The organism is Chryseobacterium sp. X308 (assembly GCF_020733145.1).
Lineage (GTDB): Bacteria > Bacteroidota > Bacteroidia > Flavobacteriales > Weeksellaceae > Chryseobacterium > Chryseobacterium cupriresistens.
Genome location: NZ_JAJFZH010000012.1, coordinates 1 through 57,671, shown reverse-complemented (window position 1 = coordinate 57,671; position 57,671 = coordinate 1). Strand labels below are relative to the sequence as shown.

Annotated in this window: 53 protein-coding genes and 1 pseudogene (1 of these 54 running past the window's edge); 24 read left to right on the top strand and 30 right to left on the bottom strand. The window is 36.6% G+C overall.

What is annotated here, in order from left to right; translation table 11 throughout:
* The 7 genes from ppk1 to LIV57_RS13875 all read left to right on the top strand — a co-directional run.
* Positions 1-141, top strand: partial view of a polyphosphate kinase 1 gene (gene ppk1 / locus LIV57_RS13905; RefSeq protein ID WP_227943037.1) — the 3' end only. It extends 1,932 nt beyond the left edge of the window; 141 of the gene's 2,073 nt are visible here — the last part of the coding sequence; the start codon falls outside the window, past its left edge; the stop codon is at positions 139-141.
* A complete protein-coding gene (locus LIV57_RS13900; RefSeq protein WP_227943036.1) occupies positions 138-1,022 on the top strand; it encodes an exopolyphosphatase in 885 nt (294 codons plus the stop codon). The genes ppk1 and LIV57_RS13900 overlap by 4 nt, the downstream gene beginning before the upstream one ends.
* Positions 1,023-1,346: 324 nt before the next feature.
* Complete coding sequence (locus tag LIV57_RS13895; protein WP_227943035.1) at positions 1,347-1,922, top strand: NAD-dependent epimerase/dehydratase family protein; 576 nt, start codon at positions 1,347-1,349, stop codon at positions 1,920-1,922.
* A 75-nt stretch (positions 1,923-1,997) separates the two neighbouring features.
* Entirely contained in the window at positions 1,998-2,147 is a 150-nt protein-coding gene (locus LIV57_RS13890; RefSeq protein ID WP_156106575.1) for a hypothetical protein, read from the top strand.
* A 140-nt stretch (positions 2,148-2,287) separates the two neighbouring features.
* On the top strand, positions 2,288-5,326 hold the full coding sequence (locus LIV57_RS13885; RefSeq protein ID WP_227943034.1) for a choice-of-anchor I family protein: 3,039 nt from the start codon (positions 2,288-2,290) through the stop codon (positions 5,324-5,326).
* A gap of 177 nt (positions 5,327-5,503) precedes the next feature.
* Entirely contained in the window at positions 5,504-5,896 is a 393-nt protein-coding gene (locus tag LIV57_RS13880) for a DUF3060 domain-containing protein (protein ID WP_227943033.1), read from the top strand.
* A gap of 232 nt (positions 5,897-6,128) precedes the next feature.
* Positions 6,129-7,223 (top strand): hypothetical protein, encoded by a 1,095-nt coding sequence (locus LIV57_RS13875; RefSeq protein ID WP_227943032.1) that lies wholly within the window; start codon positions 6,129-6,131, stop codon positions 7,221-7,223.
* Positions 7,224-7,378: 155 nt separating this feature from the next.
* On the opposite strand, the gene LIV57_RS13870 is transcribed toward LIV57_RS13875, so the two are convergent.
* Both LIV57_RS13870 and LIV57_RS13865 read right to left on the bottom strand, forming a co-directional pair.
* Complete coding sequence (locus tag LIV57_RS13870) at positions 7,379-7,627, bottom strand: NifU family protein (RefSeq protein WP_002977212.1); 249 nt, start codon at positions 7,625-7,627, stop codon at positions 7,379-7,381.
* 47 nt (positions 7,628-7,674) lie between these two features.
* A complete protein-coding gene (locus LIV57_RS13865) occupies positions 7,675-8,781 on the bottom strand; it encodes an Mrp/NBP35 family ATP-binding protein (RefSeq protein ID WP_227943031.1) in 1,107 nt (368 codons plus the stop codon).
* Between the two features lie 150 nt (positions 8,782-8,931).
* Here LIV57_RS13865 and LIV57_RS13860 point away from each other — a divergent pair, with 150 nt between their 5' ends.
* From LIV57_RS13860 to LIV57_RS13850, 3 genes are all read left to right on the top strand, one after another.
* Positions 8,932-9,387 carry a hypothetical protein gene (locus LIV57_RS13860; RefSeq protein ID WP_227943030.1) on the top strand — a complete coding sequence of 152 codons (456 nt, stop codon included), beginning with the start codon at positions 8,932-8,934 and terminating at the stop codon, positions 9,385-9,387.
* Between the two features lie 117 nt (positions 9,388-9,504).
* On the top strand, positions 9,505-12,306 hold the full coding sequence (locus LIV57_RS13855) for a GH92 family glycosyl hydrolase (RefSeq protein ID WP_227943029.1): 2,802 nt from the start codon (positions 9,505-9,507) through the stop codon (positions 12,304-12,306).
* A gap of 14 nt (positions 12,307-12,320) precedes the next feature.
* Positions 12,321-13,091, top strand: a complete 771-nt coding sequence (locus LIV57_RS13850) for a hypothetical protein (RefSeq protein WP_227943028.1) — start codon at positions 12,321-12,323, stop codon at positions 13,089-13,091.
* Positions 13,092-13,137: 46 nt separating this feature from the next.
* Here LIV57_RS13850 and LIV57_RS13845 read toward each other — a convergent pair whose 3' ends face one another.
* Together LIV57_RS13845 and LIV57_RS13840 are read right to left on the bottom strand one after the other, a co-directional pair.
* Entirely contained in the window at positions 13,138-13,860 is a 723-nt protein-coding gene (locus tag LIV57_RS13845; protein ID WP_227943027.1) for a phytanoyl-CoA dioxygenase family protein, read from the bottom strand.
* 6 nt (positions 13,861-13,866) lie between these two features.
* Positions 13,867-15,117, bottom strand: a complete 1,251-nt coding sequence (locus tag LIV57_RS13840; protein WP_047434424.1) for a dicarboxylate/amino acid:cation symporter — start codon at positions 15,115-15,117, stop codon at positions 13,867-13,869.
* Between the two features lie 220 nt (positions 15,118-15,337).
* Here LIV57_RS13840 and LIV57_RS13835 point away from each other — a divergent pair, with 220 nt between their 5' ends.
* The 4 genes from LIV57_RS13835 to LIV57_RS13820 all read left to right on the top strand — a co-directional run bounded on the left by LIV57_RS13835 (position 15,338) and on the right by LIV57_RS13820 (position 21,224).
* Entirely contained in the window at positions 15,338-15,826 is a 489-nt protein-coding gene (locus LIV57_RS13835; RefSeq protein ID WP_062674094.1) for a BON domain-containing protein, read from the top strand.
* Positions 15,827-15,832: 6 nt separating this feature from the next.
* On the top strand, positions 15,833-16,252 hold the full coding sequence (locus LIV57_RS13830; protein WP_076596553.1) for an SH3 domain-containing protein: 420 nt from the start codon (positions 15,833-15,835) through the stop codon (positions 16,250-16,252).
* A gap of 96 nt (positions 16,253-16,348) precedes the next feature.
* A complete protein-coding gene (locus tag LIV57_RS13825) occupies positions 16,349-19,114 on the top strand; it encodes a TonB-dependent receptor (protein ID WP_227943026.1) in 2,766 nt (921 codons plus the stop codon).
* A gap of 250 nt (positions 19,115-19,364) precedes the next feature.
* Positions 19,365-21,224, top strand: a complete 1,860-nt coding sequence (locus LIV57_RS13820; protein ID WP_227943025.1) for a CocE/NonD family hydrolase — start codon at positions 19,365-19,367, stop codon at positions 21,222-21,224.
* 239 nt (positions 21,225-21,463) lie between these two features.
* Here the strand turns inward: LIV57_RS13820 and LIV57_RS13815 are convergent, their stop codons facing one another.
* From LIV57_RS13815 to speB, 3 genes are all read right to left on the bottom strand, one after another.
* Positions 21,464-22,072, bottom strand: coding sequence for an alpha-ketoglutarate-dependent dioxygenase AlkB family protein (locus tag LIV57_RS13815; RefSeq protein ID WP_227943153.1), 609 nt, complete (start codon positions 22,070-22,072; stop codon positions 21,464-21,466).
* A gap of 139 nt (positions 22,073-22,211) precedes the next feature.
* The gene (locus LIV57_RS13810) at positions 22,212-23,054 is read right to left on the bottom strand and encodes a bifunctional helix-turn-helix domain-containing protein/methylated-DNA--[protein]-cysteine S-methyltransferase (RefSeq protein ID WP_227943151.1); all 843 of its coding nucleotides are present in this window, start codon (positions 23,052-23,054) and stop codon (positions 22,212-22,214) included.
* Between the two features lie 70 nt (positions 23,055-23,124).
* Positions 23,125-23,982, bottom strand: coding sequence for an agmatinase (gene speB / locus LIV57_RS13805; RefSeq protein ID WP_062674087.1), 858 nt, complete (start codon positions 23,980-23,982; stop codon positions 23,125-23,127).
* A gap of 254 nt (positions 23,983-24,236) precedes the next feature.
* Between speB and LIV57_RS13800 the strand changes: the two genes are divergently transcribed.
* Positions 24,237-24,896 carry an HAD family hydrolase gene (locus LIV57_RS13800; RefSeq protein WP_227943024.1) on the top strand — a complete coding sequence of 220 codons (660 nt, stop codon included), beginning with the start codon at positions 24,237-24,239 and terminating at the stop codon, positions 24,894-24,896.
* A gap of 116 nt (positions 24,897-25,012) precedes the next feature.
* On the opposite strand, the gene LIV57_RS13795 is transcribed toward LIV57_RS13800, so the two are convergent.
* From LIV57_RS13795 to LIV57_RS13770, 6 genes are all read right to left on the bottom strand, one after another.
* Positions 25,013-26,407, bottom strand: coding sequence for a decarboxylase (locus LIV57_RS13795; protein WP_002977177.1), 1,395 nt, complete (start codon positions 26,405-26,407; stop codon positions 25,013-25,015).
* A gap of 122 nt (positions 26,408-26,529) precedes the next feature.
* A complete protein-coding gene (locus tag LIV57_RS13790) occupies positions 26,530-27,405 on the bottom strand; it encodes a tyrosine-protein phosphatase (RefSeq protein ID WP_227943023.1) in 876 nt (291 codons plus the stop codon).
* 93 nt (positions 27,406-27,498) lie between these two features.
* Complete coding sequence (locus LIV57_RS13785; protein ID WP_227943022.1) at positions 27,499-28,146, bottom strand: thiamine diphosphokinase; 648 nt, start codon at positions 28,144-28,146, stop codon at positions 27,499-27,501.
* Positions 28,136-28,705, bottom strand: a complete 570-nt coding sequence (locus tag LIV57_RS13780) for a cob(I)yrinic acid a,c-diamide adenosyltransferase (protein ID WP_041461407.1) — start codon at positions 28,703-28,705, stop codon at positions 28,136-28,138. The genes LIV57_RS13785 and LIV57_RS13780 overlap by 11 nt, the downstream gene beginning before the upstream one ends.
* Before the next feature lie 190 nt (positions 28,706-28,895).
* Positions 28,896-31,316: a TonB-dependent receptor plug domain-containing protein gene (locus LIV57_RS13775; protein ID WP_227943021.1), complete on the bottom strand. Its 2,421-nt coding sequence runs from the start codon at positions 31,314-31,316 to the stop codon at positions 28,896-28,898.
* Positions 31,317-31,661: 345 nt separating this feature from the next.
* Positions 31,662-32,246 (bottom strand): hypothetical protein, encoded by a 585-nt coding sequence (locus LIV57_RS13770; protein WP_227943020.1) that lies wholly within the window; start codon positions 32,244-32,246, stop codon positions 31,662-31,664.
* 174 nt (positions 32,247-32,420) lie between these two features.
* On the opposite strand from LIV57_RS13770, the gene LIV57_RS13765 reads away from it, so the two are divergent.
* Complete coding sequence (locus LIV57_RS13765; RefSeq protein WP_227943019.1) at positions 32,421-32,912, top strand: DinB family protein; 492 nt, start codon at positions 32,421-32,423, stop codon at positions 32,910-32,912.
* A gap of 159 nt (positions 32,913-33,071) precedes the next feature.
* Here LIV57_RS13765 and LIV57_RS13760 read toward each other — a convergent pair whose 3' ends face one another.
* The 4 genes and pseudogenes from LIV57_RS13760 to lptB all read right to left on the bottom strand — a co-directional run.
* Entirely contained in the window at positions 33,072-34,025 is a 954-nt protein-coding gene (locus tag LIV57_RS13760; RefSeq protein WP_110009994.1) for a helix-turn-helix transcriptional regulator, read from the bottom strand.
* A gap of 61 nt (positions 34,026-34,086) precedes the next feature.
* Positions 34,087-35,814, bottom strand: a complete 1,728-nt coding sequence (locus tag LIV57_RS13755) for an ABC transporter ATP-binding protein (protein ID WP_227943149.1) — start codon at positions 35,812-35,814, stop codon at positions 34,087-34,089.
* Positions 35,815-35,976: 162 nt separating this feature from the next.
* Entirely contained in the window at positions 35,977-36,228 is a 252-nt protein-coding gene (locus LIV57_RS13750; protein WP_227943018.1) for a hypothetical protein, read from the bottom strand.
* Between the two features lie 336 nt (positions 36,229-36,564).
* Positions 36,565-37,290 (bottom strand): annotated as a pseudogene (lptB, locus tag LIV57_RS13745) (LPS export ABC transporter ATP-binding protein); the annotation flags it as partial.
* Positions 37,291-37,444: 154 nt separating this feature from the next.
* Here lptB and LIV57_RS13740 point away from each other — a divergent pair.
* Complete coding sequence (locus tag LIV57_RS13740; protein WP_227943017.1) at positions 37,445-37,738, top strand: TM2 domain-containing protein; 294 nt, start codon at positions 37,445-37,447, stop codon at positions 37,736-37,738.
* 76 nt (positions 37,739-37,814) lie between these two features.
* Here LIV57_RS13740 and hemB read toward each other — a convergent pair whose 3' ends face one another.
* On the bottom strand, positions 37,815-38,804 hold the full coding sequence (gene hemB / locus LIV57_RS13735; protein ID WP_062674069.1) for a porphobilinogen synthase: 990 nt from the start codon (positions 38,802-38,804) through the stop codon (positions 37,815-37,817).
* Between the two features lie 118 nt (positions 38,805-38,922).
* Between hemB and LIV57_RS13730 the strand changes: the two genes are divergently transcribed.
* The 3 genes from LIV57_RS13730 (at position 38,923) to LIV57_RS13720 (ending at position 41,609) form a co-directional block, all read left to right on the top strand.
* Positions 38,923-39,273 (top strand): T9SS type A sorting domain-containing protein, encoded by a 351-nt coding sequence (locus LIV57_RS13730; protein WP_110009998.1) that lies wholly within the window; start codon positions 38,923-38,925, stop codon positions 39,271-39,273.
* Positions 39,274-39,382: 109 nt separating this feature from the next.
* A complete protein-coding gene (locus tag LIV57_RS13725; RefSeq protein WP_227943016.1) occupies positions 39,383-40,294 on the top strand; it encodes an ABC transporter ATP-binding protein in 912 nt (303 codons plus the stop codon).
* A 4-nt stretch (positions 40,295-40,298) separates the two neighbouring features.
* On the top strand, positions 40,299-41,609 hold the full coding sequence (locus LIV57_RS13720) for an ABC transporter permease (protein ID WP_202840989.1): 1,311 nt from the start codon (positions 40,299-40,301) through the stop codon (positions 41,607-41,609).
* 105 nt (positions 41,610-41,714) lie between these two features.
* Here LIV57_RS13720 and LIV57_RS13715 read toward each other — a convergent pair whose 3' ends face one another.
* From LIV57_RS13715 to LIV57_RS13675, 9 genes are all read right to left on the bottom strand, one after another.
* Positions 41,715-42,386, bottom strand: a complete 672-nt coding sequence (locus LIV57_RS13715) for a porin family protein (protein ID WP_202840991.1) — start codon at positions 42,384-42,386, stop codon at positions 41,715-41,717.
* Between the two features lie 15 nt (positions 42,387-42,401).
* Complete coding sequence (sucD, locus tag LIV57_RS13710; RefSeq protein WP_002977143.1) at positions 42,402-43,274, bottom strand: succinate--CoA ligase subunit alpha; 873 nt, start codon at positions 43,272-43,274, stop codon at positions 42,402-42,404.
* 90 nt (positions 43,275-43,364) lie between these two features.
* A complete protein-coding gene (locus tag LIV57_RS13705; protein WP_062674061.1) occupies positions 43,365-44,267 on the bottom strand; it encodes an LpxD N-terminal domain-containing protein in 903 nt (300 codons plus the stop codon).
* Between the two features lie 67 nt (positions 44,268-44,334).
* Positions 44,335-44,901 carry an elongation factor P gene (efp, locus tag LIV57_RS13700; RefSeq protein WP_002977139.1) on the bottom strand — a complete coding sequence of 189 codons (567 nt, stop codon included), beginning with the start codon at positions 44,899-44,901 and terminating at the stop codon, positions 44,335-44,337.
* Between the two features lie 17 nt (positions 44,902-44,918).
* Positions 44,919-45,590 (bottom strand): hypothetical protein, encoded by a 672-nt coding sequence (locus tag LIV57_RS13695; protein ID WP_227943015.1) that lies wholly within the window; start codon positions 45,588-45,590, stop codon positions 44,919-44,921.
* The gene (lpxA, locus tag LIV57_RS13690; protein WP_076596575.1) at positions 45,590-46,384 is read right to left on the bottom strand and encodes an acyl-ACP--UDP-N-acetylglucosamine O-acyltransferase; all 795 of its coding nucleotides are present in this window, start codon (positions 46,382-46,384) and stop codon (positions 45,590-45,592) included. The genes LIV57_RS13695 and lpxA overlap by 1 nt, the downstream gene beginning before the upstream one ends.
* Positions 46,385-47,782, bottom strand: coding sequence for a bifunctional UDP-3-O-[3-hydroxymyristoyl] N-acetylglucosamine deacetylase/3-hydroxyacyl-ACP dehydratase (locus tag LIV57_RS13685; protein WP_110010003.1), 1,398 nt, complete (start codon positions 47,780-47,782; stop codon positions 46,385-46,387).
* The gene (lpxD, locus tag LIV57_RS13680) at positions 47,775-48,806 is read right to left on the bottom strand and encodes a UDP-3-O-(3-hydroxymyristoyl)glucosamine N-acyltransferase (RefSeq protein WP_110010004.1); all 1,032 of its coding nucleotides are present in this window, start codon (positions 48,804-48,806) and stop codon (positions 47,775-47,777) included. Before lpxD ends, LIV57_RS13685 begins: the two co-directional genes overlap by 8 nt.
* Positions 48,807-48,877: 71 nt before the next feature.
* Complete coding sequence (locus LIV57_RS13675) at positions 48,878-50,104, bottom strand: HD domain-containing protein (protein WP_227943014.1); 1,227 nt, start codon at positions 50,102-50,104, stop codon at positions 48,878-48,880.
* Positions 50,105-50,341: 237 nt separating this feature from the next.
* Between LIV57_RS13675 and LIV57_RS13670 the strand changes: the two genes are divergently transcribed.
* The 4 genes from LIV57_RS13670 to LIV57_RS13655 all read left to right on the top strand — a co-directional run bounded on the left by LIV57_RS13670 (position 50,342) and on the right by LIV57_RS13655 (position 55,008).
* Positions 50,342-51,982 (top strand): S41 family peptidase, encoded by a 1,641-nt coding sequence (locus LIV57_RS13670; protein WP_227943013.1) that lies wholly within the window; start codon positions 50,342-50,344, stop codon positions 51,980-51,982.
* 132 nt (positions 51,983-52,114) lie between these two features.
* Positions 52,115-53,659, top strand: a complete 1,545-nt coding sequence (locus LIV57_RS13665; RefSeq protein WP_110010007.1) for a bifunctional response regulator/alkaline phosphatase family protein — start codon at positions 52,115-52,117, stop codon at positions 53,657-53,659.
* 118 nt (positions 53,660-53,777) lie between these two features.
* Positions 53,778-54,155 carry an MliC family protein gene (locus LIV57_RS13660; protein WP_227943012.1) on the top strand — a complete coding sequence of 126 codons (378 nt, stop codon included), beginning with the start codon at positions 53,778-53,780 and terminating at the stop codon, positions 54,153-54,155.
* Positions 54,156-54,243: 88 nt separating this feature from the next.
* A complete protein-coding gene (locus LIV57_RS13655) occupies positions 54,244-55,008 on the top strand; it encodes an exodeoxyribonuclease III (protein ID WP_227943011.1) in 765 nt (254 codons plus the stop codon).
* A 63-nt stretch (positions 55,009-55,071) separates the two neighbouring features.
* Here LIV57_RS13655 and LIV57_RS13650 read toward each other — a convergent pair whose 3' ends face one another.
* The 3 genes from LIV57_RS13650 to LIV57_RS13640 all read right to left on the bottom strand — a co-directional run bounded on the left by LIV57_RS13650 (position 55,072) and on the right by LIV57_RS13640 (position 57,313).
* Complete coding sequence (locus LIV57_RS13650) at positions 55,072-55,443, bottom strand: septal ring lytic transglycosylase RlpA family protein (protein WP_227943010.1); 372 nt, start codon at positions 55,441-55,443, stop codon at positions 55,072-55,074.
* A gap of 568 nt (positions 55,444-56,011) precedes the next feature.
* Positions 56,012-56,722 (bottom strand): hypothetical protein, encoded by a 711-nt coding sequence (locus tag LIV57_RS13645; RefSeq protein WP_227943009.1) that lies wholly within the window; start codon positions 56,720-56,722, stop codon positions 56,012-56,014.
* A 21-nt stretch (positions 56,723-56,743) separates the two neighbouring features.
* Positions 56,744-57,313 carry a hypothetical protein gene (locus tag LIV57_RS13640; protein ID WP_227943008.1) on the bottom strand — a complete coding sequence of 190 codons (570 nt, stop codon included), beginning with the start codon at positions 57,311-57,313 and terminating at the stop codon, positions 56,744-56,746.
* Positions 57,314-57,671: the final 358 nt, after the last annotated feature.

Below are 57,671 nucleotides of genomic sequence, written 5' to 3'. Positions count from 1 at the left end.
GATATCCAGCTTAGAGATAACGTAAAAGCAAGGATTTTAGATAAAAAACTGAGCAATGAATACGTAAGAAATGATAAAAAAGAATGCCGATCACAAATAGAAACCTATAAATATTTAAAAGCTAAAACAAGCAAGAAATGAAGATAGCAGCGATAGACATAGGGAGTAATGCAGCCCGCCTTCTTATCAATGAGGTAAAGATCAATAACAGAAAGCCTGAATTTATTAAGCTGAACCTTCTCAGAATTCCTCTGAGACTGGGAATGGATGTTTTTACCATCGGAAAGATAGGTCCGGAAAGAGAAAAAATGGTCATTGATTCTATGAAAATCTTCAGTGATCTGATGAAAATATACAAAGTAGACCACTACAGAGCCTGTGCTACCAGTGCTATGCGTGATGCTGCCAACGGTAATGAAATTATCGATCTGGTAAAAAATACCTCCGGAATTGATATTGAAATCATTTCCGGTGATGAAGAAGCAACGCTGATCTACGAAAATCATGTGGCAGAAGGCCTTGACAAAGAATTCGCCTATTTATATATCGACGTGGGCGGAGGTTCTACAGAACTGACCTTCTACGAAAATGGCAAGATGGTTTACGAAAAATCTTTCAACATCGGAACAATCCGTCTTCTCAACAATCTTGTTACGATGGATAACTGGAAAGAAATGAAGGAGGAAATCAAGAAAAATATTGTCAGCAAAAAGCCGATTGTTGCCATCGGTTCGGGTGGAAATATCAACAAAGTATTCTCTATGAGCAAGACCAAAGATGGAAAACCAATGTCTCTGTCTCATCTGAAAAAGGTTTACAAAGAATTCAATGAACTTTCTGTGGAAGAAAGAATGACCAACTACAACCTTAGAGAGGATCGTGCCGATGTATTGGTACATGCCCTGGGAATTTTTAACAATGTCATGTCATGGTCTGATATCAATAAGATCTTTGTTCCTAAAATTTCCGTAGCAGACGGATTGATCCATAATATTTACAGTCAGCTGCGACATAAAAAGTAAAGCTTATAAAGATATTGAAGGCCAGCGCATTTTTTGCGCTGGCTTTTTATTTTAAAAATATTTCCATGTCATTGCGAACAGGTTGAAGGTCTGCAAACATGGTTCATACGTGATGAAGCAATCTCTATTATTAAGTTTTGGGCAAAGCCAGTAGAAGGTGGCTCATTTTTTAAGGCGGGCTAAAGCCCACCCCTATTGAATTATTGAATCCGGACATTTAAGACATTATCTTTTATCTTTTATCTTTTATCTTTTATCTTTTATCCAAAATTTTAAAGTAAAACCCTATCCCTATCCGTCATATCCAATATCAATAGCAAAGCAATGAACCCAATCAAAATAATTCTTACAGGAGCTACGGGAATGGTAGGCGAAGGTGTTTTAATGGAATGTCTTGAAAACCCGGATGTTTCCGAAATCCTGAGCATAAGCAGAAAACCCTCCGGGAAAACGCATCCTAAGCTGAAAGAATATCTCGTCCCTGACTTTCTTTCGCTCGATCTGAATGATGAAAAGCTAAAAGGATATGATGCCTGCTTTTTCTGTGCAGGAATCAGCAGTATTGGCATGAATGAAGAAGAATACACACAAATCACTTATGATACAACCCTTCATTTTGCAAAAGCAGTTTTGAATCAAAACCCTGAAATGGTCTTTAACTATGTTTCCGGGGCAGGTACAGACAGCACAGAGAGTGGAAAAATGATGTGGGCCCGTGTAAAAGGAAAAACAGAAAATGATCTGAAAAGAATGAATTTCAGAGGCGCTTATAATTTCCGTCCGGGATTTATGAAACCTGTTGAGGGTCAAATCAATGTAAAATGGTTTTTTAAACCTTTTTATTTGGATTTTTCCTGTATTTTTTCAGTCAAAATCATTAACTTTACACGAAGTGAGTAGAGCAATGATCAAGGTGACACAAAAAGGATACCCTACATCTACTTTAGAAATTAGAGATATTAAAAATTTAGCGCTATGAGAGACATGTTAAAAAGAATTGTTCTGGTTATTTTTGTGCTCTTGCTTGTGACTGCTGTTTCAGGATATTTTTATATGCAGAAACATCCTTTGGAAGGAAATAAATCAGGAACAATTTTAAACTTTTCGGGAAAATCAGGAAAATAATTTCACTATAAAGTTTCTTATTCACATAATTTTTATCTTTTATTGGAAATAAACCTATTTTTTAAACATTTCTTAAAGTTCCATTAAAATAATTGCAAGGTATAAAGTTCATTTTTGTATTTATCTAATTGAAATAAAAAATGATCAACAACTACCTATTAAAAGGGTCTGTGATTGCCGCATTCTTCTTTCAGAGCGGTCTTTTCGGGCAGACACTGATTCATTACTGGAATTTTAACGATAATGCTTCTGCAGCCACAATTACGACCCCTACTTCTACGATGGTAAATGGTTCTCTTGCACCTATAGCAGGAGGAACGAGTGTTATTGATTTTGCCGGAGGTACCGGACAGAATTTTAGTCTGCAAAATTTAAATGCAAGAAACGGTGATGGCTCCGGAGCCCATCTAAGATTCAATAATCCGATTGGAGGGGCTTTACAGTTTAACCTTCCTACAACAGGCTATAATAACATCATTGTTAAGTTCACCACCAGAAGATCCGGTCAGGGAGCAGGAACACAGACCTGGTCTTATTCCACAGACGGAACTACTTTTGTACAGTTTCAGACCGTGAATCCTCAGGATGCGGATCCCCAGCTGATAACACTCGATTTTTCTGCTGTACCGGGTGCTAATAACAACCCTAACTTTAAATTAAAGGTAGAATTTTCCGCAACGGGAGGAGGAACAGGCGGGAACAACCGTTTTGATAACTTTACAGTAGATGCCGTTCCTGCAGGAGGCCCTGATACTACTCCACCAACGGTTACTTATTTACCTGCACACAATACCAATAATGCTTCGACGGCTTTAAATCCGACCTTATCTTTTAACGAAAATATAAGGCTAACAGATAATTCTGCGATCAACGATTCCAATGCACAGAACCTTATTGATTTCCGTCTGGGAAATTCTTCAGGTTCCCCAATTCCTTTCACTACAACATTCACTAACAATACCATCACTGTAATTCCTGCTTCCGGACTTGTGCCGGGGCAGACCTATTATTTAGCGCTTAAGCCCAATGTGGTGGAAGATTTCAGTGATAATGGAATTACCACTGTTACTTCGAGTACTTTTACTACTGCAGGAACAACAGTTTCTTTAGAAAAGAATTTTATTAAGGTTAATGAAAATGCGGGAAATCTTGCATTTAAAATCAATATTACCAATCCTTCTGCTTCTGCGGTAAACCTTGTTGTAAAGCCTGCTTCTTTCAGTACAGCCGATACCAATGATTTTACTTTAGCCAACCAGACTATTAACATTAGTCCATCTACAACGAGTTACACCGTCAATATTCCGATTATTGATGACACAGTGGCAGAACAGCAGGCTGAATATTTTGTGGTAAGCCTTGAAAATCCTGTTGGAGCTACTATTTCAGGAGACAATTCCGCAACCGTTTATATTGTAGATAATGATAAGCAGGCTCCGGTTCCTTCCCATCAGATTCAGCTGAATTATCTTCTAAGTTTTGATCCTTCAGGAAATAATAACAGTTCTACGGAAATTGTGATTCATGATCCGTCAACACAACGCTTATTCACGATCAGTTCGATTACTGATGTATTTGATATTATTGATTTCAGTAATCCTTCAATACCTTCAGTCATAAAAACAGTGAATATGGCTCCTTATGGCGGTATCACAAGTATCGCTGTGAAAAACGGAATCATTGCAGCCGCCTCTCCCAATACTGATCCCCAGCAAAATGGATCTGTAGTATTTTTTGACATCAACGGAAATTTCCTGAAGCAGGTAACTGTGGGAGCTTTACCGGATATGGTGACATTCTCCCCTGACGGAACAAAAGTAGTTACCGCCAATGAAGGAGAGCCTAATGATGCTTACACTATTGACCCTGAAGGCACCATCAGCATCATTGATATTTCCGGAGGTATCGGAAATCTTACCCAAAGTAATGTAACGACACTTAATTTTAATAGTTTTGATAATCAGGTAGCAGCATTAACCGCTACGGGGTTAAGAAAAGTAAGAACGAATAATACACTTTCTCAGGATCTGGAACCGGAGTATGTAACCATCAGTGCCGACAGCCAGAAAGCATGGGTCACCCTTCAGGAAAACAATGCCATTGCTGAGATTAATCTCGCTACCAAAACGATCATAGGTATCTGGGGATTGGGCAAAAAAGACATGAGTCTTCCGGGTAACGGTTTTGATGCCTCAGATAGTAATGGAGAGGTTTTAATTGCCAACTGGCCGGTAAAAGCTTACTATGTTCCGGACGCTGTACAGAATTATAAAATAGGAAGCACCAATTATATTATAACCGCTAATGAAGGTGATGAAAAAGATCTTTCAGGATTCAGCGAAAGAACTACAGTAGGTGCTAACAGTTATACTTTAGATCCTGTATTGTTTCCGAATGCAGGTATTTTAAAAGCGGCTTATAATCTTGGCAGATTCAGGATTTCATCTGCTACAGGAAATACGGATGGAGATTCGGAGTTTGAAGAAATGGCGGCTTTAGGAGCGCGTTCTTTCTCTATTTTCAATGCTGATACTAAACAGATTGTCTACGACAGCGGAGATCAGTTTGAAAGATATATTTCAGCTTATCATCCTTTGATTTTCAATGCGGATAACGAATCCAACGGTATTAAAAACAGAAGCCGCGCCAAAGGTCCGGAACCTGAAGGAGTTGCTTTAGGAAACATCAACGGACAGACGTATGCTTTCATCACACTGGAAAGAACCGGAGGTGTTATGGTTTATAATATTACGGACCCTAATAACCCTACGTTTACAGATTACAAACATTCGCGTTCTACCTCAGCATACGGAGGAGACAATGGTCCTGAAGGAATCATTTACATTGCCGCTGAAAATACAACAACCAATAAAGGGTATGTGATTGTTGCCAATGAGATCAGCGGAACTTTATCCATGTATGAAGTAGCCACGCCTGCTACGCTTGGAACAGGCGGGATAAAAGCTGAACAGGCAACCTTCAATGTTTTTCCAAACCCTGTCAACAAAGGAAATATACTTTATTTCAATAGAAAACAGGATTACGAATTGTACGATATGTCCGGAAAATTGATCGGGAAAGAAAAGAGTGCTTTAACAATCAATACTTCTACGCTTTCTGCCGGTGTTTATCTGGTAAAAACGTCAGAAGGACAGATCAAGAGAGTTATTGTAAAGTAAATATATATTACAGCATACCATTCCATTGTAAAGCTTCGGATTTTCCGGGGCTTTTTTTGTTATTGGAATCTATAATATACCGTGTAAAGACTTTTTATTTAAGATGATTTAACTTTTGAAGTGCTTGGAAGAAAGCATTTTATATCTATATTTATCCCGAATAAAAACCCAATTCACATGAAGAATATTAAAACCGCAGGAATTCTTACTTTCCTGTTGCTGGGAACAGCTGCTGCTTTCTCACAATCCAGAAAAACAGAATCTACAAAAGGTGTAGAAAAAACAGAAGGTAATAAAGTGGTACATGTAGAAGGTGTAGGACATAAACTCACTTATACACTCAGCGGAGGTGTTGTTGAGGTAGAAGGCGGTGATAACAAGCTTACGGTAAAAGGGAGTGCAAAAAAAGTTACAATCTCAGGAACAGGTAACAAAGTATACATTGATAAAATAGACAAAATATCCATGGAAGGTGGTGATAACACCGTTTACTACAGAACTTCAGGAACAAAATCTGGCAAACCGGATGTTTCTATTACGGGAGTGGGAAATAAGGTTGTAAAACAATAAAAAACATTTTTCGGAATCTGAAAAATCTCATCCTAGACCTAAAGTATAAATTAATTAATAAACCTGACGGGTTTTAAAAACCCGTCAGGTTTGGTTCACCAAGCTGAACCAAACTTCTTGCTATTAATACAAATAAAAAGACAGTCCTTAAAAATTCCTGCTTATAAAGTATCTCACCCGTGACCTTTTTCCGATAAAAATTCTAACCAAATTTATTATATTATCTGTATCTTTGTATAATAATTACACATTTGACAGTAAAATTATTTTACAGTTAAAAAACACAAAACCCAAAGAAATCATGAAAAAAGTATTACTACTCCCATTAAGCCTATTTTGCAGTTTCTATATTGCACAAGTTGGGATAAATACGAGCTCTCCCACTGCTACTCTTGATGTAAAAGCATTAACGACAGCCGCAGCTCCTGCTATTGCTGAGGGATTAATTACTCCCCGATTATCGAGAGCTGACCTGATTGCTAAAGATGGGGCCTATAACTCCCCACAAACAGGTACATTGGTGTATGTATTAGATACAACAGGCACCCTTACAGTAAAAACAAACAATGTTACTACACCCGGCTACTATTATTTTGATGGAACGATCTGGCAAAAAGTAATTACATCTATTCCCAGCGATACCAGTATATATAATACAGATGGTACGATACAAGCAAATCGTACTGTCGCCATGACTAATAAAACATTATCTTTTACGGCAAGTACCCCCAGTGTCAATCAATTTAATATTGACGGCACTACTTTTTCTGTAGATACACAAAATGACAGAATAGGAATCGGGACTTCCGCACCTACTACTAAATTGGATATTAATGGTAATGTGAGAATTGGGACTGCTGCAAGTTCCAATTCATCAACTAATGTTTCTACCCTTGTGAGAGACAACACAACAGGAGAAGTGAAAATTGCTGTTTCATCAACCGGAAATACATCACCGCTAAATTATATTGTTTATACAATTTCTAACGTTAATGGAGACTGGATTGCTAATTATGACACTAAAATAAGCAGCACAGATTATACTGTGACAGTAGTAGGAAATAGTTTTAACACCTCTTTAAATACTAATACAGGAACAACACCTCCTACTTATGCTCCCGCAAATGTGTTTGCATTTACTTCTGCCGGAACATGGCGTTTATCAGCTGACTATTTAGCCACGGCTACTCCAGGTGGAGTGAATGGAACATGGACAATCTACTGCCTTGTTATCAATAATAGTGTACTTAAAACGCTTACACCAGTGTCTCAAAACTTAGGAGGATTAAATAGTGGAGCAGCAGCTGCACCTCCGGCAGGATTATAATTTTCATTTATTTCGTGAAAATATACCTAGAAATTAATAAACCTGACATATTAAAAACACGTCAGGTTTGGTTCACCAAACTTATTGTTATTAATGCAAATAAAAAGACAGGCCTTAAAAAAAGCCTGTCTTTTTAAAAATATCTCAGATATAATTTACTCTACGTTGATTACCTTTTCGATTTCCGGAGCATGTTGTTTGATTGTATTTTCAACACCCAGTTTTAAGGTTGAAAAATTCAATGAACACCCGGAACAGTTACCTAAAAGTTTCACAAACACCTGATTATCTTTCACATCAATAAGCTCAATATCACCACCGTCTTTATTCAAAAACGGCCTGATGCTTTCCAGAGCTTCCATTACTCTTGTTACTGTATCTTCGTGCGTTATGTTTGTTTCCATATTTTTTCAGTTCAATTCGGTTTCTTCAAATTTTATTGAAATTATTATTATTTTGCTTTTGGCGAGCATCCTGCCATTGTGGAAATCTTCACTGCTTCAGTGGGAGGAAGATTTTTATTTCTTTCCACTAAGCTTTCTACCATTTTTCTGGCAGTTTCTGTGTAGATATCTGCAATTTTAGATCCTTCCTGAAGTGCTGCTGGTCTTCCAACGTCACCTGCTTCTCTGATGCTCTGGATTAGTGGAATTTCACCCAATACCGGAATTCCAAGATCTTCCGCTAAATATTGTGCTCCCTGGTTTCCAAAGATATAATATTTATTGTCAGGAAGTTCTTCCGGTGTAAAATACGCCATATTTTCGATCAAACCAAGCACAGGAATGTTAATACTTTCCATCTGGAACATGGCAATTCCTTTTCTTACGTCTGCCAATGCAACATGCTGAGGTGTACTTACGATTACCGCTCCTGTTACCGGTACTTCCTGGATAATTGACAAGTGTATGTCTCCTGTTCCCGGAGGAAGGTCAATTAGCAGGAAATCCAGCTCTCCCCATGCAGCATCTCTGATCATCTGGTTCAAAGCTTTTGAAGCCATAGGACCTCTCCATACTACAGCCTGATTGGCTCCTGAGAAGTATCCTATTGAAAGCATTTTTACTCCATAATTTTCGATAGGCTTCATTAGATTTTTACCATTCACTTCTACAGAAATTGGTTTTTGTCCCTCTGTATCGAACATGGTAGGAACTGAAGGACCGTAGATATCTGCATCCAGTAATCCTACTTTAAAGCCCATTTTAGCCAGCGTTACTGCCATATTTGCAGAAACGGTAGACTTCCCTACTCCTCCTTTACCGGAAGCAATAGCGATAATATTTTGAATTCCCGGAATTTGTTTTCCTTTGATCTGACTTTGCTGAATTTCACTAGGCTCCGGAGAAACGATTTTAAGTTTTAAATGAATGTCTTCTCCAAACTCACTGGCAAAAGCCTGTTTCATGGCAGCCTCCAGTTTTTTCTTTTCGTGCATTGCAGGCGAATGGGCAGTCATATCAATATAAACATCATTACCCATAATCTGAAGATTATTCACCAAATCGTCTACTTCTATTTCTTTAAGGAAATCCTGAACCTTTTCTTTCGTCAACATATAAATATAAATTGTTTACAAATTTACGCATTTTTTCGGTAATTTAGAATCAATAAAATCTATAATATCAGGTGATAAATCAGATCGTTAAAAATTTCTTATTCTGTTTTTTTATTCTGATACCACATCCAACCCCAGAAAGCAATTGATATGAAAACGACCTCCTATCCTTCCAAATATGCACAGCCAAAAGGAATTTTTATCGTTGGAAAAACAAAATTCAAATGGTATGACCTGGCCAACGATCCTGCAGAAGTTTTTCAACAGGACATTGAAAATGCTCAAAAGTGTATTGAAAGTGCTGAAGAAAACTTTAAAAACATTGATGATCCCGGATTTGTCATTATGCACCGCTGCGGAAAAAACTATCTTTTACTGGTCTGTACCTGGCGAAATGAAAACGAATTATGGGAAAGCGTGTATTATGATGGTTCCGGACAATTTGAAATATGGGACAGAAACAAAACCCACCTTCCGACGTATTGTGTCTGGGAAATGGGTATTGTCTATCATGAATCTCAGTCCTGGAAAAAATATCTGGGCTCCGGAAGAGAAGACAAAGATAAAGAGACCTATCTCAATCATTTTTTTGAAGGAGAAGTGTAATTTTAATTAGCTCTGGCTTCCTATGAATGAGATCGTTTTTAACAGGACAAACGGTAATGATCTTTTATTGCATCACTTTTACTGTTTTTCAATATCTTCGTCTGATAAAATCAGAACATGAAAAAAGGGCTTATTGCATTTTCTATATTTATTACTCAGATCATTTCTGCACAGAGCTATTCCCAATATGTTAATCCGTTTATAGGAACCGGAGGACATGGCCACACTTTTCCCGGGGCAATCGTTCCATTCGGGATGGTACAGCTTTCTCCCGATACAAGAATTGATGGAAGCTGGGACGGATGCAGCGGATATCATTATTCGGATTCTGTTATCTATGGTTTTTCTCATACCCATCTGAACGGAACGGGAGTTTCCGATTATGGAGATATCATGCTGATGCCTACGATGGGAAATCCCAGTCTGAACAGCAAGGATTATTCTTCAAAGTTTTCGCATAAGAATGAGAAAGCAGCAGCAGGATTCTACGCTGTCAAATTAGATAAGAATAATATTGATGTCCGCCTTACTACTACCAGAAGAGTTGGCTACCACGAATATACTTTCAACAATGCAGGCAACGCCAATATTATCCTGGACCTCAACCACAGAGACAAACTTCTGGAAGGGGAAGTAAAGATTATTGATGATAAAACCATTGAGGTTTTCAGAAGAAGTGAAGCATGGGCCACCAACCAGTATATTTACGCCAGAATTGAGTTTTCAAAGCCTATGAAAATTTCAAAAAAAGAAGTTAACGGAAAGCAGGAAAACAATCTTTTTACCGGAACAAAACTGGCCCTGGCATTTTCAGCCACCGTTAAAAAAGGAGAAAAGATCGATATAAAAGTATCTGTTTCTCCTACAGGCTACGAAGGAGCAGAAAAGAATATGCTGGCAGAAGGACAATTGAAAGATTTCGAAGCGGTAAGAAAGCAGGCTCAATCTGACTGGGACAAAGAGCTTTCAAAAATTGAGGTGAAATCTGATGATAAAAACAAATTGGCCGTTTTTTACACTGCTCTTTATCACGTTTTCACACAACCCAACATCAATATGGATGTAGACGGAAGATACAGAGGCAGAGATAATAAGCTTTATACCGCTAATGGCTTTGATTATTATACGGTATTTTCACTTTGGGATACCTTCAGAGGCGCTCATCCGCTGATGACTTTAATCGACAGAAAAAGAACTGCTGATTTTATCAATACTTTTATTAAACAATATGAGCAGGGAGGGAAACTTCCGGTATGGGAACTGGCTTCCAATGAAACAGAATGCATGATTGGCTACCACTCCGTTTCTGTCATTGCAGATGCAATGGCTAAAGGAATTCAGGGGTTTGATTACGAGAAGGCATTTCAGGCGGCAAAAGGTTCAGCCATGCATGATATTTTTGGATTGAATGCTTATAAACAGAATAATTATATCAGTATAGATGATGAGCATGAAAGTGTTTCGAAAACTGTAGAATATGCTTATGATGACTGGTGTATTGCTCAGATGGCAAAAATTTTAGGCAAAAAAGAAGATTATCAGGAGTTCATGAAGCGTTCTCAGAACTGGAAAAACCTTTACAATCCAAAAACAGGCTTTATGCAGCCGAGAAAAAACGGAAACTGGTATGAGCCTTTTGATCCGAGAGAAGTTAACAACAATTATACGGAAGGAAACTCGTGGCATTATTCATATTCTGTACAGCAGGATATTCCGGGGCTTATTGCAGCGCATGGCGGAAAAGAAAAATTTGAACAGTTCATTGATGCTATTTTTACAGCACCTGATAAAACAACGGGAAGAGAACAAGTGGATATCACAGGATTGATAGGACAATACGCCCAGGGAAATGAACCAAGCCATCACATTGCTTATTTATATAATTTCGTTGATAAGCCAGAAAAAACAGATGCAAAAATCAAATACATCCTTGATAATTTTTATAAAAATACACCTGACGGCCTTATCGGAAATGAAGACTGTGGCCAGATGAGTGCATGGTATGTTTTAAGCTCAATGGGAATTTATTCTGTCACTCCGGGATTACCGGAATGGGAAACCACAACGCCTTATTTTGACGAAATTAAAATTCATCTTGAAGACGGTACTACCAGAACAATTACCAAAACTACTGGCAGAGCTGAACTTAAAAAACTGGGATTCGAAAATGTGAAATCGGCTAAAGATTTTAAATATGCTGAACAAACCGCTTCACCAGTAATTGCTGCAGACAGAATTTTTGATTTTTCTACCAAGGTAGAAATCACTCCACTTAATGCCAATGACAAAGTGTACTACATGACGATAGATGAAAGTGACAGCAATAAAAGAAAGACGTTCTCTACTTATAAAGGACCATTCTCCATCACCAAAACCACTCATGTAATGGCTTATGCTGAAAGAAACGGAGAAAAAAGTTCTGTAACCACAGCTCACTTCAACAGAAGACCTAATTACTGGGATATTAATATTTTATCAAAAGTGACTCCACAGTACAGCGCTACCGGAAACCTTGCTCTTATTGACGGTATAAGAGGAGATGTTAACTGGAGAAAAGGGGAATGGCACGGATATCAGGGACAAAATTTTGAGGCAATCATTGATTTTAAGTCCCCTAAGAACATAAAATCATTATCTTCCACTTACCTTCAGGACAGCAAAGCATGGATTATAATGCCTAAAAAAGTAGAATATTACGCCTCCATGAACGGAAAAGATTTTGTCCTTCTGAAGACCGTTGACAATACTATTGATCCTAAAGATGAAAAAGTACAGATTAAAGACTTTTCTACAGAAATTCTTCCTACCGAAGCACGATATATTAAAGTAAAAGCCTACTACTTCGGAAAACTTCCGGAATGGCACCAGGGAGCAGGTGGTGACGCTTATATCTTTATTGATGAAATTTCTGCGAAATAAAAACACAATTATATATGAAAAAATTATTATTACTATCCTTTATACTTTTATGTGTCATAAAAGTTTCAGCCTGTAAATGTGTATATGAAACATTAGCAAACAATTATCAAAATTCTGAATTTGTAGGTATTATCAAAATTTTGAAAGTATATGACGAAAATACTGAGCAAAGGACCTATAAAGCAGATATTGAAATTGAAAAAATGTATAAGGGAAAAATAACATTCAAAACGATGAATGTGAGAGGACTCATTGGAAATTCCTATTCCGGAGCTTGTGAAATTGATGTACTGCCCAATGAAAGATATCTGGTCTTTTTAAACCAATACAATAACACCTATTCCATTTCATCCTGTACTCCAAAATCAAAACTGGAAAATAAACCAACAAAAGCTGAAAAATCGCAGCTGAAAAATCTGGAAAAAGCCTTTACTTATTTAAATAATAATACATTCAGATTTATAGGCTTACAGTTTACCCGTTGCTATGATGAATTCCAAACTGAATATAGATCTGATTTATCAAAAATCAGTGGATTCAAGCCTAAACAGCCTTTTGCTATCTATAAAGTAAAAATAGATGATACATTAAAAATTCAGGAAATTACTCCTGTTACGACTTTTGGAAGTAAGGATTATATGATCGAAAATATACTGAAAACAAAGATGAAAGTCTCCACGCCGACATCTTTCTGGGCTCCCAATCCAAAAGAAGTTCTGCTATTTCTCTCCTATCATAAAGAAAATATAGACAAGCCGTATGGTGAAATCATCTCCTGTGATTAATACTAAAATAAACCCTTCTTCAGAATTTTGAAGAAGGGTTTATTTTTCAATTCATTCTTTCCGACCATTGCAGGACTTCCGGAAGTTCTATATCAGAAAACTCGATATGAATGACTCTTCTTTTCTTTCCGTTCGTTGTTCTGTTAGAGCCGTGAAGCGTCAAAGGTTTCATCAGCATAATTCCACCTTTTTCTACGTTGCAGATTTCTTCGGTTTCTACAGTCCAGTCGATGGTTTCCGGTCTGTAAATGCCTTTTGTGTGGGATTTTGGAACTACTTTCAGTGCTCCGTTATTCTCATCAGTATCATCCAGATGGATTCTGATGGTATAGATATTTTCCAAAACGTTGAGCGGAGGCTGTACTGCAAACTGATTTTGTTTGGTGGTCCATGGTCCGAAATTTTCCAATTCCAGCTTTTTATCTACAGAAATTGTCAGATCCTGGTGATAGGCCACATACCAGTTGGAGGTTTCAGGTTTATCAAAATAGATACTTTTGACCACAAAATATTTTTCTCCAAAGATTTCCTTTATCACTTTCCTGATGTTTTCATTAAACACAAGGTCTTTGATTTCCGGAACTTCCTTTAAAAACTGTCTGATGGCAAAAAGGTCTTCAGACTTTCTAAAATTTTCTTTTGAAGTGTCTATATTTTGCAGCACAACATTGATGTCTTCAAGTTCTTTCTGTGAAAACACATCATTGATAACAGCAAAGCCATATTCTTCAATATGGCTTTTATGATTTTCTAAGTTATGAAAACTCATTAATATTTAAATTTTGTCCAATGGTTCAGTTAACTGTCCTTCCCATTTTGAAACTGCTGTGGTTGCCAGCGTATTTCCAAGTACGTTGGTCATACTTCTACCCATATCACAGAAATGGTCAATTGGTAAAATCAAAGCAATACCTTCCGGTGGAATCCCGAACATGGAACAGGTCGCCACAATAATTACCAGGGAAGCTCTTGGAACTCCTGCAATTCCTTTTGACGTAAGCATTAATACCAAAAGCATAGTGATCTGCTGTCCAAGGGTCATTTCGATTCCGTAGATCTGAGCAATAAAGATTGAAGCGAATGTCATGTACATCATACTTCCATCCAGGTTGAATGAATATCCTAAAGGTAAAATAAAAGAAACTACTCTGCTGTTACACCCGAACTTCTCCAGTTCTTCCACCAATTTCGGGAATACTGCTTCTGAACTTGTGGTAGAGAAAGCAATCAGCAAAGGCTCTTTAATTCTTTTTAAAAGGTCAAAAAGACGGTTTCCTAAGATGAAATATCCTACCAGTAAAAGAACCAGCCAGAGAACTCCTATAGCAAAGAAGAAGTCTCTTAAATAAATAGCATATACTTTAAAGATTTCAAAGCCATTGGTGGCCACTACGGCTGCAATAGCGCCCAATACTCCAAGCGGGGCAAACCACATGATATACCCTACCATTTTAAGAATGGCGTGAGCAATAATATCAAATAGTTTCACAACAGGCTTAGCGTATTCTTCTCCAAGATTAGCCAAAGCAACTCCAAACATTACCGCAAATACAACAATCTGCAATACCTCGTTGGTAGCGAAGGCTTCAAATAAACTTTTAGGAATCATGTGTTTTACAAAGTCTTCCATGGAAAAACTTTTGCTGCTTTTAAGAAGCTCATCAGCAGAAGCCACATCCTGAATCGGTAATTTTGTAACATGTCCCGGCTCCAGCCAGTTAACAAGGATCAACCCGATAAAAAGGGAAATGAGAGAAGCGGAAATAAACCAAAGCATAGCTTTTGTTCCTACCCGTCCAATCATTTTGATATCACTCATTTTGGCAATCCCCACTACTAATGTTGTAAAAACCAATGGAGCAATAATCATCTGTACCAATCTGATAAAAACCGTTCCCAACAGTTTTATGTTTTTAGAAAAGGGTTCTGCACTATCCGGATAGCTCACGTGTACAATACCTCCGATTCCTACTCCCAGAAGAAGGGCAATGATAATTGCTATAAAAAGTTTATTCTGTCCTTTCATATATATAGTTCAATTTGCGCAAATATAATGGTTTTTCAATTGGCAGACGATTTTCTTCTATAGAGTTGAATTTTGCATTAAGTTTTTAATCCCTGAAAATTAAAACCCTGGTTTAGAAAATATTGTAAAAAAATTAAGAAACATTTATTGACTTTTTATTCTTTTGGTACAAATTTTATTATTACATTTGAGTGTATAACAACATTAATAAATATACAATATGAAAAAAACTATTGCAATGGCTGCATTAGCTGTAGCTGTATCTTTCGGTGCTATTTCTTGTAAAAAGAAAGTTTCTGATGCCGATCTTCAGACTCAGGCTACAACTATAGTAACTTCTAATCCCAATGCTTCTGTTGAAGTAAAAGAAGGTGTAGCTCACTTAAGCGGTACTTTCGCAGATCAACAGTCTAAAGACGCAATGATTGCAAAATTAAAAGCCATCAGCGGAGTAAAAGACGTAATGGATATGTCTACGGTAGCAGCTCCTGCACCTGCAGCACCGGTTGAAACGGCATCTGCTGTAGATCCTGCTGTTCAGAAAAAAGTTCAGGATGCGGTAAAAGATTTCCCTTCTGTAAAAGTAGAAGTTGTAAACGGACAGCTTACGCTTACAGGAAATGTTTCTGCTCTACAGGCCAGAAAAATCAAAGAATCTGTAGATGCTTTGAAAATCGGAAAGTATAACAACAACCTAATCGTAAAATAATTAAAAATGAGCGAATTACAAGATAAATATTCAAGTGTAGTTTCAGCGGCACAGTCTGCAGGGATTTCCAATCTTCAGGTTCAGGAGCAGGACGGAATTCTTTATGTTTCCGGAAATGCTTCCAATACTGCAGCTAAAGATGCTGTATGGAATGCTCTGGGAGCTATTGATTCTACTTATTCTGCTTCAGATATCAATATTGATGTACAGGTTGCAGGTCTTGCTTCAGGGGCTTCTTTAACAGTGGCTACTGAAGAATCTAATCTTAACATCAGACAGGAACCTTCCACTGAGGCTGCCGTTGTAGGTAAAGCTGCAAAAGGTTCTTCTGTAACTCTTATTGAGCAAACTTCTGATGACTGGTGGAAAGTAAAAAATGCTGACGGCCAGGAAGGATATGCTTACTCAAGATATTTAAGAGCATAATTTTTATTAAAAAATAATAAATTTTCACAAAAAAAGCCTAGAAACATCCCAACTTTGGGATGTTTTTATATTTTTACGGCTCTGAAAAAAAAACTAATGAAGAAAACTCTGTTGCTATTGACTTTGATGTTCACTGTCATTATTCTGCACGCCCAAAAACTACACATTGACGGAAAAATATCCGATTCTGAAAAGAAAGCGATAGAAAATGCCACCGTTTATCTTTTGAAAGAAAAAGATTCATCCATTATCAATTACACAGCCACCAACAAAGAAGGAAAATTTTCTCTGAAAATTGATGACATGAAAGAACCTTCCATTCTTAAAATAGACGCTGATAAATTATCTTCCTATTCGAAAAAATTTGAAAAAATAAACCAGTCATTATCACTGGGGGATATTCAGCTGGAGAAACAAGGCATTATGAATATGATTGATGAGGTAAAAATCACAGTTTCTCCCGTAAAAATTAAAAAAGATACGATTGAATTTAGTGCAGCCGCTATCAAAGTACGGCCTGACAGTAAAATTGAAGAGCTTCTGAAGCAGATTCCCGGTGTAGAAATCAGCAATGAAGGAAAGATTACGGTGAATGGAAAAGATGTAGATCAAATCATGATCAACGGAAAGCCTTTCTTTGATAAAGACGGTAAAATTGCCCTCCAGAATCTACCTGCAGATATCATCAAGAATATCCAGTTTACCACCACCAAAACAAAGGAGGAGGAACTGAGCGGAAAAGCAGCCAAATCCCAGAATACCACCATCAATTTTAATATTGATGAAAAGAAAAATAAAGGTTTACTGACAAGACTTACCGTCGGTTACGGATCAGATAAGCGGTATGAAGCAAGCGGACTGGCCAGTTATTTTAAAGGGGATACAAAAATAAGTCTATTGGCTTCTTCCAATAATATCAATTCCCAGGGATTTTCCAGAGATGAGGTTTTTGACAGCATGGGTAATGGCCGGAATGCCTGGATGATGCAGGGAGGATCTGTCTCAACGGTAGGAAATGTAACTTACTTTAACCAGGGAGGTGGTACGAAAGGAATTCAAAGGTCTACGACCATTGGCTTAAACTACAGTGACAAACTGGGAAAAGATGCCGATCTGGATTCCTTCAGTCTGATGCATTCCGATTCCAATACGGAAACAAGATCTAAAGTTTCAAGATCTACCCTTCTCCCTACTTACACGCTTCAAACCAATTCTGAAAGTAACGGAGAAAATGAATCCAAACAATACAGTTTTGATACTTCAGCTAAAATCAAGCTGGATTCTATGACAAGTATCTACCTTTCTCCGAGATTTACAAAAAACAGCAGTTTCAGTTTCAATAACTCAAGATCCTCTTCTTTAAGGAATGGCAGTCTTCTGAATGAAAGTAATGCGTATTCAAGTAATGATTCGGAAAGCAATTCATTTAATCCTTATCTTTATTTTTCAAGAAAATTCAGAAAAAAAGGCCGTTCAATTTCCGCCAATATGAACAGTTCCATTTCAGAATCCAGAAGGGATAATCTGAATCAATCTCAAAACACGTTCTATCAATCCAATGGAATATCAACAGACAACAGGGATCAATTAGCCAAAAATAAAAATCAGAACAGCAGTTTCAATTTCAATGCAGGATATACAGAACCTGTTTCCGATTCGTCCAGTGTAAGTTTTGAAGTAAAATATGAAACCCGATCTACTAGAGACTTTAGGAATGTAAATGATTTTGATAATACAACCGGAGATTACACTAAATACAATCAGCTTTTATCCAACAATATGAAGCAAAGAATCAATCAGATCTCTCCTGAGCTTACATATCAGATTAATAAAAAGAAACTGAATTTCTGGGCTTCCATGAATCTTGATATTTCAGATATGAAGGTAAATTCTATCTATAACGGACAGCAATATGATCTGCAGAAAAATTTTGTACTCCCCCAATATAATGTCAATCTTTACTACCAGCTGAGTGAAGGAAAAACCTTAAACATTTACAACTATTCCAACTTCACCATTCCCACCGCAGAACAACTGACTCCATATAAAGATGAATCCAATCCTTTGATTACCTATCAGGGAAACCCTGATTTGAAAAATACCTGGACCAACAATCTTTATTTGTATTTCAACAATTATAATAAAGTAAAAGACCTCAGCTACTATTTCAATATTGGCTTTACGTACAGAAATAATGACATCATCAATTTTTCCACCTATGATAATGCAGGGAAACAGGTAATTACTTATGACAACGTAAGCGGAAATAAAAGCATCAATGCCGGCGGAGGTTTCAGTAAAGTATTGAAATGGAAGAATAATAAACTTATTATCAATCCAAGACTCACCATGAATTATGCTTACAATAACGGTTTTATTGATGGACAATCTTTCACCAGCAATTCTTACAATCTAAACCCAGGTCTTAATCTTACCTATGAAATCAAGGATAAAATGACCATCAAACCTTCTTACAGACTTGGATACAGTTTCTCCAATTATACCAATTATAATGTAACGAATGTAAATACAGCCAATCAATCCTTAAAACTGGAACTCACCAATTATATGCTGAAAGGCAATTTCGTATTTGGAAACGATTTTGAATACAATACCAATTCCAATATTGCTCCGGGCTTTAAAAAAGATTTCTACTTCTGGAATACCAGCCTTGGATATTCGTTCTATAAAAAACAGTTTACGGCAAAAGTGAAGATCTATGATGTCTTAAACCAAAATCAAAGCGTAAGAAGAACGATCACCGATTCTTATTTTGAAGACCGTGAAGATCTTATCCTGAAACGATACATCATGTTTTCCATCAGCATGAAACTGAATAAGTTTGCAGGAAAAAAGAAGTAATAATCACACCATACTTTATATATAATTTTTGATAATAGCCGGATCTTTCCGGCTATTTCTATGAATATAATGAATTTCCTCCTTGAACGATATTACAACTGAAGACGTCATATTCCCCTCCTCCGGAGGGGTGGCGAAAATTCAAAGAATTTTTGACGGGGTGGTTTAGCATAAACATATTCCAATAAATACGAATGCTTTTTAGTCAATAAACCTGTTTTTATTTTTAAATTAGCATCAAATTTTTTTTATGAAAATCCATATTTCAGTATTATGTATTCTTTTTTTCATTCTTGGAAAAGCTCAGAAAACGGAACAGAAAGATACTTTCGTTAAAGACAATTTCACCAAGAAAGAATTTTATATTCCAATGCGTGATGGCGTAAAACTTTTCACTGCGGTATATATCCCGAAAGATATATCGAACAAGAACAAATATCCGTTCCTGATGCAGAGAACCTGTTACAGTATCGCACCGTACGGAGAAAGTGAATATAAAACAAAGGTAGGTCCCAACACGTATCTTATGAAAGACAAGTATATTTTCGTGTATCAGGATGTACGCGGAAGATATATGAGTGAAGGCACTTTTACCAATATGACTCCGCAGGTAGAACGCAAGACCAAAAAAGATGTTGATGAAAGTACGGATACTTATGATACCATCGAATGGCTTTTGAAAAATGTGAAAGATAACAATGGTAAAGTAGGCCAATTCGGTACATCATACCCGGGATTCTATACTGCTGTAGGAACGTTGTCACAGCATCCTGCTTTGGTAGCTTCTTCACCACAGGCACCTATTTCTGATTTCTGGAATGACGACTTTCTTCACAACGGAAGATTTATGCTCGGCTATTTCAGAACATTCCCTGTTTTTGGGGTTCAAAAAACGCAGCCGGAGAAGCAGGCCTGGTATATGGATTCTTTCATCAAACAGACTTCTGAAGACGGTTTGAAATTCTACAGAGATATGGGTACGCTGAAAGATGGATATGAAAAATATTACAAGAACAACTTCTTCATGACAGAAATTATGAATCATACCAACTATGATGAATTCTGGCAGAAAAGAGGTCTTCTTCCTCACTTAAAGAATATTAACCACGCTGTAATGACTGTCGGCGGATGGTTTGATGCAGAAGATCTTTCAGGACCATTGAATATTTATAAAACCATCGAAAAAACAAGCCCTAAAGCCAAAAATACTATCGTTATGGGACCTTTCTCCCATGGTGGCTGGTCTCAGGAGCAGGGAAAACATTTCCACAGTGAAACCTATTTTGGCGACAGCATTGCAACCTATTATCAGAAAAATATTGAAACCAGATTCTTCAATCATTATCTGAAAGGCAATACCAAAGAAGATGCAGGACTTCCTGAAGCATTGATGTATGACACCGGTGCTAAAGCATGGAAAGAATTTGCTTCTTATCCACCTAAAAATGTTCAGAAAGTAAATTTCTATCTGGCTGATAAAACCCTGAAGAAATCATCAGGACAAGGCTATTCTGAATATTACAGTGATCCTAATAATCCTGTATTGAGTTCAGATCACTTAAAAGATTTTAATGGATTCACTCCAAAAAATTATATGTCAGAAGATCAGAGATTTGCTGTAGGAAGACCAGATGTATTAACTTTTACTACCGATGTATTGACTGATGATATTACATTTGCAGGAGAGATTATGGCTAAACTGAATATTGCTTCCACTTCTACAGATGCTGATTTTGCCGTAAAATTAATTGATGTTTATCCTGAAGATTTCAAGCCGGCAGAAAAGAAAGAAGGTGTTATCTATGGGAACTATCACCAGATGGTAAGAAGTGAGATCATGCCTGCAAGATTCAGAAATACCAAAGAAAAGGGAGAAGCTCTGGTTCCTAACCAGAAAACTGCTGTTAATTTCAGACTTCAGGATGTAGTTCATACGTTTAAAAAGGGACACAAAATCCAGATTCAGATCAGCAGTACGTGGTTCCCGCTTTTCGCAATCAATCCACAGAAATTTATGGATAATCCGAATTTTGCCAAAAAAGAAGATTACACCAAAGCATTCATCAAAGTATATGATGACAGCTCCATTGAAGCTGAAATTTTAAAATAAATTGAAAAAGCTGTTCGTTTGAACAGCTTTTTATTTTTTGAAGATCTGAAGTTTCATTCTAGGTTTTGGCTAAGCCGGATGATTTTGTTCTTTTGGTTTAAGTGGGCTAAAGCCCACTTCTATTGATGGAGATGATAAGCGTAATCCTCTAAAGTCTGCATAAACAGCTTGCATTAGATAAAGCATCATTGGGACTCCTTCGGAGTGACAAACGTTATGGATAAAATTTCTCTTAAAAACTATTCTTCAATGGTTCTGAAAGTCAGGTTGACTCTTGGAGTTTTCACTTTTGTAGTGGGCGGAAGCCTGTGAAGCCAGTGATCCTGAGTAGTTCCTTTCATAATTAATAAACTTCCGTTTTCGAGGAATATTTCTACCTTTTCTTTGGTTGTTTTATGCTTAAATAAAAATTTTCTTTCTGCGCCGAAAGTCAGAGAAGCAATGGCTCCATGTTTTTTCAGATCTGTTTCGCCATCGCTGTGGTAGGCCATTCCTTCACTTCCGTCGTGGTACAAATTAAGCAGACATGAATTGTAGGTTTCTCCGGACACTTCTTCGCATTTTTTCTTCAGCTCCAGTAATTCGGGAGTCCAGAATTTTGCATATTTTGTCCTTTTTGAATAAGTGTATTCAAAAGCTTTCTCTCCAAACCAGGCCACTTTTCTTTTGGTTAAAATCAGTTTTCCAAAGATTACCGCCTCATCATTTTCCCACGGAATCTGATTAAGCAGATATTTATAGTAAAAATCTGATTGTTCTTTGGAGAAAACTTTTCCATAGTAGTGAACGGTTCCATCGTGTGGAAGGATATTCAGTGGATAATCTGATATTTCTTCGAAAAGACTCATCATCGTTTTATTTTTTTTCATTAAACACAAATTACACTAATATTTTTCACAAATGACACGAATTTTATATCAATAGGAATGGACTTTAGTCCGTTTTATTAATATGACCCTTTATAAAATCTTTTGTGGTAAAAATACGCTACGAGTACACCTGTGATCCTTCCCAGCCTACTATCAGCTGTTTCCTGTCACTTCCCCAGCGATAACCACCGACATGTCCTGTAGACTGAATCACGCGGTGGCATGGGATAAGAAATGCAACCGGATTACTTCCCACAGCTGTTCCCACAGCTCTGGAGGCTTTAGGATTTCCTATTTTTTCGGCTAAAGTGCCATAAGTAGACAGTTTACCCATCGGAATGGTCAGCAGACTTTCCCATACTTTCAACTGAAAATCGGTTCCTTTTAAGTGTAGTTTTATTGTGTTGAGTTTTGTCCAGTCTTTATCGAAAATGGACAGTGCGTTCTTTTGAAGGGCATCCTGTTTTTCAATAAAAGAAGCATTGGGGAATTTTTGTTTCAGTTCCCCGAATGCTTTTTCTTTATCGTCTTCAAAAGCCATATAGCAGATTCCTTTTTCTGTAGAAGCTGCCAATAGAGTTCCGAAAGGACTTTCGGAAAAACTATAATGAATACTAAGGCTTTTTCCTCCGTTTTTATATTCTGCCGGAGACATTCCTTCTATTTTCACAAACAGGTCATGAAGCCTGCTGGTACTTGAAAGTCCTGTCTCATAGGCGGTATCAAACAAGCTTGCTTTTTCTTCCTTCAATAAATTTTTAGCATGTTCAAGACTGATGAACTGTAAAAATTTTTTCGGACTTGTTCCTGCCCAATCTGTAAAGATTTTCTGGAAATGAGCCGGACTTAAGTGAATATTCTCTGCCACTTCCTCCAAACTTGGCTGAAGCCTGAAATTGCTCCGGATATATTCTATCGCTTTGGCAATTCTGTTATAATCTATCTGACTTTGTGTGGACATCATATTATTGTTTTTACCTCACAAATATCCAAAGAATATACGGCAGAAAAAATCCGATTCTTGCGGAATATTAGTTGTTGTTATAAATATCGTAGTAAGCAAGCATTTTGTAATATAACTTTGCAGAAAGGAAAGCTGTTGGCTTAGCCATTGGTGAATCCATTAATTCTACAATGTCAAATGCTACAACATTACATTTTTCAAATACTTTTCTTAATAATTCCAACGTTGGATACCATTGTAATCCACCCGGTTCAGGAGTTCCTGTAGATGGGGCAATAGAAGGATCAAAAGCATCTAAATCAATCGTGATATAAACGTTTCCTGATACTTTCTCCAGTACATCGTTGATCCAGTTTTCGTTGTTGGCAATTTCGTGAGCAAAGAATACTCTTCCTTCAGGTAAATATTGCGCTTCTTCAATATCCATAGAACGGATTCCCACCTGCACCAGGTTATGCTTTTGATTGGCTTCAAAAACAGCACAAGCGTGGTTGGAAGTAGAACCGTGAAACTCTGGACGTAAGTCTGTATGAGCGTCTAATTGAAGTACCGTTAAATTTTCAAATTTTTCTCCTACTGCACGGATAGAACCGATAGAAACAGAGTGCTCTCCACCGAAAAGAGTAAATAATTTACCGTCATTGTTCAAAAGCTCTTTTGTTTTCTGATAAACGGCTTCCGTCATTGCTTCCGGACTAGAGTTTTCAGACACTTCTCCTGCTAAGTAAACTCCCTGAAGGTATGGTTCTGTCTGCGTTTCAATATCATAAAGCTCCATGTTTTCAGAAGCGTTTAAGAATAATTCCGGACCTTTATCAGCTCCTTTCCCCCATGTTGAAGTTCCGTCATAAGGAACAGTTACCAACATTACTTTCGAATTCTCTAACGTTGCGTTTTCTTCGGGAATTCCTGCGTATGTTCTCATGCTTTATTTAAAAATTTTAATGTTTTAAAATTGAAATATTGACCACAAAGATACAAAGAGTTTATGAGTTGGAGAGTAAGAGTGTAGGAGAGTTTATGAGGATCAGAATTTACCACTCGCAGTCTATTACCTGCTACCTAAAACCTATCATCTATCATCTATCATCTATCATCTATTATCTATTATCTATTATCTGTTACCTCTTCCCTTTCCACTCTCAACTCAAATAACTATTTTTGTATAAAACTCATTATATGCCTTTAAAAGCTGTACTTTTCGATATGGATGGTGTTATTGTAGATACGGAACCATTACATAGAAAAGCTTATTTCAAAACTTTTGACGAACTGGAAATCGTAGTTTCCGAGGAGTTGTACACTTCTTTTACTGGTGCTTCCACCAAAAGAGTCTCTGAAACATTGATTAATGAATTTAATTTAGATCAGACTTATGAAGCCATTGCTGGAATCAAAAGATCTCATTTCAAGGATTATTTTTACAATGATGATGAGTTTGATTTAATTCCGGGAGTAAGAAAACTGATCGAGCATTATCACGAAAACGGAGTCAAGCTGATTCTGGCTTCTTCTGCAACAATGGTAACCATCAATATGGTTTTTGAAAAATTCGGACTGGAGCAATATTTCAGCGGAAAGATCAGCGGTGCGGATTTAAAAGAATCAAAACCTCATCCTGAAGTTTTTTTACTGGCCGCAGAAATGGCTGGAGAACCTGTTGAAAACTGTATGGTTATTGAAGATTCCACCAACGGAATTCTTGCTGCACACCGTGCAAAAATCTTTTGTGCAGCTTATAGAAGCCCGCATTCTAAAAATCAGGATTACACGTTGGCAGACACTGTAGTTTCTGATTATGAAGATCTGGAACTGGATAAAATTTCAAAATATTTTTAAAATAAAAAAGCTCTCAGAAAAACTGAGAGCTTTTGTTTTCTATAAGTTTTGGCTAAAGCCAAATTGATTTTTCTATTGATTGTAAACGGGCTAAAGCCCATTACTATTGATATAAATTATTTATACCCAAGAAGTTTCAATACATCTTCAGGTTCCTGCTTTTCACGGAAAATCTCATATTGTAATTCGCCGTTTTCATCTTTCTGAATCAGGACGTGTCTCGGCTGAGGCATCAGACAGTGGTGTACTCCGCCATATCCTCCGATTGTTTCCTGGTAAGCTCCGGTATGGAAGAATCCGATATACAAAGGTTTTGTATCACTGAAAACAGGTAAGTAAATGGCATTGGTATGCTGTTCAGAGTTATAATAGTCATCCGAATCACAAGTCAGTCCTCCCAAGAATACTCTTTCATACGTATCTTCCCAACGGTTAAGCGGAAGCATGATAAAGTGTCTTGAAATAGCCCATGTATCAGGAAGAGTGGTCATGAAAGAAGAATCAATCATATTCCATTTTTCTCTGTCGTTCTGACGTTTCTGAGAAATGATTTTATAAAGGTTGGCCCCACTTTCTCCTACGGTAAAGCTTCCGAACTCAGTATAGATATTAGGTTCTTCTACTCCTTCCTCTTCACAGAATTTTTTGATCTGAGAAACGATTTCTTCCACCATATACTGATAATCATAATCAAAATTCAAAGAAGTTTTGATTGGGAAACCACCTCCGATGTTCAGTGAATCCACCTCCGGAGCGATTTTTTTCAGACGTGCATATACACGAAGACATTTATACAATTCATTCCAGTAATATGCTGTATCCTTAATCCCTGTATTGATAAAGAAATGAAGCATTTTCAATCTTGCATTCGGATGTTCCGCAATCTTCTGGCTGTAATAAGGAATAATATCTTTATATCCGATTCCTAATCTTGAGGTATAGAATTCGAACTTCGGCTCTTCCTCTGATGCAATTCTGATCCCGATATCAAAAGTGGAATCAATACTTTCCGTAAGCTTATCCAGCTCTCTGTAATTATCAAGAATCGGCGTAATATTTTCAAATCCGCTATTGATCATATCTGAAATCTTTGCCAGATAATCATCGGTTTTAAAACCATTACAGATCACTTCGATATTCTTATCTACCTTACCTTTCTCATAAAGAGATTTTACGATATCCATATCATAAGCTGAAGATGTTTCTATTGAAATATCATTCTTCAGAGCTTCTTCCAATACAAAATTAAAATGACTGGATTTTGTACAATAGCAGTAGGTATAATTCTTTTTATATTCGGTTTTCTCAAAAGCTTCTTTAAACCAGCCTTTCGCTTTCTGAATATTTTGAGAAATTCTCGGCAGGTAGCTAATCTTTAGCGGGGTGCCAAATTGTTCAACAACATCCATTAACGGAATATCGTGAAACAACAAATTGTTCTCAGAAACATTAAATTCCTCCGTAGGAAAATATAATGTCTGATCAATAAGTTCCGAGTACTTTATTTTCATTTCTAAACAAGTGAATTAAGAAATGCAAAATTGCTAAAAAAGTTTCATTTTTAGGTGTTAAAATTATTATAATTTTAAATTAACACCCGATATTGAATCTCAGAAAAATTTATCTCTGATAATCAATACGTAAACTTCTGAATGTATTCTTTTCTTTTGGCATCTGAAATCCCTAATACCTGCTGAATATAGACATCTGTAGAGCCATACTTTTTATTGATCTCTTCAAATGCCGCATCAAGATATCTTTTTTCTACCCAGCTCAATTTTTCCAGCACCTGCAAATCCATCTTCGGATAGAGGAAATGTAAAGTATTGGCGAGGCGTAATCTTTTTTGAACAAGATTTTTTCTGTAGTTATTGGATAAAAGATATTCATTATAAACAGTCTCTTTATCAAACTTCAGAATGGTAAGAATTAATGCGGTGGTAATTCCGGTTCTGTCTTTTCCTGCGGTACAATGGTAAAGGATAGGATCTTTGGATTCCAGTATTTCCGTAATAATCCTTTTTATCATTTCCGGATTTTCGGTAACATACTCACGGTAGAAGTCGATCATCCTTTTGTCGGCGTCGGAAGCATTCACTTTGCCTTTCAGGACCAGTTTTTTAGCCTGTGCCAGCTGATCTCCTTCATCTTCAAATGCTGAGAAGTTTTTGTAAACATTTTCCGAAGGCAGCTGATCGGGCTTTTGAGCAATTTCCCTGGAGTTTCTGAGATCAATAATTTCTTTGATTCCCAACTTTTCAAAATCGTCAAAAGATTTCCTTTTAAGCTTATGAAGATGGGCACTCCGGTAAAATTTTCCTTCTTTTAAAGTTCTTCCATCTGCATTTTTGATATTTCCTACCGTACGGAAATTGGTTACTTTCCTGATCGGGATCACTTTCTCAGTTTCATTTTTACCATATTCAGGTGTTTCAAAATGCTGTGTTTTGCATGAGAAAATACAGCATAATGAAATGGTGAAAACTGATATTCTGATTAGTTTATTCAATGGTTTTTAATAAGTTTTGGCTGAAGCCAATGGATTCTTGTATTTTATTAAACGGGCTGAAGCCCGTTTCTATTGATATATAATGAGATCCTTTTAGTAGATTGTAGGATATTCTATCTCCTTATTTCCTACAAAAAACAAGACATCTCCTGATTCATACTCTATAGAAACCTCATCTTCAACAGCGAAATTCCGGGTTCCTATTCTTGAAGTAATGCTAAGGCTTTCATTAGTCAAAGGCCAATTGAGACCTTTTGTCGTGACATTATTCACTGATGGAAACGGATAAAGAGAAATCATTCTATTTTTTACTCCTTCCAGTGTAAAATGATTGGGAATGAAATAATATTCTGAAAACTGATCATAAAATTTAATATTCATCAGGTCTTTGAATCCAAAAGCAACGGTAAGATTTCCAAGAAAATGATCCTGCTCACCACCGCTTCCTCCAAAAACATCGACCTCTGAAAAACCTTTTTCCTGAATAATTTCCAGCGCTTTATGAAAATCTGTTTTTTCCTGATCTAATGTAAGGATGAATTTTTCCTCATACATATCTTCATCTGATCCGGAGTGCGAATCAAAATCGCCGGATATAAAAGCCAGCTTATCCAAAGGAAATCCCATTCTTTTTAAATAATGAAAGGCACCATCTGTGCAGGCAATCAATTCATAATTTTCGGGGCTGGGTAATGATTTTGGAGCATCTCCGTTGATGAAAAGTAATGTTTTATCTTTCATTCGGGTTCCAGTATTCTTCCGGTTCGTTGTTCAGTTTTGAAATATATCTGGCCAATACAAAAAGATAATCTGAAAGCCTGTTTAAATATTTAATCAGTTCGGGACGTACTTCTTCTGATTCATTCAGGAATACCAATGAACGCTCTGCTCTTCTGCATATTGTTCGGGCTGCGTGTAAAAAGGTTGCCGGTTTACCTCCTCCAGGCAGAATAAAATACTGAAGCGGTTCCAGTTTTTCGTCAAAAGCATCCATCCATTGTTCCAGTTCTTCAATTTCTGTTTCTGAAATAATGATCGGAAGACGGGATTTTCCATTGGCAAGCATCAGCTTATCCACAGGTGTTGCCGCTTCTGAACCTACGGTGAATAAATCAAACTGTATTTTCTTCAGCTGTCTCAGCACTTCTTCATCTTCGATATGGCTTTTTGCAATTCCGATGAATGAATTCAGCTCGTCTATATTTCCATAACTGTCTACTCTTGCACTGGCTTTGGAAACTCTTGTTCCGCCGTACAATGCAGTCTGACCTTTATCTCCTGTCTTTGTATAAATTTTCATAGTACTAAAATACCTTTTTTTATACAATGTAAAAAGTAAAATGTAGTAATAACTGCCTGTTCTATCTGAAAAAAAATTGCCTGACATTAATTCATGCCAGGCAAATTTCACATAGGTTGGTTGTATATCTTTTGAAATTGCTTCCTCATTATTAAGTATGACTAGCAAATTTCAATTCCTTATTGATGAGTTAAAAAGTGTAATTAACATTAAGCTGAAAAGTGGTTCCGTTAAATCCAAACTGGTTGACCTCCCATGGATACTTGAATCTTCCTCCAAGATCTGTCACTACATCTCCTTTGCTGTCTATGACGTCCGGGTAAATATTAAATAAGTTATTTACAACTCCGGAAACTTTAAGGTCATTCGTGATTTTATAGGTTAAAACGATGTCTGTAACCACCTTACCGGAAAATGTCTGATCTTTGGCAGGATCAGTGGCGTGCTGCCATGTCACAGAACCAAAATACGTATTATTAAGGTTAAAATTAAACTTTGTAATGTCATAAGACAGACTAAGGATTGTTTTTGTTTTTGGCCTTGCAGAAGTAATTCTGGATTGCTCCTTTCTGTCAAAAAAGTTTTCTGAATAGCCATTTTGCGCCAAAATAGACGGAACAGCAATATTATCGACTATTTTAGTTTCGTTATAATTGAAGGCAGCAATAACGCCTAATCTTCCTTTTCCAATAGCAGAAGTATAATAATTCGCAACGAAATCTATTCCCTGAGTAACTGTATTGACAGCATTGGTGAAAAACTTCAGGGAAGTTATTTTATTATTGTTTAATATGACTTCCACAGGGTTTGACAGGTCCGGACTTCCGGGAGCTCCGGTTTTGTAACCAATATCACCTGAAAAAAGTACACGGTCTTCAATTTTTATTCTGTAATAATCTGCTGTAACAGTCAGGTTTTTAAAAGGTTTTACGGCCAATCCCCCGGTAATGTTAAAGGCTTTTTCAGCATTTAATTTGGGTACCCCAAGGTCAGATCTTACAATTGGAGAGTCATTATTAAAGGTACCCTGATTGGCTACTGTATTTCCTGTAATTTTAGTCTGAACATTGGAATAATATATCTGGTGTAAGGAAGGGGCACGGAATCCTGTAGAAACAGATCCACGGAAAACCAATTTATCATCCAGCAATTTATATCTTGCATTTCCTTTCCAGGAAACATTATTTCCGAAATCACTGAAGTTCTCATATCTCACCGTTCCTCCAACTAATAAGTTTTTTGTAACATCCCATTCAGCATTGAAATATGCTCCGATATTCTGACGGTTTTTATTGACTTCATTTTGAGGCTGCAGTCCCGGAAAGGATTCCGCGCCACTTCCCATATAAGAAGCTTCTTCTCCTGCCCTTGCCTGATAGTTTTCATTACGCACCTCAACTCCGGCTCCTAAAACAAGTGCACCAAAATCTCTACTGACATCTATGTTTCCTATAATATTACTGAACTGATGACCACCTGCCTTAAAGCTGGTTGGTGACTTTGCACCCAAAGATGTATTAATGGTATTTCCTACTACATAATCTACTGCATTAGAGCCAAAGGTGGCACTCCCGTCAAAACTCCATTTTCCAAACATCCCTTTCCATCCGGAGGTTAAATTATAATCATAAACATCTGTTTTAAATTCCGGCTGAAATCCATTGTAAGGTTGTCCTTTTGGAGTTAATAAACCAAAATCTGATGGTACCCAATAAGGCGTTCTATACAGAGCGAAACTGGTTCCATTTCTATAAGTTGTACCGCCAAAAGCATAAAATTTACCCGTTTCACCTGTTGGCAATTCAAAATTTACAAACATATTGCCCACTTTGGTCTCCGGCTGCCCGATGATCATTCCTAAACCGGGATTGGCCTGAGTCCAGGCATTATCTACACCAAAAAGTTCATCTTTTGTAACAGAACCTGCGCGGTTCGTTTTATTTTGGGAAGAAAATCCTAAGGTAATATTCAGGCTTCCTGTTTTTGCAACCCTGATTCCTGTATTAAAATCTGCACCGATATTAAAACCGTCTCCTTTTGAAGTAATTCCGGAAAAGACATTCACTGTACTTTTCCCGACACCATTCTTAAGAATAATATTGATCACTCCTGCAATAGCATCAGATCCGTATTGTGCAGATGCTCCATCCCTCAGGACCTCTACGTTTTGTAAGGCTGCTGAAGGAATACTTTTCAGGTCTGTACCTACTTCACCTTTTCCCGGTGTATCATTTACGTAAATGAGAGCACTTTGATTTTTTCTTTTATTATTAACTAAAACTAATGTTCTGGAAGGTCCTAAACCTCTTAAGTCTGCCGGATCAAAATGGGCCGTGGCATCAGAAACAGTTTGTTGCGATGAATTAAAAGAGGGAACAGCATAGGTTAAAGCTTTGTCAAAAGTAACCTGACCTGTAGATTTTAGCTGCGCCGCCGAAATATTGTCTATAGGAATCGCTGAGGTAATGATGGTTCTGGGCTTAGTTCTCCCCGTGGTAACCACCACTTCGTCTATTTTATTTTGTTTTATGCTGTCCTGAGCATATCCCATAACACCAGCTCCGCTTAATACTAAGACATAGAATTTTCTATTAAATAAATTTTCCTTCATGTTGATTGTTAATTATTCAATAAAACTAGTAAAAAAATTAACATTAAACATAAAAATAAAAAATATAATAATAATTCTATTTCATATTTACGAAAACCATGCCATTTCATAAAAACAGTAATTAATATACGAAACGTAAAGTGATTTATTAATAACAATAAAAAATATAAATCAATAACATCAAATTTGTATAAAAAAATCAATTAGTTAACATCAGAAATAAACATGATTTTATTCGTTCTGAAAAGTAATTTTCAATGAGTTGAGAAGCGTTCGCTTTGGCTCGCAATAACCGGAAAATGAATGGAAATAAAAAATGGCCGGGAGAAACCGGCCATATCCAAATTATTTATTTACCTCTACGTATTGTATGATGGTCTGATTTTTTGGGTTGTAGATAATGGTACTACTCTTCGGAAATCTTTTCAGCTTATAATACTGAATATTTTTATCGGATTTAATATCTTCGAGAATACTGGTATCAAAAGTATTTTCAGGAAGGAATTTTGACAGAAAGCTTATTTTATCAATAATGTTCTGGCCATCAATCTTTCTGGCAGTTTTATCAGATTTATTTTCATCAGACGTTGGCTGACTTTCCAAAAATGGCAGCAACACTGCAATGTCGGCTTTATATTTAAAGATATATCCTTCTGGTCTTCCCGGAATTTTAATTTTCTTTCCTTTTTCTTCAGAAACAATGGAAGCCCCTGTACCAGGGAAAACGGTATTAAACTTTACGTCTTCGGCGTTGGTTAAAGAATTTATAGATTCATTGACTGTTTTCTTTACTGTTTCTTCTACAGCCTGCTGTGTTTTTTGTTGTACTGCTTCGGTTGTTTTCTGGACAGTCTGGTCAATTTTTTCCTCAATCTTATTGCATGATACTAATAAAAAACCAGTAATAACAGGCAAAATATACTTCTTCATAATTCTAATAATAGCGATTTTTTTATTAATATCCTCTTTTCTAACGTAAAAACAGGCCAGGATATTTTAGCAAAGAAAAAAATATTTTTTCAATATGAAAAATCCTGCTGACAAACTGTTGTCATAACCCTCTCTTACCTTTGTATCAACAACAAACAAAAAAAACAAAACATTATGACAACTACAGCAACAGCCACTAAACAATTCATGACTACAGATCAGTTATTAAAAGACTGGCAGGGACACAGAAATCTTACAAGAAGAGTGATTGAAGCTTTTCCTGAAAAAGAATTATTTGAATTTTCTGTTGGAGGGATGAGACCTTTTGCCAAACTTGCCACAGAGATGATCAGCATTGCAGGTCCTGCTTTGAAAGGAATCATTGAAGGAAATATGGAAGGTTATAACGAAGAAGGCTTCAATCCTTCAACTAAAGAAGAGTTATTAAAAAAGTGGGATAAAGAAACAGAAGTGATCAACCACTATTTCAATCAGATTTCTGAAGAGCGTTTCCAGGAAGTATTCAACCTGTTCGGACAATATGAATTCCCGGTGTATGAGAATATCCTTTATTTTATTGATAACGAAATCCACCACCGTGGGCAGGGATATGTTTATTTAAGAGCTTTAGGGATTGAACCACCTTTCTTCTGGGAGAGATTTTAATACAATGGGAAGGTAAGATTGCAGAAAGGATAAACAAAACATATATCTTTTTTTGCGACACAACAAATTTTCTTATTTGCAATTCTGCCTTTTCCTTAAACCATTTCATTTATTGCCTCAATTAAGTCTTTAAACCTCAACAGTATTGTTGGGGTTTTATTATTGATGTCTTTCAACCATTTTTACAAGCAGTTCATTCAAACGGACACGAAGACTTTCCGGTTCCAGAACGGTAGCATAATCTGCAAAAGTAATGAGCCAGCGGGGAAATCCATCACTGATCCATTCTGTTTCAAAAGTGAGTTCCATCCCCTGCTCGGTTTCCACTTCTTCTATCAGTCCGTAATATTTTTTAGAATTTACCAGGTGATTCATGATCTTTTTATCAACCAGCAGTTTGGCTTTAACCTTATTTCCGTTTGATTTTTTACGGTAATCATTCACCTGTCCGTATTCCTGTAAAAACGGATTCTGTGTTTTTGAGATTTCCAGAATCCTGTCGATACGAAACTGCCTGAAATCCTTTCTCAAGGTACAGTACGCCATAATATACCAGAAATTAAATTCGAAAAACATACCAACTGTTTCAATCGTTCTGTTATTCACTCTTTCATCTACGGTTTTATATCTGATATTGAGCTGGGTTTTCTCCGCAATGCTTTCGAGAATGATAGGAATTACGTTTTTAAGAGAATCTCCGGAATCTGTATGAAAACTGAAAACATCTATTTGCTTCTCGATATTTTTAATCAGATTTTTATCAGAATATTTCAGTACCGAACGCACTTTTTCCATGGCAGCCTGATAATGATTTCCCAGGCTTTGGTGGGAAAATTTCTGCATCAGTTTTTCAGCAGTAATGAAACTTAACACTTCTTCTTTGGTAAACATAATCGGAGGAAGCTTATAGCCTTCCATTAAAGAATAGCCGTTTCCCGCTTCTCCAACAATAGGAATACCCGCATTTTCCAGGGTTTTTACATCACGGTAAATGGTTCTGATGCTGACATCGAATTTTTCAGCCAAATCCTGAGCGCGTACAACAGGTTTCGACTGTAATTGGGTAAGGATAGCCGTTACCCTATCGAGCTTTTTTAAATAGTGATCGTTCATGATGGAACAAAGCTAAAATTCTTTTTTGAGGGATGACTTATGAATGGGATGACTTTTTAACTTAATTTTCTTTAAAAGTATTCACCAGTTTATCAAGATTAAGACTGCGTGCAGAGGCATCAAAAATCTCACGGTATGTTCCTTCTTTATTGTACAATTCATCATGAGTTCCATTTTCAACAACTCTGCCTTTTTTCATCACATAAATCGTATCTGAATCCAGAATCTGTGAAAGAGAATGGGAAATGATGATCACCGTTCGTCCTTCTTTAATAGCATCCAGAGAATTCTTGATCTGTTCGGTGGCAATAGCATCAAGGCTGGCTGTAGGTTCATCCAGAAAAATAATCGGCGGATTTTTAAGGAACAGTCTGGCAATAGCAATTCTCTGCTGCTGTCCTCCTGAAAGCTGAGTGGCATCATGCTGATATTTTTCAGGAAGATCCATGATCTGATCGTGCAGATAAGCTTTTTTTGCAGCCTCCTGAATTTTTTCAAAACCGGCATTCATATCTCCGTAACGGATATTATCTTCTATGCTTCCCTGAAAGATATGATTTTTCTGAAGTACCAACCCAAGATCGCTTCTCAGGAAAGTATTTTCATATTTATTAAGGTTGACTCCATCCAAAAGAATCTCCCCGGAATCCGGAAGATAGAATTTACACAAAAGATTGATAACCGTTGACTTTCCTGCACCGCTCAATCCTACCAAAGCAGTCGTTTTTCCGTTTTCAATTTTCATGGAAACATTATGTAACGCTTTTGTACCGTTGGGATAGGTGAAATCAACATTCTTCAATTCAAAAGTTCCTTTGATTTCTTTTTCTACAAAAGTACCGTTTGATTCTGTCTCACTATCTGCATTTAAAATATCGAAATACCCTTCAGCATAGATCATGGCATCGTTCATATCATCATAAATCCTGTGAAGCTGCCGGATCGGTGCCGAAACATTGTTGAAAAGCATAATATGAAGCATAATTGCTCCAATGGTCATTTGCTGGTCAAGTACAAGATAAACGGTTAAAAGGATAATCAAAACAACACCGAACTGCTCAATAAAAGTTTTTAAACCATCATAAATAAAATTGGTTCTTCTTGTGATCATCTGGCTTTCCATCAGCTCCATCTGAAGGTCATATTGTTTTTTCCCTTCAAATTTTTCCCGGACAAAACTTTTAATGACCATAATAGAATTGATCAGGTTCAAAAGTCCTGACGTCTTTTTTTCTCTCTGATTTCTAAGCTGGCGTCTCACTCCACCCAGTTTTTTAGCCTGCAGGGAACTGATGTAGAAATAAATCGGAACAATGATGGTAGAAACCAGTCCCACATACACATTCTGCATATACATAATGATGAGGGCAATAATGGCATTGGAAAAAAGAGGAAGGATATCAATAAAAAAGTTCTGAACCAATCTTGTTAAACTTTCTATTCCACGGTCTATTCTGATCTGTAATTTTCCGGACTCATGGTTTTCGTCATTAAAATAAGCAACTCTATAGGTCAAAATTTTATCAATGGCTGATTGTGCCAGCACGGAGCTCACATTGATCCTAATTTTTTCGCCATAAAATTTCTGTCCGAAGTTGATAAAGATGTTCAACAATTCTTTCCCCAGTAAAATAATGGAAATAATAATGAGAATATGAATTCCCTCCGACATTGGATGCGGAAGATGCGTAAGTTTAGTGACTTCATCCACCGTGTATTTCAGAACAATCGGGTTCACCTGTGCTGCCAGAGCTCCCAGAAAAGTAAGAAACAATGTTCCGTAAATCATAGGTCTGTAAGGTCTGATGAACGGGACAAGCTGTTTATAGATCCCGAATAAGGTGACGGTTCTGTTAAAAGGTTTAGCCATAGAAATCATTTTAAATGAAAAACGTACCGCTTTCAAAAGAAAAAGGTACGAATTATTATTAACTGGTCATCTAGGATTTATTTAAAAATCTTTCAATGTACCATCGTCATTAATGTATTTGAATTGGTAGTTTGGATCAATTATTTTCCCTCCCATTTGTACAAAAGGCCCCCACATTCCTAACCAATCTTCAAAATCATTTTCAACAGATGTATCCCAGCGGATTACGGTTGAACTTTTATGGAACTGTACATCCACTATAATACCATATTCATTATCCAAATAAACTTTGGTTCCTACTTGAAAATCTTCATATCTATAAAGATCATCCATTTATCCTTCAAATAAATAAGTAGTAAGATAATGCAGCTCTTTTCTGCTGGCTTCTTTAGATTCCGCTTCTGCCTGTTCTAAAGAATAGTGGGAATTGATTTCCTTCTTCTGTAAAACAAATGAATTGTTAGCGTTCTTATCCACTACATCATTAAAAATATGCTCAATTTCAGAGTTCGCTAAGGTTGCAAAGCTGACTTCTTCAAAGCCATGTAACAATCTAAGATCATCAAACTGACTGAAATTTTCATTCACAAATCCCTGCAGCTGTGATTTTGAATCAAAATTACCAGCCCAGATATTGTAAGCGTATTTCTTCTTTTTAGGCTTATCTAAAATACTCTGATACACGAAGTTTTCACCCAGATAGGCTTCTCTTACCTGTGGATCATTGGCAAGATCTTCCGGAAGTCCTTCTTTAAGGATCTTTCCTTCAAACATAATATAGGTTTTATTGGTAATTGCCAGGGTTTGCTGTACGTTGTGGTCGGTAATCAGAATTCCGATATTTTTATCAACAAGACTTCTTACAATTTTCTGAATATCTTCTACGGCAATCGGGTCTACCCCTGCGAAAGGCTCATCCAGAAGAATAAAGTTCGGGCTTGTCGCAAGACAGCGTGCAATCTCGGTTCTACGTCTTTCTCCCCCGGAAAGAAGATCTCCTCTGTTTTTACGAACGTGCTGTAAAGAAAACTCTTCAATCAGTTCATCACATTTGATCTGCTGCTCACGCTTAGAAAGCTTGGTCAGCTGTAATACGCCCATAATGTTTTCTTCCACAGACAATTTTCTGAAAACCGAAGCTTCCTGAGCCAGATATCCGATTCCCTTCTGGGCTCTTCGGTACATGGCATCGGTAGTAATCTCCTGCTTGTCTAAGAAAATTTTTCCTGAAGTAGGCTTAACCAACCCTACAATCATATAAAACGATGTGGTTTTTCCTGCCCCGTTCGGACCCAGCAAACCAACAATTTCTCCCTGTTGAACCTGTACAGAAACGCCTTTTACAACTTTTTTAGGACCGTATTCCTTGATTAAGTTTTCTCCTCGTAAAATCATAGGGCAAATATATCAAAAATATAAACTTCACTTATAGGTTAATATCAACTTGTTTACGTTAAACGCAAACTTATTCATTTACAACCTATTGTAACTTTTCATCATTTTAATCTACTCATCGTAAAACATATCAATCAATTATAAATAGTAAGCAATGGAAAATTACGGATATACAAAAACAGAAAATGTGCAAAACCAGCAAAGCAATGTTCCCTACCGTTCAGAAAAGAAAATCCCGGCCGCTATATTGGGAATTCTTGTGGGATGGCTGGCTTTAAATAAATTTTATCTTGGATATACGAAGGAGGGAATTATTCAGCTGCTTCTGAATGTTGTTACTTTCGGAGCGGCCTCCATTATTCCTTTTATAGAAGGCATTTTATATCTTTTTATGAGTGATAAACAGTTTGACGATACCTATGTGTATGGGAAAAAAGGCTGGTTATAAGAATTAGGGGCACCATCATAAAAATTCCGGCTGTTCTGAAAAGAACAGCCGGAATTTTATTTTAATACATGTGATCTTATTTATTCAGTAAGATAGCTGCTTCTTTTGCAAAATAAGTAAAGATCATATCTGCACCAGCTCTCTTGAAACAGGTCAAGCTTTCAATGATCGTTTTGTCATTATCCAGCCAGCCGTTTTGAGCCGCTGCTTTTACCATGGCATATTCTCCGCTTACATTGTATACTGCAATCGGAAGATCAATGGCTTCACGTACTTTGGAAACGATATCCAGGTAAGGAAGTCCTGGTTTAATCATAATCACATCTGCTCCTTCATCTATATCTTTAAATACCTCATTCAGGGCTTCGCGTGAGTTGTGGAAATCCATCTGATATGTTTTTTTATCTTTCGGAATTTCCATATCATCTTTCGGAGCACTGTCTAAAGCACTTCTGAAAGGGCCGTAGAAAGAACTTGCATATTTGGCAGCATAACTTACAATTCCTACATCTGTAAATCCGCTTTCTTCCAAAGCTTCACGAATGACCATTACTCTGCCATCCATCATATCACTTGGTGCTACAAGATCTGCTCCCGCTTCTGCATGAGATACTGACATTCTTGCCAGTGCATCATTGGTAGCATCATTTACAACTTTTCCGTTTTCAATGATCCCGTCGTGTCCGTAGATTGAATAAGGATCTAAGGCTACATCCGGCATTACAATCATTCCCGGAACGGCATCTTTGATTGCTTTGATGGTATTCTGCATCAATCCGTCTTTGTTCCAGGCTTCTTTTCCTGTGTTGTCTTTCAGATGTTCTGACACTTTCATGTACAAATTGACAGCTTTTACCCCCAAAGAAAATAATTCCTTACATTCCTTCACTGTTAAATCTATACTCCGCCTGAAAATTCCCGGCATAGACGGGATTGCCTCCTGCTTGTTTTCGCCCTCCATTACGAAGATCGGCATTACAAAATCATCAGTTGTAAGCACATTTTCTCTTACCAGACTTCTGATAGATTCATTAACTCTAAGTCTTCTATTTCTTGAATGTATCATTTTGGAATACTTTTTGAATAAGTTTCTACAAATTTAATATAAGTTCTGCAAAAAACTATTGTACGAAATTGCAGAATGTATTACATTTGTTTAATATATTCGAGAAATTATAAATTTGATGAAAAAACTTTTACTTTTATTTCTATTTGTAGGCACTTTTGTTGGATTTTCCAACAATTTCAAAGCTCAGCTTAGAGAGCCGGGTTCCACCACTCAAAAGGCGGATGACGGTGTATTGCTTGCCTATCCAAATCCTGCAAAGGATTTCCTTATTATTAAGGCAAAAGATTCTTCTTTAAGAATCAAAAGCGTGACTTTTTATTCAATTTTGGGTATGCAGGTCGCTAATTATACGGTGAATATGAATTCCGGAGAGATTAATATTGAAAAATTAAAACCCGGAAAATATATGATCCGATATATTTTAAGTGACAATACACAGAAAGTTACTCAAATCGTGAAACAATAAATTAAAATCCTGATAATCATCAGGATTTTTTCTTTTTACATTAATTCTGTTTTAATATTTCCGTAACTTTCGGGACTTTTTCATACTAATAGTAAAAAGAAACGATTTAATGCTAAAAGCTGAACATATTAAAAAGACCTATAATGCCGGAAAAAAGGTCGCCCTGGATGATTTCAGCATCCATGTCCCTAAAGGCAGTATTTATGGCCTTTTAGGTCCTAACGGAGCCGGAAAAACTTCTTTTATCCGCATCATTAACCAAATTACTCAGGCAGATTCTGGTGAAATCCATATCAATGGCCAAAAGCTTAATCCAGGTCATATTAAAGATATTGGCTATATGCCTGAAGAAAGAGGACTGTACAAAAACATGACGGTTGGTGACCAGATCCTATATTTCGGGGAACTGAAGGGAATGAGCAAAAGTGATGCTCTGAATGAAGCCAAAAAATGGTTTGAAAAACTGAACATCGACCAATGGTGGAAGAAAAAGCTTTCCGAACTTTCTAAAGGAATGGCTCAAAAAATCCAGTTTGTAGTTACTGTTCTTCACAGGCCCCATTTATTGATTCTTGATGAACCTTTTTCAGGTTTTGATCCTGTGAATGCCAATTTAATCAAAGATCAGATCATTGATCTTAAAAATAACGGAACGACCATCATTCTTTCTACCCACAGAATGGAAAGTGTAGAAGAAATGTGTGATTATGTTGCGTTGATCAACAATTCAAAGAAGATTATTGACGGAAGGGTTTTTGACGTAAGGGAAAGATTCAAGAAAAATATTTTTGGGATTACGCTTTCTGAAGTAAGCAATGATCAGTTTGAAAATTTCAGAAACAAATATGAGATCTTCAATTTATCCAATGAAAACAATCTTGTTTCTTTTGACCTGAAAAATGAGGAGAGCCAGAATAATGTTCTTCTTGATCTTGTACAGGTAGGTAAAGTGAGATCATTCGACGAAAGAATACCAAGTATGAATGAAGTGTTTATTAATGCTGTAAGTAACCATTCTTAATTTTATGAATAATATTTTTTTAATTACCAAGAGAGAGTTTCTTACCCAGGTTAAGAAAAAATCCTTTATCATATTGACTCTGCTTGCCCCTGTCTTGATTATTGCTTTCGGAGCAGTGGTAGGGCTAATGTTTAAGGCGAATGAATCGCATAGTATCATAGAAGTGGTTGATAAGAGCGGCTTGTTTACCAATCAGCTTCAATCAAATGATAAATTAAGCTATGTTTTTGTTTCTGCAGCGGATGAAAAGTCCAAGATTAACAATCTAAAAGGGAATGAATCTCTCGATGGCATCCTGATTCTTCCGCAGCTGAAAAACCAGAATTTTGATGAGCTTGAAAAGGAAACCAGACTGATTATCAACAGTAAAATAGGGTTTGACACAAAACAGAGAATTGTATCTGATATCAGTAATGTTGTCCGAAAAGAAAAGATCAAGCAGCTGGGTATTCAGGAAACTCAATTAAACGATCTTGATAAAAACTTTAGCTTAAAAACCATCAACGTTACGGATAATAACAAAGAGGACTCGGATCTTGTTTTCGGGGTGAAATCCGGATTGAGTATGGTACTGATGTATGTTACTTTTATGTTCATCATTATTTACGGGGTAAGGGTGATGAGAAGTGTACTTGAAGAAAAAAACAACCGTGTTGTAGAGATCATTATTTCTTCTGTAAAACCTTTTGAACTGATGATGGGTAAAATTCTGGGAGTAACCATGGTTGCACTGACCCAGTTTCTGATCTGGATTACCATGTCTGTTATTGGTGCATTGGTACTCAATACAGGGTTCTCTCCTCTTCAGAAGAATATTCCGGGGGGAAATGAGGAGATGGCAAGTAAACTGGATATGGGACAGCTTGCTACCCAGATTTCTCACAGCCTGCTGGAGTTGAACTTCCCGCTCATCATTTTTGTATTCATCGTATTTTTCCTTTTAGGATATATCTTCTATAGTTCTATTTATGCAGCCATTGGGTCTGCAGTGGATAACGAAACAGAAACCCAGCAGTTTACTTTATTTGCTATTTTACCGCTGACATTAGGTATGTATGGAAGCTTTACATTGATGAACAATCCGGAAGGTCCTTTAGGCTTCTGGTTATCCATCATTCCATTTACTTCACCGGTTGCTATGATTGCGAGAATTCCATTTGGAGTTCCTGCATGGCAGATTGCATTGTCTATTACATTATTGCTGGTAACTACTATTTTCATGATCTTCCTTGCCGGAAAAATCTATCGTGTAGGAATTTTAATGTATGGAAATAAAGCTACGTTAAAAGAGCTTTGGAAGTGGATTAAAGGGTAATGGCTAAATAACGGAAAAGCTGAAAACGCTGATTGATTTGCCAACTGATATAAAATAAAAATCCCGGAAACTGCGTTTCCGGGATTTTTTATATTCTGAAATATTCTATTTGAATATATAGCTTAAAGTAAGTGCAATTACCTGTTCTGATTTTTTCTTATCAGTACCTTTGGTTTCTTTAGCAAGACCAGGATAAGTATCGCTTAGGCCTAAGTCATATTTTACCGCTACTTCAAGTTGTCTTTTGTAGCTATATCCTACGCCCAGACCAAGTCCCCAGTTAAAACTGTTCGCCTTACCGTTTACGCCTGCCGGCTGGTTAGGATCAGTAACATCGGGATCATAATAAGGTCTGCTTACAGGAGCGTCTTTAACGTTCTGGCTCAGCAAGAAGTTAAATCTAGGTCCTATCAATCCAAAGAATTCTGATTCTGCTTCAGAAAAATATCCTTTGAAATAAAGAGGCACACTCAGGTAGTTATTAGCATATAATGCGTCATAACCACTTACACCTTTAGCATCTTTATCTTTTCCTGTTTCTCCTGCACCATAATACAGAACTTCAGGTTGAATAAAGAATTGGTTTGCCTTTCCTACGGGAATCAATGCCAAAGCTCCAGCCTGGAAAGTGTATCTTGGGCCTGAAGGATTATGGGCGTTAGATACTCTGGAGTAGTTTAAACCTCCTGTCACTCCAAATCTTGTACTTTTCCACTGCACTTGAGCAAATGATAAAGCAGAAAGCATTAAAGCTGAGGCTAATAAAAGTTTTTTCATATGTTTGGTTTTATATTATCCTAGAATTTTAGCTACAGTAGCACCAATATCAGCAGGAGAATCAACAACGTTGATACCGTTTTCTCTCATGATTTCCATCTTTGCCTGAGCTGTATCTTCAGCACCACCTACGATAGCACCAGCGTGTCCCATTGTTCTTCCTTTTGGAGCAGTCTGTCCGGCGATGAAACCTACAACCGGCTTAGTAGATCCGCTTGCTTTGTACCATCTTGCAGCTTCAGCTTCAAGACCTCCACCGATTTCACCGATCATTACAACAGCTTCAGTTTCAGGATCGTTGATGAATAGCTCTAATGCTTCTCTTGTCGTTGTTCCGATGATTGGGTCACCACCGATACCGATTGCAGTAGAGATACCGTAACCTGCTCTTACTACCTGGTCAGCAGCTTCATAAGTAAGCGTTCCTGATTTTGAAACGATACCTACTTTTCCTTTTTTGAAAACGAAACCTGGCATAATACCAATTTTAGCTTCTTCAGAAGTAATGATTCCAGGGCAGTTTGGTCCGATTAATCTGCAGTCTCTGTCAGCGATGTAAGATTTTACTTTTACCATATCAGCTACAGGAATACCTTCAGTAATACATACAATTACTTTGATTCCTGCTTCAGCAGCTTCCATGATAGCGTCTGCTGCGAATGCCGGTGGTACGAAAATGATACTTACGTTTGCTCCTGCTTTTTCAACAGCGTCAGCTACTGTATTAAATACCGGCTTTCCTAAGTGCTCGCTACCTCCTTTTCCTGGGGTAACACCACCTACTACGTTTGTTCCGTATTCAATCATCTGACCAGCGTGGAAAGTTCCTTCGTTCCCTGTAAATCCTTGTACAATTACTTTAGAATCTTTGTTTACTAAAATTGACATTTTATTGTTGTTTTAATTTATTTATTATTTTATTAATGCTCACAAATTTACTCAAATTTCTTTGATTTTGGATAAAACCTTTGGAATTGTTTATTTGAGATTTCTCAGTTTTACTTCTTTTTTCAGATAAGTTTTAAAATCTTCTGCAAACATCCCGATATAGGTTCCTTTTTCAAGATCTCTGTTGACGCCGGTTTTTCCCAGAAGCACGGATCCTGACTCAATTTTATTGCCGGAAGCAATTCCTACCTGTCCCCATAAAGTCACCTCATCTCCAATGATACAGCATCCTGCAATTCCTACCTGAGAAGCAATCAGACATTTTTTTCCGATAACGGTATCATGTCCGATCTGAATCTGGTTATCCAAAACGGAGCCTTCTCCAATGATGGTAGAGTCTGTAACTCCTCTGTCAATGGTACAGCCGTTTCCAATCTCCACATTGTTTTCAATAACAACATTTCCAACAGAAATCAGACGGTCAAAATTTCCATTTAATTTTCTGTAATAAAATGCATCACCTCCTAAAACGGTGTTGGACTGAATAATTACGTTATCTCCGATTTCCGTACGGTCACCAATGACAACATTAGGAAAGATTAAGGTATTTTTCCCGATTTTCACATTGTTCCCGATTACTGCCGAAGAATGGATTTTGGTTCCCTCTCCTATTTCAACATCGTGTAGTTCTTCCGTGAAATTATAGATTCTGGTAAAATGGGTATTGATTTTATTAAAGTCTCTGAAAGGATCATCAGAAACCAAAAGCGCTTTGCCTTCCGGGCAATCTACTTCTTTATCAATTAAAATAATAGTAGCTGCAGAGTTTAATGCTTTGTCGTAATATTTAGGGTGATTCACAAAAACAATATCACCTGGTTTTACCATGTGAATTTCATTGGTGCCCAATACTTCGAAATCTTCAGGCCCTACAAATGCTGAGCCTATTAAATCTGCAATGGTTTTAAGCTTTTGCGGAGAATGGAATCTCATAACAATAGATTTTCTTATAAAACAAAATTCGGAGTGCTGATGCAAACCGAATTTATGTAAATTTTATTTATTCTTTTACTCTTTCTAAGTAGCTGCCGTCTTCAGTGCTTACTTTAATTCTGTCTCCCGGTTCAATGAACAAAGGAACCATTACTCTTGCTCCTGTTTCAACGATTGCGTTTTTAAGAGCATTGGTTGCTGTGTTTCCTTTTACACCCGGATCAGCTTCGATAACATCAAGGTATACTGATTGTGGAAGTTCAGCAGAAAGTGGAGTTTCATCAGCTTCTTTCAAAATGATAGTCACTTCTTCACCCGCTTTCATAAACTGAGAGTTCTCAATCATTTCTTTGTTGATGTATAACTGAGAGAAATCATCATTGTTCATGAAGTGGAATCCGTTCTCATCATCATACAGATACTGGAATTTTCTGGTGATTACTTTTACTTCATCAATTTTGTGTCCTGCAGAGAAAGTATTATCAATTACTTTACCGTTCGTCACTGACTTTAATTTTGTTCTTACGAAAGCAGGTCCTTTTCCCGGTTTTACGTGAAGAAACTCGATTACTTTATAAATATCATTGCTATATTCGATGCATAGCCCTTTTCTGATATCGTTACTTGTTGCCATTAATATATTATATTCTTTTATTTATTATTCTCTTTATTCACCAAATCAATTATATCCTCTAAGTAATACTGATTGGTCTTTAGTTTTGAAATGACTTCAGGATCATTATCTGTGAGCTTCACAATAAGTTTTGTATCTACTACCAATCCGAAGCTGACATCTCTTTTATCAGAGGTATTATTTGATTTTTCAATATCAATCAAAAGAACCTTGTAAGAATTTCCTTTTTTATCCTTCCATGCAAACTTAGGAGTCAGCCCTGCATTTAAAGCACCTCCCAGTAAACCTCCTCCATAAGGATTATTGTATGAAATTGCTTTTTTATCTTTTACTTCATCAAGATAGATCAGAAAATATTTCTTCCCAATTACATGGACTCTTGCAAATGTATCAAAAGAATAGATATACGCTGCATAGGTCATACTAAAATACAGATTATCCTGATACTTCATCAGCCATGCTCTATTCTCCTTTTTTGCTTTTTTATCCGTATCTGTATATCTGAATGGAGATATTTTGATGTAATCTTCATTCTGACTTTTTACTTCTGCATAAACACTGGGTTTAGCAAGGCTGTCTTTTTTATAGTCCGAAAAGCCGTAATAGAACTCCATACCTGTTATTTTCTGGTTCTGGGACAGGTAAAAATGGGAAATTGCCAGTACAAAAAGGAAAGACAATTTTTTCATCAGTTACTCTCTTTACCGGTTCCGTATCCTTTTACGATACCTCTTGGTGAGTTTTGAATAAACTGCAAGATCTCATCTCTTTCAGCCGTTGGAAGCATTTCTTTTTCAATATGGGAAATAGCCTGTGAAACGTTCATCTTCATCTGGAAGATGGCTCTGTAGATTTTCTGGATTTCAAAAATTTTTTCATTGGTAAACCCTCTTCTTCTTAAACCAACAGAATTGATACCGGCATAAGACATAGGCTCTCTTGCTACTTTTACGTAAGGCGGAATATCTTTTCTTACCAGAGTACCTCCGGAAATCATGACATGTTTTCCGATTTTACCGAATTGGTGAACTGCTGATAAACCTCCCATTACAGTATAATCTCCAATCTCCACATGGCCTGCAATACCACAACCGTTTACAATGATAACGTGATCTCCGATAACACAATCATGGGCAATATGTGAGGTAGCCATAATAAGGCAGTTCGCTCCTATTTTAGTATATCCCAAAGCCTTTGTCCCTCTGTTTACGGTAACACACTCTCTGATTGTGGTATCATCACCGATAATTACCTGGGTATCTTCACCATCAAATTTCAGATCCTGGGGAATTGCAGAGATTACAGTACCAGGAAAAATCCTACAGTTTTTTCCTATTCTTGCGCCATCCATAATGGTTACATTAGGACCAATCCATGTTCCTTCTCCAATTTCTACGTCCCCTGCAATGGTAGTGAAAGGTTCTACGATTACATTTTTGCTGATTTTCGCACGTTTATCTACGGCTGCTAATTGATGAATCATTTAATCAACTTTATTTTTTGCAACTTGAGCCATAAGCTCTGCTTCTACTGCTACAGTGTCTCCAACATATCCATACCCCTGCATATGAACAATTCCTCTTCTGATAGGCTCTATCAATTCAATTTTGAATATAAGTGTATCCCCCGGAATTACTTTTCTCTTGAATTTCACCTTATCAATTTTGATGAAATAAGTAGAATAGTTTTCAGGATCCGGAACGCTGGCCAATACAAGAATTCCTCCTGTCTGTGCCAATGCTTCTACCTGAAGAACTCCAGGCATTACAGGTTCTTTAGGGAAGTGTCCCACGAAGAAAGGTTCGTTCATGGTTACGTTTTTCAAACCTACTACGTGAGAGTCTGAAAGTTCAAGAACTTTATCGATCAATAAGAACGGAGGTCTGTGAGGCATAAGCTTCATAATTCCGTTGATATCGAATACTGGTTCTTTTGTCAGGTCAAAATCCGGAACGTTTTTCTTTTTCTGCAATTTCCACTGGCGGTTTAGTTTTTTCGCAAACTGAGTATTCACAAAGTGTCCCGGTTTGTTAGCAATAACTTTACCTTTTATTTTTACTCCTGCCAAAGCAAGGTCACCGATTACATCCAGTAATTTGTGTCTCGCCGCTTCGTTAGGATAGTTTAAGTTAAGATTGTCAAGAATACCGTTTGGTCTGATCGATACATTATCTTTTCCAAAGGCTTTCTTTAATTTTTCTGTAGTTTCAGGGGTAAGATCTTTATCTACATATACAATAGCATTGGAAATATCTCCACCTTTGATCAAACCGTGATCTAAAAGCATTTCCAATTCATGCAGGAAGCTGAATGTTCTTGCTGATGAGATTTCGTCTTTAAATTCTGAAATATTTTTAAGAGTAGCATTCTGAGTACCTAATACTTTAGTCCCAAAATCTACCATAGTAGTTACCTCGTAAGTATCTGAAGGAATGATTGTGATTTCCGAACCTGTAGCCGGATCACTGTAGGTAAGCACCTCTTTTACAACAAGATATTCTCTTGCAATGGCTTGTTCTGCTACTCCCACACTTTCGATAGCTTCCACAAAGTATTTTGAGGATCCATCCAAAATTGGTGGTTCAGAGGCATCCATTTCTAAAATTGCGTTATCAATATCACAACCAACAAGGGCCGCCAGAAGATGTTCGCAAGTGGTAATTTTTACCCCTAATTTTTCTAATGTAGTTCCTCTTTCGGTTGCTACCACATAATTTACATCAGCTTCTACCTGAGGATGTCCCTCCAAGTCTGTTCTTACAAATACAAAACCTGTATTTTCTTTAGCAGGTTTAATGGTAAGTTTTACTTCTTTACCTGTATGAAGGCCAATTCCAGAAAGAGTTACCTCTTGCTGAAGTGTTTTTTGCATATCACTCATTAGTATTATCTTTTGAGTTATTCTCAAGATTATTTATTCTATTTACAATTCCAGGTAAATTCCTGAAATGAACATAACTCCTTAAATAGTCATTGTAACTGATTGCAGGTGAACCATACAATGTTTCTCTATCGTTAACACTGGAATTCACACCGCTCTGAGCCTGAATTTTCACCTGATTCCCTATTTTAATATGTCCTACAACACCTACCTGACCGCCAATCTGGTTCCAGTCGCCGATAGTAGTAGAACCGGCAATTCCTGCCTGTGCAGCAATGACGTTGTTCTGACCAATTTTCACGTTATGGGCAATCTGAATCAGATTATCAATCTTGGTTCCTTTACCTATTATTGTAGAACCTATCGTGGCTCTGTCAATACTACAGTTTGACCCGATTTCTACATCGTCTTCAATGATTACATTTCCAAGCTGCGGAATTTTCTTGAAGCCTTCAGCCGTTGGCTGGAAACCAAAACCGTCCCCTCCGATTACCGTGTTGGAATGAATCACACAGTTATCTCCAATAATACAGTAGTCGTAAATTCTGGCACCACTGTCTATCTTACAGTTTTTACCAATTTTCACTCCTTTTCCTATATATACATGTGGATAGATCTGTGATCCTTCCCCGATCTTAGCTTTCTCGGAAACATAAGTAAATGCCCCGATATACGCTTTATCTCCTATGACAGCGGTATCATGAATAGATGAACCGTTCTCAATACCTTCTTTTCTTCCCTGCATTTCCTGATATAAATTCATCAGAATCTGAAAAGAAAGATAGGCATCTTTTACAACGATTAAGGTAGGGTTATAATGATTTTTCTCCAGAAGTTTTTCCGAAACGATAATAACAGAGCATTTTGAGCTATCCAAAAAATGAGAAAACCGATCTTGTGCTATAAAAGAAAGATGTCCTGATTCCCCATTTTCAATTGGTGAAACTCCCGTAATAAGTGCATTCTCGTCACCTATTATTTTTCCGTCAATAAAACTTGCAATTTGCGAAGCTGTGAATTCCATATTCTGCAAAGATAAGAAATTCTATAATTTGCAAACATGTTTTAGTTTCAGATCGTAAATTTTAATATTCTTTAAGAGTCCAGTCTTGAGATATCTCTTGGAAACATAAGGATATAGCGGGTCGTCTTATTCACGATTAATCCTGACAAAAGCTGATCTTCCGACTCATGCAGCCTGGTTCTTTTTCCGTTTTTATGCAGTAAATAGATGGGCTGTTTCTCTGCGTGATACGGCAATAATTTTCTTTTAATTTCATGAACCAATTCGTTACCATTATCGATTCCGAAAAATTCATTGCTCTTTTTTATTTTTTCATCAATTATTTTCTGGTCAAACGGATGTGATGAAATAATTGTTTTAGGCAAATTTCTCTGAATTACACATTTACACCAGTATGACAATACAAAATCTTCTGAATTCTGCCATTCTTTCATGGCCTGAATTATATCATTATCATCAAGCTGAGTAAATCTTTCTATATCTTCATCTGTGGCACCGCTCTTTTCACGGTATAAAAAATATTTAAGATTGTCCGTTGCCGGAAGTTCTACACCCTGGGAAATCAAATATTTTGCCCTTTCAAGGATTTTAACCAAAAGAAACTCTGCCAAGGCTGAAGTCTTATGATAATACACCTGCCAGTACATAAACATTCTGGCAGTCAGGAAATTTTCAATGGAATAAATTCCTTTTGCATCAATCACCAGTTCGCCTTCTTCGCAGACATTCATCATAGAGATGATTCTCTGGGTATTAATATTTCCTTCGGAAACTCCTGTAAAAAAACTGTCTCTTTTAAGATAATCCAAACGGTCAACATCCAGTTGGGAAGAGATCAGCTGGTTAAAAAACTTTCTGTGATACTTCCCCTGAAACATTTCAATAGCCATGGATAGTTGGCCTTCAAATTCCTCATTAAGCTTATTCATCAGCAGCAAAGAAAGATTCTCATGATGCCAGTCATCCATCAGCATACTTTCCAATGCGTGTGAAAACGGACCATGACCGATATCATGCATCAAAATGGCCAGCATCGCTCCTTTTTCTTCTTCCTCAGAAATTTTCACTCCTTTCTGCTTCAATGTTTCTAAAGCTGTAAACATCAAATGCATCGCTCCAAGAGCATGATGGAATCTTGTATGGGTAGCTCCTGGAAATATCAGGTTCAGAAGTCCGGTCTGCCCGATTCTTCTTAATCTCTGAAAGTAAGGATGCTCAATGATATCAAATAAAATTTCGTGTGGAATTTTGATAAACCCGTGAACAGGATCGTTGATGATTTTTAGCTTATTCTGCATTGAAACTTCAGTATTAGTAAACAAAGTTAGGCATTTTAAAATTTAGCCTTTTATTAAATTACTATTAAGATTTTGGGATAACATGATTATACACCAAATATTTTTCATCAAAAACATCTTCATATCAACTTCAGAAATTCCTAAATATCTATTTATTATCAATTCGAGATTTTTTGAAAACCTTTTGCGTCTGTTATATTAAAGGATTATCTTTGAGAGAAAACACGGCAACCTTTAATGAGACGCTTCTCACTTTTCCTCTTTTTACTTTTAAGTTTGAACTTTTCCGCACAGATCATCACTGAAACCCAAAAGCTGGAATCTCTTTGCAGGATTTGGGGATTTTTAAAATATTACCATCCCCGTGTAGCAAAGGGAAATCTTAACTGGGATAAGCAGCTTTTTCAAAAAATCAATGAACTTGAAAATATTCATGATAAGCAGTCTCTCAATAGTTTTTATTCTGAATGGATTGAGAGCCTCGGAGAAGTTCCGCCATGCAAAGAATGTTCAGTTAAAGATCAGAAGGTGTATTTCCTTAAAAATTTTGATCTACGCTGGATGGACAATTCACAGATTTTCTCTGATGATGTATCTCAAAAGCTTCGTTATATCGAAAAAAACAGGAATCTTGGAGACAATCACTATGTGGGAAAAGGGGGAAGAAAAATATATTTCAGAAATGAAAAATCCTATGGATCAAAATTTACTTCCACAGCGATTAGTTTACTGGAGCTATTCAGATATTGGAATTACGTGGAATATTTCTTTCCTTATAAATATGAAACCGATCAGAACTGGAATGATGTTCTTACAGAAATGATTCCCAAATTTCTAACGATTGATAATGACGAGAATTTTCACCTGGCATTAGCAGAACTCGTGGCTAAAACGGATGACTCACACGCTTACCTTTCTTCAAAGGAGATTCAGCTTCATCTGTATGGTCAACGAAAAGTTCCTGTAGAATACATTTATGCTGAAGGAAAACTAGTGATTACAAAAGTGAATGACACACGGCCCGGACATCAAAGCCCGCTGCATACCGGAGATGTTATTTATGATATTGAAGGAAAAACTATTCCGCAGATGATCAACAGTTTAGGAAAGTATGTACCTGCCTCCAATTCATGGGGTAAGGTCAGCAAAATAAAAGAAAAGCTGCTTTTCACTAACAATGATTCTGTTTCTTTAAAGATTGAAAGAGAAGGACAAAATATAGAAATAAAAACCAGAACATATCTTAGTAAGAATATTATTCGTGAAAAGAAACCTGTTGTAAAAAAGTGGAAATTGATGGATGATGAAAAGACAACCGGATATGTTAATATGGGGATGATTGAAAAGGATGATCTTAATGAGATGTACAGCAGTTTAAAATCCACAAAATCCATTATCTTTGATCTCAGGAATTATCCAAAACAAACGATTGTACCCTTAAGCTTTCTTCTTCTTCCCAACCCGGTAATCTATTATCAGTTTACTTTTCCTGATACCAGCTATCCCGGCAAATTCTACAGCAGAAAAAATGTGACCGGCAGGAAAAATCCTGAATACTATAAAGGAAATGTCATCGTTTTAGTAGATGAGAATACACAAAGTCAGGCAGAAACCACGACAATGATGTTCAAACAGCATCCGAAAGCTAAAATTATCGGGAGTAATACCTCAGGAGCCAACGGAGATGTCATTATGTTTAAAATTGCTGATCTCAATACACGGTTTACAGGCCTAGGTGCTTATTATCCTGATGGCAGGGAAACCCAAAGAATAGGAATCATTCCCGATATTCTGGTAAAACCAAGTATTGAAGGGATAAAAAACGGAAAAGATGAAGTGCTGGAAAAGGCTTTGGAGTATATAAAAACCACTGATTAAGTGAAGTGAAAATGTGAATTATCCTACGCCATTTTCATTTAACTTATATTTAACTTTTAATCTTTTGAATTTGTGAGATTTTAAAAGGATTTGGTCAACATTTTGATAGAATAACCATGTAAAAAATAAATTATGTCAGAAAAGATATTATGGATCGATGATGAAATAGATTTACTTAAACCTCATATCGTATTTTTAGAAAAGAAAGGTTATCAGGTAACCCCTGTTAACAATGTCAATGAGGCTTTGGAGCTTATGGATTCAGAGAAATTTGCTTTAACACTAATTGATGAAAATATGCCCGGTATTTCCGGTCTGGAGGCAATTCCTATGATTAAGGAAAAAGATAATGCCTTAAAAATCGTCATGGTAACCAAAAGCGAAGAAGAGCACATTATGGAAGAGGCGATCGGTTCCCAGATTGCCGACTATATATTAAAGCCTGTAAATCCCAATCAGATATTACTGTCCTTAAAGAAAAACCTTCAGCAGGATAATCTTGTAGAACAAAAAACGATTTTACAATACCAGCAGGAATTCAGAAACCTTTCCATGGAACTTTCTTATTTGAGAACGTATCAGGAATGGGCTGAGTATTATAAAAAGATCCTTAGCTGGGAAATTAAGTTTGATAAGGTAGCAGACAATGAATTTGCCGATCTTCTGCAGTCTCAGAAGGAAGAAGCCAATATTCAGTTTGCCAAATTCATTGAGAAAAATTATGAAAACTGGCTTACAGATTCAGACAAACCGATGATGAGCCACACGCTTTTCAAGGAAAAAGTGAAGCCTGAAGTAGAAAAAGAGAAGGTTCTTTTACTGATGGTGGATAATCTGAGGTATGATCAGTGGAAAGTAATCGAACCTTTATTTACAAAATACTACAATAAAATATCGGAAGATTATTATTATAGTATTCTTCCTACAGCAACACAATATGCAAGAAATTCTTTCTTTGCGGGATTAATGCCGTCTGAGATAGAAAAGCGTTTCCCTGATAAATGGTTTAATGATAATGAAGAAGGAAATAAAAATGAGTTTGAGCGCGACTTCCTGGAAGATCAGATGAAGAGAATCGGTCTTGGCTCAAAGTCTATGAAGTATCTTAAAGTACTGAACGCTGATTTTGAAAGAAAAATCTATGACGATTTCAACCAGCATAAAAATAATGACCTGCTGGTTATTGTGTACAACTTTATTGATATCCTGTCACACGCAAAAACAGACAATCATATTGTAGACCAGCTGATTCGTGATGATAAGACTTTCCGTTCCCTTACCTTCAACTGGTTTGAAAACTCTTCTTTATTGAAAATCATTAAGGCAGCTGCAGAAAACGGATATAAGCTGGTGATCACAACAGATCACGGAACAGTATATGTTAAAAAGCCAAGTAAAGTGGTAGGAGACAGAGAAACTTCTACGAATATCAGATATAAAACAGGTAAAAGCTTAACGTATGATGACAGTGATGTATGGGCCATTACCAACCCGGAAAAGCTTTTCCTGCCCAAAGGAAATCTAAGTTCGAAATATATTTTTGCTAAAAACAATATATTCCTGGCGTATCCTAAAAATTACAATCATTTTGTTAATTACTATAAAGAAACTTACCAGCATGGTGGAATTTCACTTGAAGAGTGTATTATTCCTATCAGTATTTTAGAACCCAAGTAGTTTTTTTCATAGTTTATTTAATTTTGGGTTTAAAGGCGGAAAAAATCTTGCGATTTTTTCCGCCTCTTTTTTAAGGCACTTATTTTGCATATCAACAGACAACCTTAAATATATATTTATGAAAAAACACATTTTTATTGCAGCAGCATTCTCAGCATTATTTTTAACCTCATGTAATAAAGAAAAGACAACAACAGATTCTACTCCCGCTTCTGTAGACAGTGTTGCATCCAGGCCATCTGATTCAGCAGCTGTTTCAGGTACTCAGGATGAAATTGTAAAAAGTACTTCGAAAGACAAGAACGGGAAAACCCTGGATATGACTTTCAACAATACCAAAAATACGGCTACTGTAGTATTCAACAATGAAACCATTGAGCTTCAGGGACAAAAGCCTGCATCAGGAATATGGTACAAGAATGACCATTATGAACTGAGAGGAAAAGGCGAGGAAATAGAACTGACAAAAGACGGTAAAACAGTTTTTAAAAATTAAAATCACTTACTCAATATATAAAAGTCGGATTTGAAATTCAGAGCCGGCTTTTTTTATTTCCCTACATTTGAAAAAATTTATTTTGTTTATGAGATTAATCACCTACAATGTCAATGGAATCAGGGCGGCTTTTACGAAAGATTTTCTGGGCTGGCTGAAAACTGCCGATCCGGATATCATCTGTATTCAGGAGAGCAAGGCCGGAAACGATCAGATAGACATCGAAAGCCTTGAAAAATTGGGATATCACAGTTATTGGCACTCAGCGGTAAGAAAAGGCTACAGCGGGGTCGGAATTGCCTCAAAAATAAAGCCCAACCATGTAGAGTATGGTTGTGGTATCGAAAGCTATGATAATGAAGGAAGAATCATCCGTGCAGATTTTGACGGATTTTCCGCGATTTCGGTCTATGTTCCTTCTGCATCTAATATTGAGAGGCTGGATTTTAAAATGCAGTTCTGCCATGACTTTCTTGAGTATATCAAAAATTTAAAAAAAGAAATTCCTAATCTTATTATCTCCGGAGACTTTAATATCTGCCACGAGGCTATCGATATTCACAATCCTGTCGGTTTAAAGAATGTTTCAGGGTTTCTTCCTATGGAAAGGGAATGGATGACCAATTTCATCAATGAATGCGAACTGATTGACAGTTTCAGGTTCTTTAACAATGAACCTGACAATTATACATGGTGGAGCTACCGGCAAAACTCAAGGGAAAGAAATAAAGGCTGGAGGCTGGATTATAATTTCACTTCCTATAGTTTAAAGGATAAGCTCAGCAGAGCTGTCATTTTAAAGGAAGCGGTACATTCTGACCATTGTCCTGCTTTGTTGGAACTGGATATATAAAACAGATATCCATACAAAAAGCCAGCTGAATCAGCTGGCTTTTTTTTAATTTAAATCATAAAATTAATCGACAATTTCATATTCGACTGGAATAGTACCATGATTGATATCTCCAATCTCATCGAACGCAGCTTTAGACATATCTAAAGATCTTGATGAATGGTAAGGCCCTCTGTCATTAATTCTCACTATTACCTCTTTACCATTTTTAAGGTTGGTTACCTTAACGTTTGTTCCAAATGGAAGCGTTCTGTTTGCTGCAGTAAACTTTGAGTTATCAAAGATCTCTCCGCTAGCGGTTTTTCTACCGTTAAATCTATCGTGGTAGTACGATGCATAACTTGTTTTTTTCGCATCTAAGGTATTACCTGTAAAAGAGTAAACACCTAGGGTTGAAATCATCATTATGATTACGAGAATGAATCTTTTCATCATTTTGAACTTTTATTGGTTTTGACGGGACAAAAGTATCAGGAATCTTCAGAAAACCCTATTCAATATGTTAAAAACAGTTAACAAAACACTAACAAAAAGTTAACAATCCTTGTAAAGTACTATAAATAGGGGTTTTAAATCATACTGTTAAAAAAAGTTAAAAAAAGACTTAAAAAGTTAACATAATTAACTAATTCTTGCATAATTTAAAAATCATTAATTCAAAGTAAATTGATAATCAATAGTTTACAAAAATAATAAAGTTAAAATAAAACTTCAAAACTACTTTTTAAAATTTTAAAGTCTTAAAATCCAACTTTAGGAAAAACTTTTGTCAGAAGCGCTTTAGCTTCATATGTTGAGATTCAGCGATTGATTTTTAACACCTTTTTATTTTGTTAAAATGTAAAGTCTGATTCATTTATTAGCCCATATTTGATTTCAATTGCTCAAAAAGTGATTTAATCACGATGTATTACCCCGAAAAATAAAAGAACGTCCTTCTCTGTAAAAAGCAAAAAACCAATGATTTCTCATTGGTTTTTATTATATAATGATAAGTATTATATTATTTCAAATATTCTAAAACATAATCATATGTTCCACTTGGATATACTACAGACATACTAGGAGAACCTGTAATTGCATTTCCTGCTGTAGTAGCTATTGTATAGGAATATAAACTTCTATCATAAACAATGTTTGTACCTGCTTTATAGATAGTGATTGCATACATTGCTGTCATCCCTGTAGGAGAAGGAATACTAACTGCTGTAGAAGTCCCACTTGCTGTAAAAGTTCCTTTAATTGCATAAACCTGTTTGCTATCTACCAAAGTACCAGTAACAGTTTCAGTGGTAAGTACATTTACTTTACCAGAACCTCCCATTGGTACCCATCTACCGTTGGTAATATTACCTGGGTTACCCGGATTGGAGAAATAATAGAATCCAGGAGCAACAGCTGTTGTTACACCCTGACCTGTTGCTGTATTTCCAGTAGCAGTATTATATACTACCATACCGTCAAAGTCAGAAACAATAACAGTATTATCCATTGGAGAAGTATCAAAAGTAAAAGTAGTTAAATTTGTTCTAGGAAACCCTAAACCTCTACCATAGCTTTGGTTTGCTAATCCTTCAAAATTACTACCATCCATGAAATAGTTTGTATTATTTAGGGCTGATGTAGTGTTCCCATTAGTTATAATTTGGGCATTAACATTTGCACTAAGGAACAATAATACTCCACCTGCTATAGTTAAGAAAATATTTTTCATTTTAATTTATGTTTTTATATATTAATTTCTACCTGAAACAAGATACCAAGTTGTACCGTTACTATAAATCTGTATAGCAGCAATTCCCGTAAGAGAAGTCATACCTTTAGGTGTAGCAACACCGTCGGTACCTGTAAACTGTAAAGTACCACCTGTTTGGTTTCTTATATAAATTGTTCTTCCGTTATAAGCGGTAGGTGTCGGTAAAGTAAGTTGTGTTCCACTGGTAAACTCCCAATAATCAAAATTAGAGTTTGTCCAGTCATAAGCAGTAGAAGCTGCTTGTGCTAAGTTCATTCTGAATGGAGTCGCAGGAGCAGCACCTCCTCCTAAGGTTTTCCATGTACTGGATGGTGCATCATAGTAATAAAACCCAACTGCTGTTACATTTACAGTTTTTGTTGAGGCTGTACCATCTATAGTAGTTACAAAAGTAAGAGCACCATTTTGAGCAGCTGTATACGCAGCATCTTTGGCTGTTAGCTGAGCTCTTGTTAAACGAGGGGCCAATAACGCATCAGGTCTAGCATTGTCAGTAGTGTTTGCTACTACATCTAAAGTCGCGGCAGGTGTGGTTGTGTTAATCCCCACTCGCCCTTGTTGAGCTTTAGAAACAGCCGAAAGGCCAACAAGCATAATTGCTGTTAATAAAAATTTTTTCATAAGTTTTTAAAGATTTTTAATTACATTTTTTTTCATCAATATTTCCAAAAAGAGATGATACATCTCAACTTGTGAACATTAAAATAAAACCAAAGTAATACAATAACTATTTCAATTGACTTTTAGCTTATTTAATGATTAACTTGCTGAAAGCACATGATTTAAAAATATTGCTTCTTGCGCAAATTTAAGCATAATTTTCGATTTTAAATACATTATAAAAGAAAATTAAAAATTCTTAATTACATAAAAAACAATAATCACTTGATTATCAGCGGAATAAAAA

Bases quoted from the DNA above. Each gene is read 5' to 3' on its own strand.
- LIV57_RS13820 (WP_227943025.1), top strand. From the start codon at position 19,365: ATGAAAATCCATATTTCAGTATTATGTATTCTTTTTTTCATTCTTGGA.
- LIV57_RS13720 (WP_202840989.1), top strand. From the start codon at position 40,299: ATGAATAATATTTTTTTAATTACCAAGAGAGAGTTTCTTACCCAGGTT.
- LIV57_RS13885 (WP_227943034.1), top strand. From the start codon at position 2,288: ATGATCAACAACTACCTATTAAAAGGGTCTGTGATTGCCGCATTCTTC.
- LIV57_RS13840 (WP_047434424.1), bottom strand. From the start codon at position 15,117: ATGAAAGGACAGAATAAACTTTTTATAGCAATTATCATTGCCCTTCTT.
- LIV57_RS13645 (WP_227943009.1), bottom strand. From the start codon at position 56,722: ATGAAAAATATTTTCTTAACTATAGCAGGTGGAGTATTATTGTTCCTT.
- LIV57_RS13740 (WP_227943017.1), top strand. From the start codon at position 37,445: ATGGAAAATTACGGATATACAAAAACAGAAAATGTGCAAAACCAGCAA.
- LIV57_RS13780 (WP_041461407.1), bottom strand. From the start codon at position 28,705: ATGAAAATTTATACAAAGACAGGAGATAAAGGTCAGACTGCATTGTAC.
- LIV57_RS13760 (WP_110009994.1), bottom strand. From the start codon at position 34,025: ATGAACGATCACTATTTAAAAAAGCTCGATAGGGTAACGGCTATCCTT.
- lpxA (WP_076596575.1), bottom strand. From the start codon at position 46,384: ATGATTCATCAATTAGCAGCCGTAGATAAACGTGCGAAAATCAGCAAA.
- LIV57_RS13770 (WP_227943020.1), bottom strand. From the start codon at position 32,246: ATGAAGAAGTATATTTTGCCTGTTATTACTGGTTTTTTATTAGTATCA.
- LIV57_RS13895 (WP_227943035.1), top strand. From the start codon at position 1,347: ATGAACCCAATCAAAATAATTCTTACAGGAGCTACGGGAATGGTAGGC.
- LIV57_RS13810 (WP_227943151.1), bottom strand. From the start codon at position 23,054: ATGTCCACACAAAGTCAGATAGATTATAACAGAATTGCCAAAGCGATA.
- LIV57_RS13865 (WP_227943031.1), bottom strand. From the start codon at position 8,781: ATGTTGACGAAAGAAAAGGTTCAGGATTTCCTTAAAGAAATAGAAGTA.
- hemB (WP_062674069.1), bottom strand. From the start codon at position 38,804: ATGATACATTCAAGAAATAGAAGACTTAGAGTTAATGAATCTATCAGA.
- LIV57_RS13660 (WP_227943012.1), top strand. From the start codon at position 53,778: ATGAAAAAACACATTTTTATTGCAGCAGCATTCTCAGCATTATTTTTA.
- LIV57_RS13860 (WP_227943030.1), top strand. From the start codon at position 8,932: ATGAAAACGACCTCCTATCCTTCCAAATATGCACAGCCAAAAGGAATT.
- LIV57_RS13835 (WP_062674094.1), top strand. From the start codon at position 15,338: ATGAAAAAAACTATTGCAATGGCTGCATTAGCTGTAGCTGTATCTTTC.
- LIV57_RS13795 (WP_002977177.1), bottom strand. From the start codon at position 26,407: ATGAAAATAAAGTACTCGGAACTTATTGATCAGACATTATATTTTCCT.
- LIV57_RS13675 (WP_227943014.1), bottom strand. From the start codon at position 50,104: ATGCAGAATAAGCTAAAAATCATCAACGATCCTGTTCACGGGTTTATC.
- speB (WP_062674087.1), bottom strand. From the start codon at position 23,982: ATGAGAACATACGCAGGAATTCCCGAAGAAAACGCAACGTTAGAGAAT.
- LIV57_RS13685 (WP_110010003.1), bottom strand. From the start codon at position 47,782: ATGAGTGATATGCAAAAAACACTTCAGCAAGAGGTAACTCTTTCTGGA.
- LIV57_RS13880 (WP_227943033.1), top strand. From the start codon at position 5,504: ATGAAGAATATTAAAACCGCAGGAATTCTTACTTTCCTGTTGCTGGGA.
- LIV57_RS13695 (WP_227943015.1), bottom strand. From the start codon at position 45,590: ATGAAAAAATTGTCTTTCCTTTTTGTACTGGCAATTTCCCATTTTTAC.
- LIV57_RS13765 (WP_227943019.1), top strand. From the start codon at position 32,421: ATGACAACTACAGCAACAGCCACTAAACAATTCATGACTACAGATCAG.
- LIV57_RS13715 (WP_202840991.1), bottom strand. From the start codon at position 42,386: ATGAAAAAACTTTTATTAGCCTCAGCTTTAATGCTTTCTGCTTTATCA.
- LIV57_RS13815 (WP_227943153.1), bottom strand. From the start codon at position 22,072: ATGAGTCTTTTCGAAGAAATATCAGATTATCCACTGAATATCCTTCCA.
- LIV57_RS13850 (WP_227943028.1), top strand. From the start codon at position 12,321: ATGAAAAAATTATTATTACTATCCTTTATACTTTTATGTGTCATAAAA.
- LIV57_RS13655 (WP_227943011.1), top strand. From the start codon at position 54,244: ATGAGATTAATCACCTACAATGTCAATGGAATCAGGGCGGCTTTTACG.
- LIV57_RS13730 (WP_110009998.1), top strand. From the start codon at position 38,923: ATGAAAAAACTTTTACTTTTATTTCTATTTGTAGGCACTTTTGTTGGA.
- LIV57_RS13755 (WP_227943149.1), bottom strand. From the start codon at position 35,814: ATGATTTACGGAACATTGTTTCTTACTTTTCTGGGAGCTCTGGCAGCA.
- LIV57_RS13665 (WP_110010007.1), top strand. From the start codon at position 52,115: ATGTCAGAAAAGATATTATGGATCGATGATGAAATAGATTTACTTAAA.
- lpxD (WP_110010004.1), bottom strand. From the start codon at position 48,806: ATGGAATTCACAGCTTCGCAAATTGCAAGTTTTATTGACGGAAAAATA.
- LIV57_RS13825 (WP_227943026.1), top strand. From the start codon at position 16,349: ATGAAGAAAACTCTGTTGCTATTGACTTTGATGTTCACTGTCATTATT.
- LIV57_RS13800 (WP_227943024.1), top strand. From the start codon at position 24,237: ATGCCTTTAAAAGCTGTACTTTTCGATATGGATGGTGTTATTGTAGAT.
- sucD (WP_002977143.1), bottom strand. From the start codon at position 43,274: ATGTCAATTTTAGTAAACAAAGATTCTAAAGTAATTGTACAAGGATTT.
- LIV57_RS13705 (WP_062674061.1), bottom strand. From the start codon at position 44,267: ATGAGATTCCATTCTCCGCAAAAGCTTAAAACCATTGCAGATTTAATA.
- LIV57_RS13775 (WP_227943021.1), bottom strand. From the start codon at position 31,316: ATGAAGGAAAATTTATTTAATAGAAAATTCTATGTCTTAGTATTAAGC.
- LIV57_RS13890 (WP_156106575.1), top strand. From the start codon at position 1,998: ATGAGAGACATGTTAAAAAGAATTGTTCTGGTTATTTTTGTGCTCTTG.
- LIV57_RS13725 (WP_227943016.1), top strand. From the start codon at position 39,383: ATGCTAAAAGCTGAACATATTAAAAAGACCTATAATGCCGGAAAAAAG.
- LIV57_RS13870 (WP_002977212.1), bottom strand. From the start codon at position 7,627: ATGGAAACAAACATAACGCACGAAGATACAGTAACAAGAGTAATGGAA.
- LIV57_RS13900 (WP_227943036.1), top strand. From the start codon at position 138: ATGAAGATAGCAGCGATAGACATAGGGAGTAATGCAGCCCGCCTTCTT.
- LIV57_RS13650 (WP_227943010.1), bottom strand. From the start codon at position 55,443: ATGATGAAAAGATTCATTCTCGTAATCATAATGATGATTTCAACCCTA.
- LIV57_RS13845 (WP_227943027.1), bottom strand. From the start codon at position 13,860: ATGAGTTTTCATAACTTAGAAAATCATAAAAGCCATATTGAAGAATAT.
- LIV57_RS13855 (WP_227943029.1), top strand. From the start codon at position 9,505: ATGAAAAAAGGGCTTATTGCATTTTCTATATTTATTACTCAGATCATT.
- efp (WP_002977139.1), bottom strand. From the start codon at position 44,901: ATGGCAACAAGTAACGATATCAGAAAAGGGCTATGCATCGAATATAGC.
- LIV57_RS13785 (WP_227943022.1), bottom strand. From the start codon at position 28,146: ATGAAAGATAAAACATTACTTTTCATCAACGGAGATGCTCCAAAATCA.
- LIV57_RS13750 (WP_227943018.1), bottom strand. From the start codon at position 36,228: ATGGATGATCTTTATAGATATGAAGATTTTCAAGTAGGAACCAAAGTT.
- LIV57_RS13670 (WP_227943013.1), top strand. From the start codon at position 50,342: ATGAGACGCTTCTCACTTTTCCTCTTTTTACTTTTAAGTTTGAACTTT.
- LIV57_RS13830 (WP_076596553.1), top strand. From the start codon at position 15,833: ATGAGCGAATTACAAGATAAATATTCAAGTGTAGTTTCAGCGGCACAG.